Here is a 45,546-nt window from a genome sequence, read left to right as displayed (position 1 = left end):
CAGGTTGACCAGGAGCAGTCCACGGCCGCCGCGCCGGTCGCGGACGGCGGGCCGGCGGCCGGCCAGCGGATCGTCCAGGCGGCCCCGGTCCCGTACCTCGCACAGCACGTGCCCGTCCCGCGCCCACACCCGCAGCTCGCCCGAACCTCCGCCGTGCACCACGCTGTTGGTGGTCAGCTCGGCCGCGACCAGGGCCAGGTCCTGCAGTCGGGTGCCCGCCAGCCCCAGCCGCGCGCCCTCGGCGGTGGCGACGTGCCGGGCCTGCGACAGGGTCCGCTCCGTGAAGGGGAACGACAGCGCGTCCGGCACGGCCGGCAGCGGCTCGTTGTAGCGGGCGACGACGTGCTCGGGGGCGTAGGCGGCGCTCTCCCGCTGCCCGGCGGCACCGGAGGGGATGACGACGGGGTGGGTGGCGTGGGCGTCGGCGAGGGTCCGCTCGTCGAGGCGGGCGGCGTCGTACGGACACAGGACGGTGACCTCGCGGCCCTGGAACGCCGAGTTGATCAGCGCCTCGTGCTGGACGCAGGCCGGGTACTCGGCCCGTGTCCGGCCGGCCCAGATCGGCTCGCCGACGATCCGCACCCGGCGGCCGGCCGGCTGGGCGTCGGCGAAGGCGCGCAGCACCCCCGGGATGATCCGGCCCGGGTTGCGCCCGGCCTCGCGCATGTCCAGCAGCCGTACGGCGCCGGCGTCCGCGCCCAGCGCGTCCTCGATCAGCCGCAGGTTGTCGCCGGGGACGGCCACCGCGACCGGCTCGCCGGACCGGAGCCCCTCGCGTACGAAGGGCACGGTGCCCGCGAGGTACTCCCGCTCGTCCCGGTAGAACAGGGCGGGATGGACGAAAGGCTCCGCGGTCGCCGTCATCACGTCGACACCTCCATCCCCGACAGGCCGGGCCGGAACAGCTCCGGGTCGTACACGTCCTCACCTTCGCGCACCGCCGGCGCCGGTGCCCGCTCCAGTGCCGCGCCGCCCGCCGGGGCCGGCCTCCGGACCGGGCTGTCCGCGCCGTCTCCTTGCCGTCCCGGGACACGCCGAGGACGCCGTCGAAGGCAGGTCGCACCTTATCGTCCCCGCCTCGGGACCCACGCCTCCGTATACCCGCCACGGCGCGGATCCCACGACCACGGCCTCCGGCCGACGGGGCGTACCCCGGCCTGCCTTCTCCCGCGCCCCACGGAGCCCCACGGAGCCTTACGGAACCCCACGGAGCCCCACGGACAGGACTCCCGCGTTCCCCCTCGCGTGTACTCCGCCCGGAAGCGGGCAGGTGCAGGGCAGCACCGCCGGGATTCCGCGGACCTCGTCTCGCCCGCGGCGTGCGTCGGCCGTGGACCGGCGGGGACAGGAAACGCGACGTCGCGAGGACGCGCGAGGACTGCCGGGGACGAACAAGGCGGGGACATGACCTCAGCGGCACCACAACCTCTCGCACGACGGTTGAACACTCCGGTCGACACGCTCACCATCGGCATACGCGTGGAAGCCGGCGGCCGGGCGGCCCTCACCGCACGCGGGGAGCTGGTCCACGGCTGCGCCCAGACCCTGGCCAAGGCACTGGCGGAGCTGCCGCCGGGCACCGGCCGGGTCGACCTGGACATGTCCGGGGTGACCTTCATGGACACCGCGGGCCTGAGTTTCCTGGACACCCTCGCCGACCACGGCCGACGTCATCCGGTCCGGGTGACCGCGACCAACTGGACGGGACAGCCGCGCCGCATCCTGGAACTGGCCGGCCTGGACACCACCGACCCCCTGCACCCGCCGGCCGGCGGGACGGGGCCGGGCCTGTCGGAGCCGCCGGTCGCCTCCGCGGTGGCCCTGGAGCGGGCGGAGCGGCTGCTGCAGCTGCAGGCGGAGGTCGAACAGCTCCGCCGGGCCATCGCCTCCCGCCCGGTGATCGACCAGGCCCGCGGCGTCCTGATGGCCGCCCACGCGTGCACACCGGAACAGGCGTGGGACATCCTCCGGGAGACCTCCCAGCGGTCCAACACCAAGCTGCGCACGGTGGCCGCCGCGGTCACCGAGGGTGCCCGGAGCGATGGTCCCCCTCCCCCGGAGGAGATACGTACGGCCCTGCGCACGGCGATCGCGTACAGCACCGGCGGATGAGAGGCACGGCGGTGACGGGGGGTGTTCCGGGGTACCCGGTACACGGACGAGTGACCAGCCCCGTCCGCAGGAGTCATCCCCATGAGAGAGCACACCCCTTCCCAGGCCGAGGGCGAACGCGACGACACCGACACGCAGCGCACCGCCGAGCACCCGGACACGCCGTACCCGACCCCCTCCCAGGCCGAGGGCGACCGCGACGACCTGCCCGAGACGGCCGACGCCGCCGACAGCGACGATCCCTGACGGACCGCATCGCACCCGATACGTACCGGTGGCCCCCGGACCGTCCTCCGGGGGCACAGCCTTGTTCACGACTTCTCGGCCTTCACCGGAGGGCCTTGCTCCAGCAACGGTCCGGCCGACGTGACTCAACTGCGTCCCACCCCTGCCACACCACCGCCCGGGCCCCGGCGTCGCTCAGTGTCCGGTCCTGTGCCATGGCGCGTCCGGCCGGGTGGCGTGTGCGTGGGCGGCGAGCCGCAGGGCGTACGTGGGCCGGTCGTCGTCGCCGGGAAGGGGGCCGAGGTAGTGGTGTCCGGTCATGTGGCACCAAGCGGGCAGGTCGAGCGGGGCGGCGGGATCGTCGGCGAGGACGTGGACGACGGTGCCCGGCGGGGCTCCGTCGACTGCTTGACGAAGGCGCAGCAGGAGGGTGACGCAGAGCAGGCCGGTGCCGTCGACGGAGAGGTCGGCTTCCGCCGGAGGGATGGGCCGGCTCATCGGCTGCCCGCGGTCGCGGCGATGGCTGGGAGGATCGCGAGGGCGAGGGCACCACCGGTGAGGGCGAGGACGGGGTAGCCGGCAGCGGCGACGACGATGCCGGAGGTCAGGCCGCCGGTGGCGCCGGCGATGGCGATGAAGACATCGACCGTTCCCTGGGTCCTGGCGCGGGTGGCGAGCGGCACGGCGTCGGTGATGATCGCCGTGCCGGAGACGAGGCCGAAGTTCCAGCCCAGCCCCAGCAGGGCCAAGGCGAGCGCGAGGAGCGCGACGGAGTCGCCGGGCGCGGTGGCGGCGAGGATCCCGGCGGCCAGGAGGGTGAGGCCGGAGCCGGAGGCGGTGAGCACGACCTCGTCGGCGCGGGCACCGATCAGGGCGGCGACCTGTGCGCGAGCCTCGGCCGGCGCCTGCCGTGGCTCGGCACTGAAGGGGTGGCTGCTGGAGGGGTGGCTGCTGGAGGGGTTGCCGAAGAAGTCCGTCAGGTGCGGCAGTATCGCCTCGGCCGCCCGCGGATCGACGGGAGTGGTGGTGTTGTGGTCGAGGTGGACCGGTCCGTCGGCCGGCCCTGGACGTACGGGCACGGGGCCGCCGGTCATACCGGGTCCCCGGCGTCGACGGGCAGTTCGGCCAGGCGCCACTCGAGCATGCCGTCGTTGAGGCGGATCGCGCGCCGTCCACGGGCGGTCAGCAGCCGTACCGCGTCGTGGGCGAGCACGCAGTACTCACCCCGGCAGTACACGACGATCTCCGCCTCCTCGGGCAACTCGTCGATCCGGTGGGCCAGTTCCTCGACCGGGATGGACACCGCCCCCGGGATGTGCCCGGCCCGGTACTCCTCCACCGGCCGTACGTCCAGCACCACCGCCTCCCCGGTCGCCACGCGGGCGCGCAGCTCCTCACGGGTGACCTCCGTCGCGTCGTCCTCACCGAGATAGGCGTCCCGCGCCGCGGGCACGGCGGCCTGGTGGTTCTCGGCGACCTTGCGCAGCAGCGCGAACAGCCGGGCGACGTCGTCGCCGGCGAGCCGGTAGTGGATGCGCACCCCCTCGCGGCGAGTCGCGACGAACCCGGCCTGCTTGAGCGTCTGCAGATGTGCCGAGGCGGTCGTCAGGTTCAGCCCGGCCGCCTTCGCCAGGGCGTCCACGGTCCGCTCGCCCTGGGCGAGCAGGTCGAGCAGTTCCAGGCGCTTTCCGCTGGCCAGCGCCTTGCCGCTGGCCGCGAACGCATCGTAGAGCCGCGACTTCGAGCCCGTGTGGGCGGTCTCCGCCATTCCACCCTCCATAAATCCATGGAATATCGTAGGCGACGGAGGGTGTGGCGACCACACCGCCCGCACCACCCCTTCACCACACCTCTCCGGATCCTGGAGGACCGCAGTGGGCCTCGCCGACGACCATCTGATTCCCCTGCTCGACGAAGGGCTGGGCAACAGCGCCCGCCTCGTCGGCCCGGGCGACGGCCGCACCCCGACCGTGGACGCGGGCCGCGGCCTGCGCGCCGCCTGCGCGACCGACACCCACCTGCACGCCGACCCCCTCTCCGGCGCCCTCCGGCTCGGCCACGGCCGCAGGGCCACCGTGCTCGCCTCCGTCCACGGCCGGCACCTCACCGAAGGCGGCGCCCGGTGAGCACGAAGGCCAAGGCCGCGGCAGGGCCCGTACAGCTCGGGCTGCGGGAGAACTGGCCGCAGTTCACCCTGCTCGTCATCGTCAACGTCTGCGTCGGCGGCCTGGTCGGCCTGGAACGCACCACCGTCCCGCTGATCGGCTCGCACGTGTTCGGCCTGACCAGCGACCTGGCCGTCTTCTCCTTCATCATCGCCTTCGGCCTCACCAAAGCCCTCACCAACCTGGCAGCCGGGGCGCTGACGGCACGCTTCCGCCGCAAGCAGCTCCTGGTGGCCGGCTGGCTCATCGGCATCCCCGTCCCCTTCGCCCTCGCCTGGGCACCGTCCTGGGACCTGATCGTCGCCGCCAACGTGCTGCTCGGCCTCAACCAGGGCCTGACCTGGTCGATGACCGTCAACATGAAGATCGACCTCGTCGGCCCCGCACGCCGGGGACTGGCCACCGGCCTCAACGAAGCGGCCGGCTACACCGCCGTCGGCGCCACCGCCCTGCTCACCGGCTACCTCGCCACCGCCTACGGCCTGCGCCCCGTCCCCGAACTCATCGGCGTCGTCTTCGTCGCCGCCGGGCTCGCCCTGGCCCTGGTCGTGCGCGACACCGCCGCCCACGTCGCCCTCGAACTCGCCCAGCACCCCAAGCCCCTGCCCACCGGCGAGAGCACCGGACTGACCGCTGCGTTCGCCAGGACCTCCTGGCGCGACCGCTCCCTGCGCGGCGCCAGCCAGGCCGGACTGGTCAACAACCTCAACGACGGCCTCACCTGGGGCGTCTTCCCCCTGCTCTTCACCGACCACGGCCTGGGGCTCGCAGCCGTCGGCCTGATCAAGGGTCTGTACCCCATCCTGTGGGGCATCGGACAGATCCCCACCGGCCACCTCGCCGACCGCATCGGCCGCAAACCCCTCGTCGTCACCGGCATGCTCGTCCAGGCCGCCGGCTTCGTCCTCGCGCTCGCCCTGCTCCACAGGCCCCTGCTCGCCGGCATCCTGTCCGCCGTCGCCCTCGGCATCGGCACCGCCATGGTCTACCCCGCCCTCATCGCCTCGGTCTCCGACCACGCACACCCCGCCTGGCGGGCCAACGCCCTGGGCACCTACCGGTTCTGGCGCGACATCGGCTACGCCGCCGGCGCCCTGGTGGCCGGCATCCTCGCCGACGCCTTCGGCCTGAACGCCACCGTCATCGCCGCAGCAGTCCTCACCGCCGCCTCGGGCCTGCTCGCCGCCCGCTGGATCACCGAGCACCACCCGGCCCGCTGACCACCACCCGGCCCCGGGCCCGCGCACCTCACAGCGGGACCGGGCACACCGGGCGGCAGCGAGTGCCGCGACAGGCAACGTTCACCCCGTCGCGACGCCCGGCACGCTCCCCAAGTTCTTCGAGCAGGGGCCCCACCGCGCTCGACCGCGGCCTGCGCACCGGACCCGACCCCGGCACCCTCGACTGACGCCCACCGAAGAGCCCCAGCGGGGCGATGGTCCACCGCCCCGCTGGGGCTGCTCCGGACGAAGGATTGTGTCCCGCCGCGTGACGCGTGTCCTCGGTTTGTCCCCACGATCGTGAAACACTGATCGTCATGGGCCACCAGGGCTCTCACACGCTCGTTCCGACCGGCAAAGTTGCTGGTCAGAACGATTCTGCAGTCATGGTCGACGGTGGGGCGGGTGGGACTCGAACCCACGGCCGACGGATTATGAGTCCGTTGCTCTAACCGGCTGAGCTACCGCCCCGTCGCGGCGTGTCGCGTACAAGTGTGCGCGCCGTCTGCCGCAGCATAGCCGCTCATACGATCTCCTGCTTCGGATGGTCGTCTTCCGCGGCCCTTCATGACCTTGAAGGACTGGGCATGAAAAAGGACCCCGGAGGGTCCTCGTTCACCGAGCTCCCCCGACTGGACTCGAACCAGTAACCTGCCGGTTAACAGCCGGCTGCTCTGCCAATTGAGCTACGGAGGACCGAGCTCCCCCGACTGGACTCGAACCAGTAACCTGCCGGTTAACAGCCGGCTGCTCTGCCAATTGAGCTACGGAGGAATGCCTCGTTGCATCGAACGCACCCATCTGGGTATCCGCCAGGGGGCGGGCGCTCGCTGCGACACATACATTAGCGCAAGCAGGGGGGTGCTTTGCCAATCAGTACCCCCGCGTGTGACCTCGAGGCAAGGGAAGGGTGACCACCATGCGTTACCGGCTCGCGTTCTTCGCAGGGCTCGCCGTGGGCTTCGTGCTGGGCACGAGGGCCGGGCGCGAGCGCTACGAGCAGATCAAGGAGTCCGCCCGTCAGGTCGCCCAGAACCCCGCGGTGCGCAACACCGCCGAGAGCGCGGCCCAGCAGGGCCGCCAGTTCGCGGGCAAGGCCTACCACACGGTCAGCGAGAAGGTCGGCGACCACGTCCCCGAGGCGGTGGCCCACCGTGTGCGCGCCCTGCGCGAGCACGGCCCCAACGGCACCCGCGACCGCGAGGACGACTGGGGCACGAGCAACACCTAGGAGCGCCTTTCGACGCCGGGTACCAGCAACGCCGCAAGGGGCGCGGGGCTGTGACACATGCGGCTCCTCCCCCAAGCTCTCGACCAAGCTCTCGACGAGCGGGGGGACCCGCACCGCAGCGCGACCGGCCACAACCGGCCCGCACCCGCGAAACCACACGCGCCCCCACGGCGCCCGGGCGCCCACGGCCCAAGCCGGCGCCGCGATACGGCAGAATTTCGGCCATGGGGATAGTCGCCGGGCTGGACAGTTCGCCCGATTTCACTCGTATCGTCGTCTGCGACGCGGACACGGGCTCCGTGCTCAGGCAGGGATATGCCCCGCACCCGGTGGAGAACACCCCGGGCGGCGGCCGCCCCTCCGACGTCGACCCGCAGGCCTGGCTGCTGTCCCTCGGGGAGGCCGCCGGCGGCGGGCTCCTGGAGGGTGTGCAGGCGATCGGCGTGTCCGCGCAGCAGAACGCGCTGATCCCGATCGACGCCCAGGGCGCCACCGTCCGCCCCGCGCTGGCCGGCGGCGACCGGCGGGCCCAGGTCGCCGCGGCCGATCTGATCGACGCGCTCGGCGGCCGTGAGGCCTGGGCGCAGGCGGTCGGCTGTGTGCCGCAGGCCTCGCTGCCGGTGACCAAGCTGCGCTGGCTCGCCAAGAGCGAGCCCGAGGCCGCCCGGCGCACCGCGCTCCTGCTGCAGGCGCACGACTGGCTGGTGTGGCAGCTGCTGGGCCGCCCGCCGCGCCGCACCACCGACCGCGGCGGCGCCTCCGGCACCGGCTACTGGTCCGCCGCCACCGGCGCCTACCGCCCCGACCTGGTGGAGCTGGCGCTCGGCCACCAGGTCGCGCTCCCCGACGTGATCGGCCCCGCGGAGGCGGCCGGTACGACCCCGGAGGGGCTGTTGATCTCGGCCGGGACCGGGGAGACCATGGCCGCCGCCTTCGGGCTCGGGCTGGGGCTGGGCGACGCCGTGGTGTCGCTGGGCGCCTCCGGTTCGGCGATGGCGGTCCACCCCGAGGCGCTCGTGGACCAGACGGGGATGATCACCTCGCTGGCCGACGCCACCGGCATGCACCTGCCGGTCGTGACCACGCTGAACGCCGTACGGGCGCTGCGCGGCACCACCGAACTGCTGGGCCTGCCCGACCTGGAGGCCCTGTCCGACCTGGCGATGAAGTCCACGCCGGGCTCCCACGGCCTCGTCCTGCTGCCCTACCTGGAGGGCGAGCGCACCCCCAGCCTGCCGCACACCGCCGGAACGCTCGCGGGCCTTCGGCGCGAGTCGATGAAGCCGGAGCACCTGGCGCGGGCCTCGTTCGAGGGCATGCTGTGCGGGCTCGCGGACGCGCTGGACGTGCTGCGCGGCCGGGGTGTGGAGGTGCGCCGTGTCTTCCTGCTCGGGCCGGCCGCCGAACTGCCCGCCGTACAGGCCGCCGCGCCCTCGCTGTTCGGGGCGCAGGTCGTCGTACCGCAGCCCGCGGACTACGCCGCGCTCGGCGCCGCCCGGCAGGCCGCCTGGGCGCTCGGTGTGTCGCAGGGCACCCTGGACCCGCGCACCCCGCCGGTCTGGCAGGGTGCGGCCGCCCAGGTCCTGGAGCCCGGCGAGGACCTGGCGGTGGGCCAGGCGGTGCGCCAGCAGTACGTGTCGGTGCGCGAGCAGATCCACCCGGGAGCGTTCCGGGCGTGACAGTCCCCCATGGAGGGCGCCGACAACCCCCACGTGGGGACATTTGAGGCATATCGTCAACGGCCGGGCGGGGCCCGGTCGTTGGCTCTCAGCCGGGTTAATCGGTTGAGGTAACGCGGGTGGAGTGTTCGACGATAGGGGCCAGGGGACACGACCGCCCCCACCGCCGACCCAAAGAGACCCAGCGTGCTCATAAGACTTCTGCGGACCTATCTCAGGCCGTACAAAAAACCCATAGCCCTTCTGGTGCTGCTGCAGTTCCTGCAGACCTGCGCCACCCTCTACCTGCCCACGCTGAACGCCCACATCATCGACAACGGTGTGGTGAAGGGGGACACCGGTTACATCCTGACGTTCGGTGCCGTGATGCTCGGCATCTCGCTGGCGCAGGTGGTGTGCAACATCGGTGCCGTCTACTTCGGCGCCCGGACCGCCGCCGCACTCGGCCGGGACGTACGGGCGGACGTCTTCGACCGCGTGCAGTCCTTCTCCGCGCGTGAGGTCGGCCACTTCGGCGCGCCCTCCCTCATCACGCGTACGACGAACGACGTGCAGCAGGTCCAGATGCTGGCCCTGATGACGTTCACCCTGATGGTGTCGGCGCCCATCATGTGTGTGGGCGGTGTCGTCCTGGCCCTCGGCCTGGACGTGCCGCTGTCGGCCGTCCTGGTCGCCGTCGTACCGGTGCTCGGCGTCTGCGTGACCCTGATCGTGCGTCGGCTGCGCCCGCTGTTCCGGTCCATGCAGACGCGCCTGGACACGGTGAACCGGGTACTGCGCGAGCAGATCACCGGCATCCGCGTGATCCGCGCCTTCGTCCGCGACGAGTACGAGAAGAGCCGGTTCCGCGGGGCCAACGAGGACCTGACGGAGGTGTCGCTGGCCACCGGACGCTGGCTGGCGCTGATGTTCCCCATCGTGATGACGGTGGTCAACCTGTCGTCCATCGCCGTGGTGTGGTTCGGCGCCCACCGCATCGACAGCGGCGGGATGCAGATCGGTGACCTGACCGCGTTCCTCGCCTATCTGATGCAGATCGTGATGTCCGTGATGATGGCCACCTTCATGTTCATGATGGTGCCGCGCGCGGAGGTGTGCGCCGAGCGCATCCACGAGGTCCTGGACACCTCCTCCAGCGTCGTGCCGCCGGCCGCGCCCGTGACCGAGCTGCGCCGCCACGGCCATCTGGAGGTCCGCGGTGCCGGCTTCCGCTACCCGGGGGCCGAGGAGCCCGTGCTGAAGGCCATCGACCTGGTGGCCCGCCCCGGCGAGGTGACCGCCGTCATCGGCTCCACCGGCAGCGGCAAGTCCACCCTGCTCGGGCTGGTGCCCCGCCTGTTCGACGCGACCGACGGCGAGGTGTTCGTCGACGGCGTGGACGTACGGACCGTGGACCCGAAGCTGCTGGCGAGGACGGTCGGCCTGGTGCCGCAGAAGCCGTACCTGTTCGCCGGCACGGTGGCCACCAACCTGCGCTACGGCAACCCGGACGCCACCGACGAGGAGCTGTGGCACGCGCTGGAGGTGGCGCAGGCCAAGGACTTCGTCAGCACACTGGAGGGCGGCCTGGACGCGCCGATCGCCCAGGGCGGCACGAATGTGTCGGGTGGTCAGCGGCAGCGGCTCGCCATCGCCCGTACGCTCGTGCAGCGCCCGGAGATCTACCTCTTCGACGACTCCTTCTCCGCCCTGGACTACGCCACCGACGCGGCCCTGAGAGCGGCACTGACCCGCGAGACCGCCGAGGCGACCGTCGTCATCGTCGCCCAGCGGGTGGCCACCATCCGGGACGCCGACCGGATCGTCGTCCTGGACGAGGGACGCGTCGTCGGCACCGGCCGCCACCACGAGCTGATGGCGGACAACGAGACCTACCGGGAGATCGTGCTCTCCCAGCTGACGGAAGCGGAGGCAGCCTGATGGCCGGGCCGATGGGGCGGATGATGGCCGGGGCCGGCCCCGACAACCGCTCGCTCGACTTCAAGGAGTCGGGCAAACGGCTCGTCGCCCGATTCAGGCCCGAACGGGTCACGGTCGGCGTCCTGGTGCTGTGCGTCCTCGTGAGCGTCGCGCTCAGCGTGATCGGGCCGAAGATCCTCGGCAGGGCCACCGACCTGGTCTTCGCGGGGATCGTCGGACGGCGGATGCCGGCCGGGGCGACCAAGGAGCAGGTCCTCGACTCCATGCGGGAGCGCGGCCAGGGCGCGGTCGCCGACATGCTCAGGAGCACCGACTTCACCCCGGGTCAGGGCATCGACTTCGGTGCCGTCGGCGAGGTCCTGCTGTTCGCGCTGGGTACGTTCCTGGTGGCCGGCCTGCTGATGGCGGTGGCGACGCGGCTGGTGAACCGGGTGGTGAACCGGACCATGTTCCGGATGCGCGAGGACGTGCAGACGAAGCTGTCGCGGCTGCCGCTGTCGTACTTCGACAAGCAGCAGCGCGGCGAGGTGCTCTCCCGCGCCACCAACGACATCGACAACATCGGGCAGACCCTGAACCAGTCGATGGGCCAGCTCATCAACTCGGTGCTGACCATCATCGGCGTGCTCGCCATGATGTTCTACGTCTCCTGGATCCTGGCCCTGGTCGCGCTGGTGACCGTGCCGCTGTCGTTCGTCGTCGCCATGCGTGTGGGCAAGCGGTCGCAGCCGCACTTCGTGCAGCAGTGGAGCTCCACCGGCAAGCTGAACGCGCACATCGAGGAGATGTACACCGGGCACACGCTGGTGAAGGTGTTCGGGCGGCAGGAGGAGTCGGCGCAGCAGTTCGCCGAGCAGAACGAGGCGCTGTACGAGGCGGGCTTCAAGGCGCAGTTCAACAGCGGCGTCATGCAGCCGCTGATGATGTTCGTGTCGAACATCAACTACGTGCTGGTCGCGGTCGTCGGCGGTCTGCGGGTGGCGTCGGGCGCGCTGTCCATCGGTGACGTGCAGGCCTTCATCCAGTACTCGCGGCAGTTCTCGATGCCGCTGACCCAGGTGGCGTCGATGGCGAACCTGGTGCAGTCGGGGGTCGCCTCCGCCGAGCGGATCTTCGAACTCCTGGACGCCGAGGAGCAGGAGGCGGACCCGGTGCCGGGCGTGCGGCCGGAGGAGTTGCGCGGGCGGGTGTCGCTGGAACACGTGTCGTTCCGCTACGACCCCGACAAGCCGCTCATCGAGGACCTGTCGCTCACGGTGGAGCCGGGCCACACGGTCGCGATCGTCGGCCCGACCGGCGCCGGAAAGACCACGCTGGTCAACCTGCTGATGCGGTTCTACGACGTCACCGGCGGGCGCATCACGCTGGACGGCGTGGACGTCGCGCGCATGTCGCGGGACGAACTGCGCTCCGGGATCGGCATGGTGCTGCAGGACACCTGGCTGTTCGGCGGCACCATCGCGGAGAACATCGCCTACGGCTCCTCCCGCGAGGTCACCCGCGGGGAGATCGAGGAGGCGGCGCGGGCCGCGCACGCCGACCGGTTCATCCGTACGCTGCCCGACGGCTACGACACCGTGATCGACGACGAGGGCTCCGGGGTCAGCGCCGGTGAGAAGCAGCTCATCACCATCGCGCGGGCGTTCCTGTCCGACCCGGTGATCCTGGTGCTGGACGAGGCGACGAGCTCGGTCGACACCCGTACCGAGGTGCTGATCCAGAAGGCGATGGCCAAACTCCAGCACGGGCGTACGTCGTTCGTCATCGCGCACCGGCTCTCCACGATCCGGGACGCGGACACGATCCTCGTGATGGAGAACGGGTCGATCGTCGAACAGGGCGCGCACGACGAGCTGTTGGTGGCCGACGGAGCGTATGCACGGCTGTACAGGGCGCAGTTCGCGCAGGCGGTGGCCGAGGTCGACTGAGCCGCGAGGGGGCCGCCTGTGCGGGCGGCCCCCTTTCAGTCCAGGTAGCCGCGGAGCTGGTCGGCGAAGGCGTGGTCGCGGAGCTTGTTGAGGGTCTTGGACTCGATCTGCCGTATCCGCTCCCGGGTGACGCCGAAGATGCGCCCTATCTCCTCCAGGGTGCGCGGGCGTCCGTCGACGAGTCCGTACCGGAGCTGGACGACCTTCCGCTCGCGCTCCCCCAGCGTGGACAGCACGGCCTCCAGGTGCTCGCGGAGCAGCAGGAACGCCGCCGACTCGACGGGTGAGGCGGCGTCGCCGTCCTCGATGAGGTCGCCGAGGGCCACGTCGTCCTCCTCGCCGACCGGGGCGTGCAGGGAGACCGGTTCCTGGGCCAGCCGCAGCACTTCCCTCACCCGCTCGGGCTCCAGGTCGAGGTGGGCGGCGACCTCGGCGGGGGTCGGCTCGTAGCCGCGCTCCTGCAGCATCCGCCGCTGCACCCGCACCACCCGGTTGATGAGTTCGACGACGTGCACGGGCACGCGTATGGTGCGGGCCTGGTCGGCCAGGGCGCGGGACATGGCCTGGCGGATCCACCAGGTGGCGTAGGTGGAGAACTTGTAGCCGCGGGCGTAGTCGAACTTCTCCACGGCCCGGATGAGCCCGAGGTTGCCCTCCTGCACCAGGTCGAGCATGGTCAGGCCGCGGCCGACGTACCTCTTCGCCACGGACACGACGAGCCGCAGGTTGGCCTCGATGAGGCGGCGCTTGGCCATCCGGCCCATGACGACGAGCCGGTCCAGGTCGAGGGCGAGCCGGCTGTCCAGGTCCGGGGTGCTGCTCAGCTTCTCCTCGGCGAACAGTCCGGCCTCCACACGCCGGGCGAGGTCGACCTCCTGGGCGGCGGTGAGCAGCGGGATGCGGCCGATCTCCCGCAGGTACTGGCGGAACAGGTCGGAGGAGGGTCCGCTGCCGGTCCCGGTGCGGGCGGGGGCCGGCTCGGGGGACTCGGGGGACTCAGGGGACTCGGGGGGCTTGAGCGAGGACACCTCCGGCTCCGCCTCGGGGTGGTGCGCGGCCCGGTCCTGCGGAGGTACGGCCGCGACGACATCGGCCTCCGGGTCCGGGTCCGGCCCCTCGACGCCGAGGCCGATGGGGATGTCGGTGTGGGTGAGGGTCTGGGTCTGCACGGGGGGCGACCTCCAGGATGATCGCTGCTGGGGTGGGCAGCAGCGGTACTCGGGGGCGGAGTCGGCGGCCTCGCCGCTGTCCGTCCCGTACGCGATGAGCGAAGCCGTGGGACCGCAGGACCCGTGGGGGACGGTTCGGCCGCGCTCCGAGGACTCAGGCACCGACCCCAGTGTGGGGTACGACACATCAAGGCCACGAGAGTCGTGCGGTGACTTTTTGCGTCCGGTCCGTGACGGGACGGTTACCCAGGTCGCGGGCGGGAGCCCGCGGCCACCTTTACGCGGCCGCCCTCACAGCGCCGCCGCGCCCCGCTCGCGCAGTGACTGGTCGTACTGCTGGAGGATCCACAACTCGTTCTGGTGGGCGGCCAGTTGTGCGGGGTCGCCGCCGGTGCTGAGGCGGGCCACCGTGCTCTGGAGGTCGCGGATACGGCGTTCGACCGCGCGGCGGCGGACCGTGACCAGCTGGGCGCCGGCGTAGGGCTCGTCGACCTCCCTGCGGAGCAGGATCGCCTCCACGGCCAGCTCCGTGACCATCGCGCGGACCGTGTCGTCGGGGGCGGCCTCGCGGACGCGGGCGAGGTACTCGTGGGGGTCGCCCACGCCGTACTCCGCGCCGCCCGCGTCCAGGATCGCCTGGCGTACGGCGGCGTACGGCGGGGCGGTGAACTCGTCCACGCCGTAGGCGTCGAAGGCCGGGGAGACCAGCTCCGGGCGTTGCAGGGCGAGTTTGAGCAGCTCCCGCTCGGTGGCGTAGACCGGGTTGCGGAGGTTGAGCGCCGGACCGCGGGGCGCGGGATGTGCGGGGGCGTACTGGTGCTGCGGCTGGGACTGGGGTCCCCGCTGCTGCCGGTCCGGCGCGGGGCCGCGCCCGCCGCGTCCGCCGCGCTCACCGCGTTCGCGGGCCCAGCGGGCCAGCTGCGCCACCCGCTTGACCACGAACTGGGTGTCGAGGATGCCGAGCATCCCGGCGAGCTGGACCGCGACCTCGTGCTGGGCGCCGCTGTTCTTGATCCGGGCCACGACCGGCGCCGCCTCGTCCAGGGCGGCGGCACGGCCGGCCGGGGTGTCGAGGGCGTAGCGGGCGACGATCTGGCGCAGCGCGAACTCGAAGAGCGGGGTGCGCGGTTCGACCAGGTCGGCGACCGCATCGTCGCCCTTGGCCAGGCGCAGGTCGCAGGGGTCCATGCCGTCCGGGGCGATCGCGATGTAGGTCTCGGCGGCGAACTTCTGGTCGTCCTCGAAGGCGCGCAGGGCCGCCTTCTGGCCGGCCGCGTCGCCGTCGAAGGTGAAGATCACGCGGGCCGAGCCGTTGTCCATCAGCAGCCGGCGCAGGATCTTGATGTGGTCGCCGCCGAAAGCGGTGCCGCAGGTGGCGATGGCGGTCGTGACGCCCGCCAGGTGGCAGGCCATGACGTCCGTGTAGCCCTCGACCACGACCGCGCGGGAGGTCTTCGCGATCTCCCTCTTCGCCAGGTCGATGCCGTACAGCACCTGGGACTTCTTGTAGATCGCCGTCTCGGGCGTGTTCAGGTACTTCGGCCCGTTGTCCGTCTCGTACAGCTTCCGCGCGCCGAAGCCGACCACCTCGCCGCCGATGTCACGGATCGGCCACATCAGCCGGCCGCGGAAGCGGTCGATGGGGCCGCGGCGGCCCTCCTGGGACAGGCCGGAGAGGAGCAGTTCCTTGTCGGTGAAGCCCTTGCCGCGCAGGAAGCGGGTGAGGTGGTCCCAGCCCTGGGGGCTGTAGCCGATGTCGAAGTGGACGGCGGCGGCCTGGTCGAAGCCGCGCTCGGCGAGGAAGACCCGGCCGGTCTCGGCCTCGGCGGAGGTCGCGAGCTGCTCGGCGTACCACTCGGCGGCCAGCTTGTGCGCCTCGACCAGGCGGATGCGCTCGCCGCGCTGGTGGGCGGGGTTGTACCCGCCCTCCTCGTAGCGCAGGGTGATGCCGGCCTGGGCGGCCAGCCGCTCGACCGCCTCCGAGAAGGAGAGGTGGTCGATCTTCCGCACGAACGAGATGGTGTCGCCGCCCTCCTGGCAGCCGAAGCAGTGGAAGAGTCCCTTGCTCGGGCTGACCTGGAAGGACGGCGACTTCTCGTCGTGGAACGGGCACAGGCCCTTCAGGTTGCCCCCGCCCGCGTTCCGCAGCTGGAGGTACTCGGACACGACGGCGTCGATCGGGACCGCGTCCCGTACCGCCTTCACGTCCTCGTCATTGATCCGTCCAGCCACGCCTGAAGTCTACGAAAGCCCGCCGACACTCCCGCTCGGCCACCTCGGCGACCTCTGTTGTCACCCTCGGCGGCCTCGGCCATCCCGGCTACGAGGCCAGGCCGGCCAGCGGAACGTGCGGGTCCGCCAGCGCCTCCGTGTCGACCTGTGCCCTCGTGCGGATCAGGTGCTGGATCGGGTCCGTGACGTCCCACACGTTGACGTTCATCCCGGCCAGGACGCGCCCCTCCTTCACCCAGAAGGCGATGAACTCCCGCTTTCCGGCGTCCCCGCGGATCACCACCTCGTCGTACGACCCCGGCGGCGCCCACCCGCTGTACTCCATCCCCAGGTCGTACTGGTCGGTGAAGAAGTAGGGCACGCGGTCGTGGACGACCTCCTGGCCGAGCATCGCGCGGGCCGCGACCGGGCCGCCGTTCAGCGCGTTGGCCCAGTGCTCCACCCGCAGCCGGGTGCCGAACAGCCCGTGCGGGAAGGAGGCCGCGTCACCGGCCGCGTAGATGTCCGGGTCGGACGTGCGCAGCCGTTCGTCCACCGCGATGCCGCCGCCGTGGGCCCGCTCGGCCAGCTCCAGGCCCGCCGACTCCGCGAGGGCGGTCCGCGGCGCGGCGCCGATCGCGGCGAGCACGCCGTGGCAGGGGTGCTCCTCGCCGTCGTCGGTGCGGGCGGCGAGCACCATGCCGTCCTGGCCGACGATCTCGGTGAGCCGGGCGCCGAAGTGGAAGCGGACGCCGTGCTCGCGGTGCAGCTCGGCGAAGATCTGGCCGAGCTCGGGGCCGAGCACGTGGTGCAGCGGAGTGGCGGACGGCTCGACGACGGTGACCTCGGCGCCGTACTCGCGGGCCGCTGCCGCGACCTCCAGACCGATCCAGCCGCCGCCCGCGATCACCAGGTGGCCGTTGTCCCGCCCGAGGTGGGTCAGGACGCTCCTCAGGCGCTCGGCGTGGGCGAGGCGGCGCAGGTGGTGGACGCCCGCCAGGTCGGTGCCGGGGATGTCCAGGCGGCGCGGCTCGGCGCCGGTGGCCAGCAGCAGCTTGTCGTAGCGCAGGTGGGTGCCGTCCTCGCCGTAGTGGACGGTCTTCGCGGCCCGGTCGATGGCGTCGACCGTCTGGCCGAGGTGCAGTTCGATGTCGTTCTGCGCGTACCAGGCGGGCTCGTGCACGAAGACGCTGTCGCGCTCCTGCTTGCCGAGCAGATAGCCCTTGGACAGCGGGGGCCGCTCGTAGGGGTGGTCGCGCTCGTCGCAGACGAGGATCACGCGGCCGCTGAAGCCCTCCGCGCGGAGGGTCTCGGCCGCCTTCGCGCCGGCCAGACCTCCTCCGACGATGACGAATGTCTGATCCGCGTCGACCACTTGTTGCCTCCTGCCGGGGGTCTGGGGGTGTCCCCCAGAGAACACTGTGAGTGCCGCCACATGCGAGCGTCCCGCACGGAGCGTGCTGCGGGAAGAGGGAGTGGCCCGATCAGGCCACGGAAAGTCACATGTGTCCCACTGATATCCCCCGTATCAGTAAAAGGACTGTCAATGTCGATGTCACCGTCATGCGCGCCCCGTCAGCCGGGCGTGCAGCGAACGGGCGGAGGCGTCGGTCAGGGAGGCGATCTGGTCGACGAGCACGCGCTTGCGTTCCCGGTCGTCGCCGGCCTGGTCGAACAGGGCGCGGAACTGCGGATCCAGACCCTCGGGGGCGCGCGCGGTCAGCGCCTCGGCGAGCTCGGCGACCACGATCCGCTGGTCGGCGCGGAGCCGCTCCTGCTCGGCGCGCTGCATGACGTACCGGTCGGCGACGGCCTTGAGGACCGCGCACTCCATTCGGGTGCTCCTGGGCACGACGAGCTCGGCGCCGTACCGCGTCAGGCGCCCGCTCCCGTACGCCTGTCTCGTGGCTCCTTCGGCGGCCAGGCAGAAGCGGCCGATGAGCTGGCTGGTGGCGTCCTTCAGGCGGGCCTGGGCGACCGCGGAGCCGTCGTAGCCGTGCGGCCACCACTCCTGGTCCAGGAGGCGGTCGAGGGCCTCGGCCAGTTCCTCGGGGTCGGTGTCGGCCGGGACGTAGCGGCCGACGGCGACCGCGAAGACCGCCTGCCGCTCGGGTTCGGCGTGCAGCACGTTCGGGTCGATGTGGCCGGCGTGCAGGCCGTCCTCCACGTCGTGCACCGAGTACGCCACGTCGTCCGCCCAGTCCATGACCTGGGCCTCGAAGCACGTGCGCGTGCCGGGCGCGTCCTTGCGCACCCAGTCGAAGACCGGCCGGTCGTCCTCGTAGACCCCGAACTTGGGCGAGGCGGGGTCGGTGGGGTGGTCGCCGCGCGGCCAGGGGTACTTGGTGGCGGCGTCGAGGGAGGCGCGGGTGAGGTTGAGACCGACGCTGACCAGTTCGTCCGTCCGGGGGTCGGGGACGAAGCGCTTGGGTTCGATGCGGGTGAGCAGGCGCAGCGACTGGGCGTTGCCCTCGAAGCCGCCGCAGTCCTCGGCGAACTCGTTCAGCGCCTGCTCGCCGTTGTGCCCGAAGGGCGGGTGGCCCAGGTCGTGGGCGAGGCAGGCGGCTTCGACGAGGTCCGGGTCGCAGCCGAGGGCGGCGCCCAGCTCACGGCCCACCTGGGCGCACTCCAGCGAGTGGGTGAGCCGGGTGCGGGGGCTGGCGTCCCAGACCTGATTTCGTGTACCTGGTGTGACCACCTGGGTCTTGCCGGCCAGGCGTCTGAGCGCCGCGGAGTGCAGCACGCGCGCGCGGTCGCGCTGGAAGGCGGTACGCCCCGGCCGCTTGTCCGGCTCGGGGGCCCACCTCTCGACGGCCGACGCCTCGTAGCCGGCCGTCGGCACGTGGTTCTCGTACGTCCCGGCCGTCTCGGATGCGATCCCTTCCATGACTCGACAGTAAGGGCAGCCACTGACATTCGGGATCTCCCGGTCCGTTTCCGGCCGGAGTCGGCGAACCAAACCGCCGTGCACCGCGTCCTTGATCGTGTCGAGACCGAGCGAGGCCCGCAGGGGCCGCCTGGGGAGGGGACCGTCCGATGCGCCGACCGTCGCGGATACGACCGCGCCTGCCACGTACCCGTGCCGGGCGGCGGCGGCTGGTGCAGGCGGTGATGGCCGGGTGCGTGCTGGCGCTGCTTCCGGCGACGTGGATGTACGTCGTGGCCGGTGACCGGCTGCGGACCACGGCGGACGCGCCGCGCACCGAGGTGGCCGTCGTCTTCGGCGCGGGCCTGTGGGGCGGCGAGCCGTCACCGTACCTGGCGCACCGGCTGGACGCGGCGGCGGAGCTGTACCGCGAGGGCAGGGTCAAGGCGCTCCTGGTCACCGGCGACAACAGCCGCGAGGACTACGACGAGCCGGACGCCATGCGCGCGTACCTGACCGAGCGCGGTGTGCCGGGCATCCGCATCGTGAGCGACTACGCCGGCTTCGACACCTGGGACTCCTGTGTCCGGGCGAAGAAGATCTTCGGCGTGGACCGGGCGGTCCTGGTCACCCAGGGCTTCCACGTCCGGCGCGCGGTCGCCCTGTGCGAGGCGGCGGGCATCGACTCCCACGGCGTCGGCGTGGACGCCGAGCACGACGTCACCTGGTACTACGGCGGCACCCGCGAGGTGTTCGCGGCCGGCAAGGCGGTCCTGGACGCCGTGTTCCAGCCGGACCCGACGTTCCTGGGCCGCAAGGAGCACGGCGTGGCCCGCGCCCTGGCCGACGCCGGCTGACGCGCACCTCACGATGGGCAGCACCGGCGGGGAGGTCACTGTTCTGGCTGTACGGTGCCGGGCACCGCACTCCGGGCCGCGGATTTGCGGCCCGGAGTGCGGCCGGTGACGCCAGGGGCGTACGCACAGACCGGAATCCGGCGTACCGTCCCAGGCGGCGTGCGGCCGCGCTCAGACGTCGCGGTCGAGTGGGACCAGGAACTCGCCCCTCTCGATCTTCGTCACTCCGTCGACGTACAGGGTCGGCTGGAGGACCACGAGGTCCATGTGCAAGTTGCTGTCGACGGTGCCGCCCACGTCGGAGTTGGTGCCGAGGCCGAAGTGGACGGCTCCGTAGATGTTCTTGTCCTCACGCTGGCTGCCCACGATCTGGGCCTTCTTGTTGAGCCCGATGGAGGCCTCGGTCGGGAACTCGTACGCCGAGTCGTCGCCGTAGTCGCGCAGGTGGTCACGGAGCCGCTTGGCGTCCCGGTGGCCCTTGATGTCGACGATGCGACCCTTCTCGATCTCCAGCAGGATCGGTTCGTCGAGCTTGCCGAGGTGGTGGGAGGTGAGGTCCGCGGCGTAGACGCCGTTCGCCGTGCCCTCGAGCGGCGGGACGTTGAATTCGCCGCCCGGGAAGAGGCAGGTGTACATCGGGCTGCCTTCGCGGCCCTCCTCCGTCCGCTTGTAGGCCTTGAACGGGTCCCAGTCGTCGCCCCGCAGCGGCGGCACGAAGATGCGGCCCTCGACGCTGTAGGTGAGGTCGGTCCCCAGGTCCGAGGTCACCCGCGCCGTCTTGGCGTTCTCGCCGAAGACGTTCTTGGCCGTGTAGTGCTTCATCCGCGCGATCTCGAGGTAGTCAGCGGTCGCGGCACCGTACTGGAACATCTCCAAGGTGACCTGGCCGTCCAGGCAGATGCTGGGGATGTCCGCGGCCATCGACGCCATGGAAGCGGGTGAATGCAGCATGGAGGTGGAAGCCACCAGCACGTTGACATCGGCGTCGAGCATGGCCGCGGCGACGACCGCGGGCGGATCGTAGTAGTCCGCGGGCCGGGGGTCGAACATGGCGAGCGTCGGTTCGGCGCCGAGGTCCGCGACGATGCTCATGATGGCCTGCCAGACCCGAGCGTCCTGACGGGTATCGGTGACAATGAGGACCTTGTCCCCCTCCTTGACGTTCGAGACGAACGGCCGGCGGAGGTACTTCAGGGGCCCTGTGATCATGATTGGCAGTTTCCTAACTGTCTGTCAGAACTAACGGGTCAGTGCGCCGGCGTCATGTGCAGCGGGATGTTCCGGTAACTGCGCACCACGTTGTTGAGGCGGAAGTGCGGTTCTCCGGCCGGCTCGATCGACTCGTACGCGCGGGCGAGCGCGGCCAGCAGGACCTCGCCCTCCAGCCGGGCGATCATCTGGCCCAGGCAACGGTGGATGCCGACGCCGAAGCCGACGTGGCCGGCGGCATCGCGCCGGATACGGAAGGCGTCCGCGTCCGGCCCCCAGCGGCGGGGGTCGCGGTTGGCCGAGGCGATCGACACCAGCACCTTGGCGTCAGCCGGAATCTCGATGCCCTCGACCTGGACGGCCCGGGTGGTGGTACGGAAGAAGAGCTGGACGGGCGCGTCGTAGCGCAGAGTCTCCTCGAAGGCGTTCCTGGCCAGGGACGGGTCGTCCCTGAGCATCCGCCACTGCTCGGGGTTTTGGGCCAGGGCCAGCAGGGCGTTGCCGATGGTGGCGATGGTCGTGTCAAGCCCTGCGGTCAGGACGGACCGGACCAGCAGGAGGGCCTGCTCGGCGGTGATCAGGCCCGCGTCGTGCGCCTGCCAGATATCGGCCCCGAAGCCCTCCTCGGCCAGGTTTTCCCGGCGGCAGCTTTCGTTGATCCAGGCGTGGACGGCCTCGGCATTGCGGAACGCCTCCTGGTAGATGGCGTTCTTGGGGCCCTCGGAGTTGAAGGCCATACGGCCGTACTGCAGCAGGTGTTCGCGGCCCTCCGGGCGCACCCCCACGGCGTCCGGGAAGACGCGCAGCGGAAAGGCCTCGGCGAGCTCCACCGCCGCGTCCACCTCCGTGCGGTCACCCAGGGAGGCGACGAGGTCGGCGGCCTCGTCCTCGAACCGCTGCCGGAGCCGGCGGACCGCCTGCGGGGAGAAGATGCGGCCGACAATGCTGCGGACTTCGGTGTGCGCGGGCGGATCCGCGTTCAGCAGCAGGCTGGGGGGGCGCCAGGCCTTCTCCTTGGCCGTGTCGGTGATGCCGACCCCTCGGCTGGAGCAGAAGGTCTCCCAGTCGGACATAGCTGACTGAACCTCAGCGAAGCGGTGCATCGACCAGAAGCCGTACTTCGTGTTGTAGGCGACCGGACCTGCGTCCCGAAGCTTCGCATAGCGGCCATAAGGCCACCTGAGCAGCTCCTCCTGCCACGGATCGCACTCATCGAGGTGCACGTTCGTCATGCCATCGACTCCCAACCCAACTCTCCCTTGTGCAGAACATGCGTCCCGCACAACGGAGACTACAGGCCGCTCACCTTGAAAGAAAAGGGCCTTGACGTGGCACAAACTCCATGTAGCGTGTGCTCACCGATTCTTTGACAGAACGTTTGTATCGTTGTGGGAGGCACTGTGGCGCCCAAGATCACTTTTGTGGATCCGGACGGAACGGCCCGGAACGTCGAGGTCCCGGCCGGCCGTTCCGTGATGCAGGGCGCGGTCGCGGGCGGCGTCGACGGGATCGTCGGTGAATGCGGCGGCAACGCCATGTGCGCCACCTGCCACGTCTACGTGGCCGAGGAATGGCGGGACAGGCTCGCGGAGCCGGCCATGGTCGAGCAGGAGATGCTCGAGTTCACGGCGTGCGAGCGCACCGAGGCCAGCAGGCTGAGCTGCCAGATCACCGTCACCGAGGAGTTCGACGGGCTTGTCGTCGAGCTGCCCGAAAGTCAGCTGTGATGGCGGGCACCGTCATCGTCGGGGCCGGACACGCGGGCGCCCAGACGGCGTTCTCCCTGCGCGCGGAAGGCTACCGGGGCCCCATTACGCTGCTCAGCGCGGAGGAGAGGAGCCCCTACCAGCGGCCTCCGCTGTCCAAGGGCTACCTCGCCGCCCTGCGGCGGCGCGAGACCGACGCCGACGATCTGATCAACCTCCACCCGGTGGCGAGCTACGCCGAGCAGGACATCGCCCTCCGCCTCGGCAGTCCGGTCAGCGAGATCGACCGGCACGCCCGCCGGGTGCACACGACGACGGGTAAGGCCTACGGCTACGACCACCTGGTGCTCGCCACGGGCGCACGCGCCCGGACACTGCCCTTTACCACCCCGCGCAGTGAGCGCGTGCGCTTCTTCCGCACCCGCCATGACGCGGCGGCCATCGCGGCTCTGACCGCGGACGCGAGCCGTGTCGCCGTCGTCGGTGGCGGCTTCGTGGGCTTGGAGGCCGCCTCGGTCCTCGCGGCCGCGGGCGCGGAGGTAACCGTCATCGAGGCCGCGGCGCGCCCGATGGGTCGCGGAATGAGCCCGGTCATGGCCGAGTATCTGCTCGCCCGTCACCGCGCACGCGGAGTGGAGGTCCGTGCTGCCACCCGGATTTCGGCCATCGTGGAGGACGGCGGCCGGCTCACGATCGCCACCGGGCAGGACACGACAGGCCCCGTGGATCTGGTGATCGTCGGTGTCGGAGTGCTGCCCAACGACGAACTCGCCCAAAAGAGCGGACTGGAGACGCAGGACGGCATCGTCGTCGACAGCTCCCTGCGCACCACCCGCGACCCGCGGGTCTACGCGGTCGGTGACTGCGCCCGTTTCCCCTCTCCCTTCGCCTCGGCCGCGTCGGTGCGCCTGGAGTCGGTGCAGAACGCCACCGAACAGGGCCGGCACATCGCCAAGTCGATAGCGACCGGCACCGTGTCCGCCTACGAGCGGTTGCCGTGGTTCTGGACCGAGCAGTGCGGGCTCCGCGTCCAGATGGCCGGTCTCGTGGAACCGGCGGACGAGTGCGTCGTCTCCGGGGACCCGGGGCAAGGAGCCTTCTCCGTGCTCGCCTTCCGCGACGGCCGTCTGGCCGCGGTGGAGTCCCTGGGCCGCCCCCGCGACCACGCGCTGGCCCGGCGACTGCTGGCCGACCCGGCCGGGTGGCCGGAGCACGGCGTGCTGCACGGTGCCGGATACGACCTGTCCGCCCTGCGCACGGCCGTAATCTCCCCTGCAACCAACACCGTTGACGGCTGAGGAAGAGGGCGACCGATGAGCGAACAGAAAACCTCCCCCGGGGCGCGGCTGAGGGATCCGGTGGGCCGGGTCTTCCAGGTGCTGCGCCACATGGTCGAGCAGCCGCAGGGCGAGTTCGGGGTCCGCGAGATCGCCAAGTGCTGCGGCATGCAGCCCAGCACCGTGCACCGGGCGCTGGCCTCCCTGGTCGACGAGGGCCTGGTCGAGCGGCTCGACGGCGACACCTACAAGGTGGGGCTGGAGCTGCTGCGTCTGGGCAACCTGGCACAGAAGAAGGTCGACGTGCGCACGGTCGCCCGCCCCGAACTGCACAGCATCGTCGAGGCCTGCAACGAGACGGTGCTGCTGGGGCTGTACGATCCGCGCAAGCGTCTGATGGTGCGTGTCGACAGCGTGCAGTCCCAGCACCCGCTGCGTTACGTCTTCGACCTCTTCCAGTGGACCGAGATCCACCGCGGAGCCTCCGGCCTGGCGATCCTCGCCCATCTTCCGGCCGCCGAACGGGCCGAGATCCTGCGGCAGGCGGAGAACGACACCAACACCCCGTGGGTGGGCAAGGCCGCGGCGGAGACCGAACTGGCCGAGATCCGGCAGCAGGGATACGCCATCACGCACGGCCGCCGCGTGCCCGGCGCGGTGGGCATCGCCGCCCCCATCTTCGACCACCGGTCACGGGTCATCGGCGACCTCATCATGACCGTGCCGCAACAGCGGTACACCGACAAGCTCGGCAAGCAGTACGTGGACCTCATCGTCAGCGCGGCCCGGCGAATCTCCCGGGACATCGGCCACGAGAACAGTCCCGTCGCGGACGAGGAGTTCCGGTGACCACCGGGGCGCCCCGACGCGGCCCCGGTGCGGTGGTGCTGCTCCACCCGGCCGGCGCGACCAGCGAAATCTGGTGGAAGGTCACCTCCTTGCTCCCGAACGACCTTCGGGTGCATGGCTTCGACCTGCCCGGCCGCCCCGGCGACCAGGCGGCGGCTCCTGAGGGCCGGACCGGCCCGCCGACGTTCGAGGAGGAGGCGGACCATCTTGCAAGTTGGATGGCGTCGGCCGGACTCGACCGGGCGGTCCTCGCCGGCATCTCGATGGGAGGCATGCTCGCGCAATACACGGCGGCACGCCATCCGTCGATAGTTGCAGGCCTTGTCATCGGCAACACCAACCACCGGCAGACCCCGGAGGGGCGCGCGGCCCTGCTGCGGCGGGCACACAGGTGTGCCTACGGAGATCTGACCGACGACTACCTCGACGAGACGATCGAACGGTGGTTCACCCCCGGGTTCCACCGCCGCCACTCCGGCGACGTGGACCGGGTCCGGCGAATCATGCGCCGGGTGCCCGCCGCCGAGCACAGCGCCGACTGGTCACGCATCGCCGGACTCGACACGACCGCGCTGCTGCCGGCCATCGGCTGCCCCACAACGGTCATCGCAGCGAGCCACGACACCTCCACCTCCGCCGCCGTCCAGCGGGAGATCGCCGACCTCCTCCCACAGAGCAGCCTCGTCGTCACGGACGACGCCGCCCACATGTCATGTGTCGAAGAGCCCGTCATCTGGGCGGACGCGATCACCCGCCACCTGCGCGACGACACCGACGCGGGCCCGACACCCCATCCTTAGGAAGAAAGATGTCCCATACATCGGCTCAACTCGACGTCATCATCGCCGGCGCGGGTATCGGAGGCCTTGCCACCGCCCTCGCCCTGCGCCAGCACGGCCACCGGGTCCGGATCTACGAACGGGCCACCGAGCTCACCGAGGTCGGCGCCGGTCTCCAGGTCAGCCCCAACTCCACCCGGGTGCTGGACAGCCTCGGCCTCGGCTCCGGCCTGGCCCGCACCGGGGTCCGCCCGGTCCGCCTGGAGAGCCGCGACTGGCAGGACGGCCGGCTGCTGGGGGTCCACGCGATGAACACCGACCCCCCGCAGTACGGCGCCTACCACTATCTGATCCACCGGGCCGAGCTCCTGGACATCCTGACCGAGGCCGTGCCCTCACAGCTTGTACACCTCGGCCGGGCCGTGACCGACGTGGTCCGCAACGACGACCGTGTCACCGTACGGCTGTCCGACGGCGAGACGGTCAGCGGTGACCTGCTCATCGGGGCGGACGGTATCCACTCCACCGTCTCCACGGTCATGTTCGGCACCAGCCGGCCCCGGTTCTCCGGCACCGTCGCCTACCGGGCCCTGCTGCCCGCCCACGAGGCCGAGGACCTCAAGCTCGAGAACACTTCGACCAAGTGGTGGGGACCGGTGGTCGAACACCATCTCGTCCACTACTTCGTCAACTCCGGCTCGACGGTCAACATCATCGCCGTCGTCCCCGAGGACGACTGGCAGACCGAGTCCTGGACGGCTCAGGGCGAGCCGGACGACCTGGCCAACGCGTTCAAGGACTACGCCTGGCCCATACCCGACCTCGTCAAGCGTGCCGGGACACCCCTGAAGTGGGCGCTGCACGAGCGGGACCCCCTGCAGCGGTGGTGCACGGGCCGCGTGGCGCTGCTCGGCGACGCCTGCCACCCGATGGTTCCTTTCCTCGCCCAGGGCTCCGCCATGGCCATCGAGGACGCAGCTGTGCTGGCCCGCTGCCTCGACCAGGTCTCGCGGGTGGGCGTCGAGCGGGCGCTGCAGACCTACGAGGCCACCCGTAAGGCACGAACATCACGCATTCAGCAGGGCGCCCGGGTCGATACCCCGGAGACCTGGAAGCTGCGGGACTGGATCTACGAGTACGACGCGACAAGCACCCCTCTCATCGACCCTACGAACACCCTGAGCACCATCACGGACGGAGACACCGCGACATGAGAACACGCCGTACCTTCGCCATCGGCACTGCCGCTTCGCTGGCCCTCCTCCTGGCGGGCTGCGGCAGCGACTCCTCGGCAGAAAGCGACAACAAGATCACCTTCTCGGTGTGGGACACCGGGCTGACCGGCGCGGTGCCCAAGGCGCTGGCCGACGACAAGGCCCTGCAGGACAAGTACGGGATCAAGGTGTCGGCCGTTTCCACGCCGAACCTGCCCGAGGTGTACTCCAACGTCCTCAGCGGCAAGGCCAACGCCAACGTCGGCGCACCCGAGACCTTCGCCTCGATGGCAGAGAAGGGGGCGAAGGTCAGGGTCGCGGGTGTCGTCGCACCCAACACCACGGTGATCGTGGGCCGCAAGGGCCACTTCGAGCCGAAGGACCTGAAGGGCAAGCGGCTGGCCGCCATCACCTCCTCCGGCGCCTGGTCGGTGATGGAGGCGCGGCTGAAGGACAAGTTCGGACTCACGGCCGGCAAGGACTTCGAGGTCGTCACCGTCCCCAACATGCTCACCGGCTCCGCCCAGGTCGCCGCGGGCACGGCGGACTACGTGATGGGCTGGGAGCCGTCCGTGGAGCAGACGCTGAAGAAGTACCCGGACATGGCCGTGCTGCTCACCTCGGAGGAACTGGGCGTCGACAACTCCTGGCAGTTCGTCCTCGGTATCTCCGACCAGGTGTCCGACAAGTCGGTCGAGGGGCTGCTCAAGGCCCTCGACGCCACTATCGACAAGCTCAAGAGCGACCCCGCCCTGGCCGACTCCTACGGCGCCAAGCAGGGCTACCAGGACGACACGGTCTCCCGGGTCCTCAAGTCCGGCTCCCTGCCCATGGACGCCGAACCACTCAACGACGCCGGCCGCACCTCACTCATGAGCGACCTCAAGGTGATCTACAAGTCCGGCGGGCTGAAGAAGGAACCGACCACCGCGCTCCTGCGCTGACGCGAGGAACTGCAACTGCCATGACCACTGAAACGACAACCACTCGCCCGGTCGGGAAGGCAGCGCCCCCAGCCGCCTCCCCCGCCGGCCGGCGAGACCTCCTCGCGGCCGTGCGCAACAAATGGGCACTCGCGCTGGTCATAGTCCTGCTGCTGGGCGGTGTGCAGATATCCAGCATGGTTCTGCCGTCGTTCATCTTCCCCGGGCTCGACCAGATCTGGGCGAGCTTCGTCGAGATCCTGTCCCACCAGTTGTCCGACATCGGCATCACCCTGGCGCGGTTCACCGTCGCCCTGTCACTGTCCTTGGCAGCCGGGTGGGCCATCGGACTTGCCATGGGTGCCTTCCGCAAGACCATCGGGGAGTTCTTCACCCCGGCGTTCTCCATCATGCAGGCGGTTCCGGCCCTGTCGTGGGTGCTGCTGGCGGTGTTGTGGATCAGCGACGTCAACCTGCGCATCGGATTCATCTGCTTCTTCATCAGCATGCCGCTGATCGCGATCGCGGTGTACGAGGGTATCCGCAACATCGACCCGGAGATCGTCGAGGCGGTCGACCAGTTCCGGCCGACCAAGCTACAGGTCCTGCGAATGCTGCTCATCCCGCAGTCCCTGGTCTACCTGCTGATGTCGGTGCGGTCGGTCTCCGCGTTCTCCCTGAGGATCTTGGTGTTCGCCGAACTGATCGCGGCGAGCACGGGCATCGGCCAGCGGATGCAGGTGGCCCAGACCAACTTCCAGCTCGACATGATCTTCGCGTGGACCCTGGTCCTGATCATCGTGAACTTCGTGCTCGTGTTCCTCATCGACAAAACGGAGCAGCGTCTGCTGCGCTGGCGTGGAGAGGCGGTCATCCGGTGACGTCAATCGAGAAAATCATCGATGTCCAGGACGTCTCGGTGTGGTTCGGCGACTTCAACGCCGTCGACCACCTGAACTTCCACGTTGACGTCGGGGAGCGGGTGGCCATCCTCGGCCGGACCGGCGCGGGCAAGTCGACCCTGCTCAACCTCCTCATCGGCAACCTGGACCCGACCTCGGGCACGGTCCGGGTGGCCGGCAAGGATCCCCTCCGTGAACGCGACGAGCTGCAGGGCATCGTGGCCATGGCCTACCAGTCGCCGCGGCTGCTGCCCTGGCGTACCGCCAAGGCCAATGTCGAGGCCGGACTGGAGATCCTCGGCGTGGACAAGCAGGAGCGATCGCAGCGGGCCCTGCACTGGCTGCGCAAGGTCCACCTGGACAACGCGGCCGACCGCTACCCCAACCAGCTCTCGGGCGGTATGCGGCAACGCACCTCCCTCGCCCGGGCATTCGCGATCGACCCCAAGCTCATCTTCCTCGACGAGAGCTTCTCGGCACTGGACGAGGTCACGGCCAAAAGCCTGCGGGCGGACTTCGTCGAACTCTGCGAATCCACCTCGGTGAGCTCCGTCATCGTCACGCACAGCATCGAAGAAGCGTTCCAGATCGCCGACCGGGTGCTCGTCTTCGGCCGCCCCGCCCGGATCCTCGGCGAGTTCGACGCCGCCGAGGAACGCGAGCGGTACCGCGGACGCCTCTCCGACCTGCGCGACCACATCCACCAGCTCATGGTCGCCGCCGAACAGGCCGACCAGGACGGGAGCCGGCATGCCTCCTGAGCACACCCCGCACAGCGGCAAGCCCGTCGTCGTGGTCACCGGCGCGGCCCAGGGCATCGGTGCCAGCCTCGTCCACTCCGCGCTGGAGGCCGGGTGGCGCGTGGCCGCCCTGGACGTGCAGGACTGCCAGGACACCTTCGCCGACGTCGGAAACGACGTCTCGGTCCACCAGGTGGACATCACCGATGAGGAGCAGGTCCACGCGACCCTCAACGCCGTCGAGGCGCGTTTCGGCCGGGTGGACGCTCTGGTCAGCGCCGCGGCGCTGTTCACCGCCCTCACCCACAAGGCGTTCACCGAGATCGACGGCGCGGAATGGGACCGCGTCTTCGAGGTCAACGTCAAAGGACCGTTTCTGCTGAGCAAGCACGTCGCCCCTCTGCTCCGGCGGGCGGGGGGCGGCGCGATCGTGCACTTCGCGTCCAACGTGGTCTCGTTCGGCATGGCGAACTTCCTCCACTACGTGGCATCGAAGTCCGCCATCATCGGTATGACCCGCAGCCTCGCCCGTGAGCTGGGCCCGGACCACATCCGCGTCAACTCGGTGTCACCGGGCTTCATCGAGACCGAGGTCACCGAACGCGAAAGAGACCCCGACTACCGGGCCGCCCTGGTCAGCAGACAGTGCATCCCGGTGCCGATGACGCCCGAGGACGTGTGTTCCACGGTGCTGTTCCTGATCTCGCCGGGAGCCCGGGCCATGACCGGGGAGAACATCCTGCTCAACAGCGGTACACACATGGGCCCGGCCTGAACGGCGAAGAGAAAAGGTGACTGTGAACGTCGTATCACCCGTTGACGGCAGCTCGCTGGCCGAGGTCGAGGCCACGGACGCCGCAGCGATTCCCACCCTGCTCAACCGTGCCCGCGACGCCCAACGTTCCTGGCAGGAAAGCACACCGGAGACACGCAGAGGCGTACTGCTGCGGACCGCCTCCGCCATCCGGGAGAACGAACAGAGGATCGCCCACAACGAGTCCCTCAACACAGGCAAACCAGAGGCGGACACCCTCCGGGAGGTCCGCCGCGCGGCGAACTGCTTCGAGTACTACGCGGGCTGGGTGGACCACGTCGTCGGCGAGACCCTCCCGATCGGAGCCGACGACCACGTCTACACCCTGCGCGAGCCCCTCGGCGTGGTCCTCGGCATCGTGCCGTGGAACATGCCGTTCGCCTTCGCCGCGAAGAAGATCGCCCCGGCCCTCGCCTTCGGCAACGCCTGCATCCTCAAGCCGGCCCCCGAGACTCCGATCACCGCCCTCACCCTGGCCGACCTCCTCGCGGAGGCGGGGGCGCCCGAGGGACTGGCGCAGGTCGTGGTCGGAGACGGCGGACTCGGGGCGGCTCTGGTGGCGGCCGAGGGCGTCGACCTGATCGTGTTCACCGGTTCGGTCGCCACGGGCAAGGCGATCGCGCGCTCCGCCGCCGCGAACCTCACCCCGTGCGTCCTCGAACTCGGCGGCAGTAACGCTCAGGTCGTCTTCGACGACTGCGACCTGGAGGCAGCAGTGAACGCTGTCTTGGTCGGGGGTTTCGGCTCCACCGGGCAGATGTGCGTGGCCGGCAGCAGGGTCTTCGTCCACCGGGCCGTCTACGATGACTTCGTGGGCGCGCTCTCCGCGCAGGTGGAGCGGCTCGTCGTCGGGGACTTCCGGTGCCCGGGCGTGTCCATGGGACCGCAGACCACCGCCCTGCAGCGCACCCGCACCCAGCAGGCGATCGACGACGCCGTGCGCGGCGGCGCCCGGATCGGCGCACAGGGCAGGCTCCACTCCTCGGCCCAGGACTCCGAGGGCTTCTACGTCAGGCCCACGTTGTTCGTGGACGTGGCCGCGGACTCGCCCCTCATGACCGAGGAGATCTTCGGCCCGGTGGTGTCGGTGGCCCCCTTCTCCGATGCGGAGGAAGCAGTGCGGCTGGTCAACGACTCCCCATACGGGCTGGCGGCAGGCGTGTGGACCAATGACATCGCCCGCGCCCACCGACTCGCCAGGAGACTGCAGGCCGGCACCGTATGGCTGAACACCTACCGGGTCCTCAACGACCGGGTTCCCTTCGGGGGAGTCAAGGCCTCCGGCTACGGCCGGGAGAACGGCTCCTCGGCCCTGGAGACCTACACCCGGCCGAAGGCCGTCTGGGCCTCCCTGTCCATCGGCGACTCCCACGGGTACTCCTTCGGAACGTGATGCACTCCGTTACGTTCCACGGTCGGAAAGAGAGCCACCGGCCTCCGCGGCCGGCAGGGCCGGGTTCGCTCGTGGGCGATCCCGGCCCGGGGAAAGCAGACGTGGGTCTACTGCCGAAGGCTGGGACCGGTTTTCTTCCTCTCGTCCGGGGATTCTGCCGCGGGCGAGGCGGGAGTGGTCGTCGACGGCAGGGTAGAGCGCTGTAGCCCAGGGTGTGGAGCCAGCCACAGTCGGCGCCAGAATGCTTCTTACGGCCTGCCCGGCAAGACCAGCAGCTTGTAAGCACCTTGTGACCGCCGCCACCGGGATGGCGCCAGGCTTTCTGATGCCCGGGTGGGCCAGTGCGCAGCCGGACTTCGGACGTTTGCAGCTACATATGGCGCTGCCGATACCCCGACATGGCCTCCGTCACCAACCTTCGCGGGCGGAACACCGTGTCCGCCAGTCCCCGCTCTCGATGCGCTGGCCTCCAACCAGCAGCCGTGCCGTGACGGTCGACCCGGCGACGTACACCCACGCGCGTACAGACGCACCGTCGGTCTCGCGGGTCACCTCGCGCTCGATCCGCTCGTACAGGCTGCGCGGGTCACCGGCCACGTAACCCTCCAGCCGGTCCAGGGCGGTGAGGACTTCCCCGTACTTCTCCGGGAGGGCGGCCACGAGTTCGCCCCGGACCACTCCGCCCGGCTCCTCCACGGCGTACGGATGGCCGGGGCCGTCGTAGAGCACCGCGCCGGCCAGCCGGGCGGGTTCCTCGGAGCGGGTGCGGTCGCGCAGGAACACGGCGTGGTTGTTCTCGCCGGGGCGCAGGGTGCCGTAGACGAAGAACGGGAGCGGGGCGGGCGCCGGAGACATCACAGAAACGATTCTCTCCCCTCACACATCGGCACGTTATGACTATGGACATGACATGTCATGGCCCCTTAAATCTCAGGCGACAGCGCAACCCCATGCGCCCGAGGGCGCCCGCGCTCAAGGAGACCGATGAGTCGGACACGGCACATCCGAGCTTCCCGCCTCGCCACAGCCGGCACAGCCGCCACCGCCGCCACCCTGCTGGCCGCCGTACTCTCCCCCGCCGCGCACGCGGAGAACAGACCCACCCGGGCCGCCGCGATCGAGAACGCCGCCTCGGCACTCGAGGACCACGCCGCGGCCCTGGGCCTCACCTCCGCTCAGGCCACGACCGTACGGGACGTGATCGTCGACAAGGACGGTGCGCAGCACGTCCGCTACGACCGGACGTACCGCCAACTTCCTGTCCTGGGCGGGGACTTAATCGTCCACCTGGCCCCTGACGGCACCTACCGGAGCGCGGACCGGGCCTCGAAGGGCACGGTTTCCCTCGCGAGCACGACCCCCCGGCTCTCCGCCCCGAAGGCCGCCGACCTCGCGGCGGACGAACTGCGCGCGGAGAACCGCGGCACGAAGCTGAAGCAGGTCAAGACCAAGCCCGAGCTGATCGTCGACGCCCTGCACGGCGCCCCGCGCCTGGCCTGGCGCACCATCGCGGTCGGGCTGGACTCACTGGGCAACCCGGTGGCCCGTACGGTCCTGACCGACGCCCGCACCGGCGCGCAGATCGACGCCTGGGACACCATCGAGACGGTGGCGGGCGACGGCCAGTCGCTCTACGGCGGCACGGTACCGCTGGAGACCACGCTGTCGGGATCGACGTACCAGCTCAAGGACCCGACACGCGGCAACACGTACACGGGTGACGCGGCCAACAAGACCGACCTCTGTTTCTTCGGCATCTGCTTCCAGCGGGCGCCCGCCACGGTCTTCACGGACGCCGACAACCACTGGGGCACGGGCACGACCGCGGACCGCGCGTCGGCGGCGGTCGACGCGCAGTACGGCACCAACGAGACCTGGGACTACTACAAGAACGTCCACGGCCGCAACGGCATCGCGGGCGACGGCAAGGGCTCGTACAACCGCGTCCACTACGGCAGCAACTACAACAACGCCTTCTGGGACGACAGTTGCTTCTGCATGACGTACGGCGACGGTGACGGCACGACGTTCGGCCCGCTGGTGTCCCTGGACGTGGCCGGCCACGAGATGTCGCACGGCGTCACGTCCAAGACGGCGGCGCTGACGTACTCGGGCGAGTCCGGCGGCCTGAACGAGGCCACCTCCGACATCTTCGGCACGCTGGTGGAGTGGTACGCGAACAACTCCGCCGACGCGGGCGACTACCTGATCGGCGAGAAGATCGTCCGCTCCGGCTTCGGCAAGGCGGCCCTGCGGTTCATGGACAAGCCGTCCAGGGACGGCAGTTCGGCGGACTACTGGAGCAGTTCGGTCGGCAACCTCGACGTCCACTACTCCTCCGGCGTCGCCAACCACTTCGCCTACCTGCTGGCGGAGGGCAGCGGCCCGAAAACCATCAACGGCGTCAGCTACGACTCCCCCACGTACAACGGCTCCACGGTCACCGGCATCGGCCGCGACAAGCTCGGCAAGATCTGGTACCGGGCCCTGACGGTCTACATGACGTCCTCGACGAAGTACGCGGGCGCGAGGACGGCCACCCTGAACGCCGCCAAGGACCTCTACGGCGCGGGCAGCACCGAGTACAACGCGGTGGCGGCGGCGTGGAGCGCGGTCAACGTGAACTGAGCGCTCACGCTTTGAGCGATGCGGCCGCCCCCGCCTTCACCATGGGGGGCGGCCGTCGCGCTGGTCAGCGAGCTGGTTGTTCAGCAGACCACACCGTGAGGGCCCTCCGCGCCGTCCTGGTGCCGTGGCAGGGCACTTCGGCATGTGGATCTCCGTAGTGGTCGGAGACCCAGGTGTCAACGATGATCGTCAGTTTTACTGAGTTTGTGGGTGTGATGTCGTCATCTTGAGTCCGGTGGCGGCGAGGCATCCGTCGATGACGTCGCTGCGGTACTGGAGCTCGCGCAGGCGGTGCCGCAGGACGCGGATCAAGTGGTCGGGGTCGGTGAAGGCGGTGTTGGCCTGGGCCGAGCGGCGGATCACCGACCAGATGCCCTCGACCGGGTTGAGGCCGGGTGCGTAGGACGGCAGTTGGTGGGACGTGATCCAGTCGTGGGTGTCGATGAAGTCCCACAGGCGGTGGTCCAGGTGCACGTTCAAGTTGTCCCACACGAGCACGAGCGGCGCCCTGAGCTGCCGGTGGGCGGCGGTCAGCAGGTCGCGGTAATCGGTCCAGGCGAGGCTGCGGCGACCACGCCGCCTGTGGTCCGCATGCCGCCCGGGCCTGAAGATCAGACGGGAGCGTTCGCCGCTCTTGTAGCAGGCCAGGGCGGCGATGGAGAAGCGGCGCTGGGAGCGTCCTCGCACGCGGACGACGGGGGTGTGCCCGCGCCTGGCCCAGGTGCGGCAGATGGGCGGCGCCGGCGAGAAGCCGGCCTCGTCCTCGAAGACGAGGAAGGCCCCGCGCGCCGCCGCGCTGCTTCCACCCGCGGCCAGGTCTCCTTCACCCAGCCGGCCACCGCCTGCTCGTCCCGTTCCGCCGCCCGCCGGGCGGGGACCTGGTGGCTGAAGCCGTGGCGGTGCAGCATCTGCGCGATGGCCGACAGGGTCATGCTCGTGTGGAACCGGCGCCCGATCAGCGTCCTGATTCTGGCCAGGGTCCAGGTCTGGTCTTCCCAGCCGTGCGCGACCGGCCCCTTGGCCAGCTCCTGCTCCAGCACCGCGAACAAATCCCCGCCCAGTTTCGGCCGGGCGGCCGAGCCCCTGGAGTGCAGCGCCGGCCGGCCACCGTCCTGCCAGGCGCGGCGCCGGCGCTGCACCGAGCGCACGCTGACCCGCAGCTGCTTCGCCACCAGTGCGTTGTCCTGCCCGGCCGCGAACATTCCCGCCGCTTCCAGCCGGAGCCCCTCACGAAAGGCACGGCGCTCGGCGGTCAGCCCACCGCCTTGCGGATACCTCATGGTTCGGGCATACCACGGCCATCGCCAGCCGTCAGCCCCGACGACATCACACCCACAAACTCAGTAGAAGCCCCGCGCCACAGACTGAGTTACAACTTTCTCTACTGGTTCAAGATGATGCCTCCGGCGGGGGATCGGCCGGCACCGGGATGGAGGGGGCGCCGCTTCCGACTGCGGGCCCGTAGTGGCGTGCGCGGGGAGCTCCCATCCCGTCCGCCGTCGACCCAGGCAGAGCCGAGCAGACGCGGCCCCTGGCGTCCAGGTCGTTCGTACAGTGGCGCGCTCCACCTGGACGCCAGGAACCACGCCTGCTCCACGGTGTGTGGGTCGACGGCGGACGGGATGGGAGCTGGGGTGAGTGGTGGGTAGGGATGGCGTCGCCAGGCTGGGGGTAGGCACCCGCTGCTACTGCGCTCCGAAAGATAAGTCCACGCCGTTGCGCAGCTCCTCGCGGGTCTTCGTGAGCCGTGCTCGGTCTCCGATCTGCAATTGGTACTGGTTTGCGCCACCGGAGACACCAGAGACCGTCAGGGGCCAAGTGCAGCTGTTGCCCACTACCTTGCCGGGGGTGCCGCTACCGAGGCGCCCCTGAGAAAGCGTGTGCCCTGACAGATCGAAGACACGGACCGTGGCGCCATGTCGAAGATCCGCAAAATCATCTATGCCGACGCACCCCTCATCCCCCTGGCCGTGCACCCAGGAGGACCCGAACACGGTGACGGTCCCCGTAGCCGTGAAAGCGGGTCCCGAGGGCCGACCGTCTTGCTCACTCATCCACCACATGAGACCCACAGCGCCAGCCCCGACGACCACACCCGCAAGTGCGCCTGAGAGGAGGAGCACCCACCTGCGCCTTGCGTGGTTGTCCCTGACACCTAGGGTCACCGGCTCTTCGGCAGCCTTACCACTCTCATCAACTGGCATAGCCTGATCTTGACACCCTCCGGAAGGGCCCGTAGCCGACGTACTGAGATCGTGATCCCAGGGCCTGGGCGGCCGTCGCAGCCCTTGGCGTGCCCGTTCGAGAGGCGCGCCAGGGGGAGCCACGGGGAACATCGGTCAGTGCTCAGCGAACACACAGGTCAGCGCTCTGCCAGGTCTAGCCAGATCCGCATACGCGATCTTCCAAACTGGCGCCCTGAAACACGCGCGGCGAGGCTTGACTCGGTCATTGAGAATCCACCGAACTTTTCGGAATGGGCGCCCAGGCTCTCCAGCTGCCGTATATTCTCGCCAACACCGAACCGGCTCCAACCAGGCAGAAGGTGACACAATGTCTGTTGTAGAAGAATACTGGTCAGGAGTGCTGCGACGCCTTCAAGCCGAAGTCGATATCTTCAATAAGCTAATCAAGCATTGGGGCGAACGGGGCCGAGAAAATGAACTGTCACTAGCCAGACTTCTGGAAAATTTGATACCCCAGCGGTACGGAGTCGGCTCGGGAATGATTATCGACTGCGAAGATAGATACTCCCAGCAAACCGACATTGTGGTGTTCAATCAGGCCGACGAACCTGCATTCTTGGCTCAAAGCAATCAAGTGCTATTCCCGATCGAAAATGTACGGGCGTGCATTGAGGTAAAAACTACGGTGAACAAGGATGAGATTAAAGAATCCGGGACGAAGCGAGAGTCGCTGCATAAGCTAATCCCCAAACAAAGCACTCATCCGCTATTCCACTTTGTTGGGTACACGCCTAGTCAGCACGCGGAAACGCTCGCAGGACATCTTCGCGGCCTAGAAGACAAGCAGAGGCCTGACCTTTTTTGCATCGTCGACAACGGCATGATAGGCGGCCGACGTGAGCTGCTACATCCAATATTGGGAGACGCTGTAGGAGCGGACGCTAACTACGTAGTCGCTATGACCTATTTGCATGACAGGGATGCGTCTGGCCAGCGCCAGATTGGACAGTACTACGAACCGCCAGCCGACTTCACGGAGGCCAGAGTCCTTTACCAGGGTGGGAGCTACCCGATCGTAAAAGTCAGGAAAGACTGGATGGTTGCGGAGCCGTCACGTGCTCTCTTGATCTTCTGTGCGTGCCTCGTACACACCTTGGCCGTACATGAAGGGAGAAGACCACCCGCTTCCAGTCACTACCTTTCTGGGGCCACCCTCGACATTGCGGCTATCTAGGAGAGCAAATGAGAGAGGCCGGCGTGCAGGTCAAGGTAGCCGGCCATGGATACTCTTTCCCAGCTGAAGTGAGCACAAAGTTCTGCCGCGCTCGGCCTCAACGGGTTTTCTGACACATCATCGCTAACTATGTAGAACGGCGTACCGTCCCGCTCGCAACGACGCCCCAAGGACATCACGTCAACCAGGCTCGGTTCGCTTCCATCGACGTTGGCCAGGCCCTCCTCGTAGCCGAGTTCCACCTGGATTTTGCGCGTGAACCAAATATTGTGCTCGATTTGAGGAGAGAAGGCGCGCAACATCGGAGCGACGCCCTGGGACCAAAAAGCTACAGGTTCGTCACGCGCGAAGGTCGTTAAGTCGTCGACCACTGCTCGGGGGAAGACAAGAACCCCGTCTGCTATGAGAGGGGTCAGCTTGTCGAATAATTCCGACATGTTGTCTTTCTGGACGCACTGGTTGACCGCCATGAGTGCCGTCGAGTCACAGATGTACCTAGCCTCCAACCCGCTACCCTTCGGCACCCGACTGTGACAGTACGCGCAGATCTGCTAGTTCAGATCGCGATACCTTAAGAATATCGAGCACCTGAGTCTCAGGCAGAATGTCTGACTCGGCAGCTTCTAGGAGCGAGCCAACGTAATGACGGCCATACGTCTGCAGCCGCACGCGCGCACGGTTTTGTGGGCGATCCGGATCCGGTCGCCCTCCCTTAGCCCGCTTTTCCAGTGTCCGGCTTACAGAAGAGTAGAGCCCCGGCCGTGCTAGCCCAAGCTTCTCCAGCCTCAAAGCAACGGCCAGCAGACTCACCTTGTATCGACCCCGGAGTGCCGATACCTGATCGAGGGTGGAGACTTTCTCGGAGCCGAACTTCTCCGCGACATACTTGCGAAAGTCTTGTTCTGGAATCAGGAATGAAGCCGCCACCTCATTGCACCAGCGTTCAACTCCCTCGTCGTTTCGAACTAGACATAGAGAGTCGTCATGAAGGGCTAGGTGTGCAAGCTCGTGCACATAGGAGAACAAGCGTGCACGGTAGTGCTCCTTCGTGTTGATGGCCATCAACGGAGCTACGGGGTGAGGTAAAGAAAAGCCGCGGACTGCGGTATCTTCGTCAAATGGCAAGTGCAGTACAGTAAGACCGCGCTCTTGCAGTCGCTGGCGGAGTATTTGACTCGTTCGCGCTTCGGTATTACTGGTTTGGATTTCCAATGTCCAGTCGATCCAAGTAGCCAGCAAAGCTGCGACCTTCTCAGGCGCGCAGTGAACATTGGCTTCCGGGATGGCCGGGTTGAGGTCGTCCAATTTACGGCTCAGCCAGGCAGACACGGTTTGAACGCGTTGAGCTAAGCGTAATTGTTGAGAAATCTTAGGGTCAGGTGCGAGCCATTCACCTTTCCCGTACATAGTTCTAAACGCCGCATTCGCTGTTCGTGTCTTAGGTGGCCTTGCCAAGAAGAAGAAGTTCTCAGGGCGCCCTAATACCTTGGATAGCCGCTTGAACTGGCCAGTCGACGGGTGGGCCTCTTCGGACTCCCACTGCTCAATCGTGGCAGGAGCGACGCCCAGGGCCGCAGCCAGTGTGCTCACGCTCATGCCGACATCGGCTCGCGCCCATGCTAGGACGGAGCCAGTCACCGGAACGGGTTTGACTGCCACATGAGCAGTGTTCCACCGATCCTTCTCCAATACACGCCTCCTGCACGGATGGTGAGCGAACCGGTACGCGACAGCGAAGGTCAGGTCCTTGGCGCCGTGCTCTCAACCAGCCTGGTCTCTCCCTGCCGTGGCGCCGCGTCCGTTCGGTAGGCACCAGGTCGTCAGGTCGGCGGCGACCGCACGCCGAGGGTCTGCCTCGTGTTCGAGGCGTAAGCCGGAGGTCGAGTGGGTCCACGGACTGTCCGATGCGTCGAAAGCCGACGGGACCATGATCACTAGCCAGGTCAAGTCCAGCCCAAGCCGTTCCGTCGACGTGGGCCTTCAGGGTGCATCGCGAAGGCTTTCAGGCGCAACGCAAGCTGTACTAATCCCGTGTAGCTTTAGGTTGTGCCACAAGTTGGGTCAACTTGTGGTTCAAGTCGAAACTGTGGTCCAAGCGATGGACCTCGCAGGTCAGCTCCCGAACGCGGCCCGGCCTGGCGGCATCCAGACCGGACCAGCGTCCGCGGAGCAGCGGTCGAGTCCGGCCGTTTAGGTCACGGCCGGACTCACCGCGTTACTTGCTCCACGAGAGCAACGACGCCCACGAGAAGGCTGAGCGCCGACAGAGTCACCTGCCAGCGGTCCGGCCCCGGCCAGCGTTTCCTAGCCTTCCTGAACAATCGAACCCTCACGGCCGCCCCTCTCTTCCCAGGGCACTCCGCATCGGGAGTGCTCCAACCAACCCGACCATCGGCCGGGACATCACGGAGGAAGATGAGCAGCGAGCACAGCCTAGCGCCCAACTCGCCGCCGTTTGCCGCGCCTTGGCGCGACTGTCTCTGCGCGAGAATTATCGGCAGTACTTACGCGCGTACTTGTTCAGAAAGCTCTCGACGTTCGCGGGTCATTTTTGACCTCCAGCCCCCAAAGAGGCCGCCAGAGGACCACACAGCGGTTGAGCGCGAACGGACAAGTGCATGGGAACGCCTGCATGGCGACGCACCTCTCCACAAAAAGGTGACGCATGTCACACTCTGGCGCCTGGCGATGGGGCTCGCTACTGGGCGTTCGCCTCACCGCGAAGCGCACCAGAACCTGCTGGAGGTTCCATGAACGCGACCACCCTCACAGCCCGGCACGGCTCTGTTCGGGCTAGTGCTACGCCGCGTGGGCAGCGGGAGCCGGCGTGGAGGAGCGCAAGCGGGAGTCGGTATGCCACCTCATCCCGCAGCAGCGCCGGAAGAAGGAGCAGGAGTTCGAGCGCCAGGTACCTGGACCAGCACTGGCCGACCTGGGGTGAGCGCAGGCAGGAGCTTGGCTTTTGACATCCACGGCTGACATCAACGAGGCCGGACGGCGGCATACACCAGCGTCCCCGCCCGACCGTCGCATCGGGCGGCAGCGGCACCCGGGGCGGGAGTGGATCGAACTCCTAAAGCGGGTGTCGCAGGTTCGAATCCTGCCGGGGCACAGCGAGAAGGGCCAGCTCAGGGGGGTACCTCCCAGACTGGCCCTTCTCCCCCACCGTCGCGGATCATGGTTCCGAGTCGATCGGCGATGGCCCGGTCCCGGTCGCGAGGCCGCCCCTACGGCGCTCACCCAGGTCGGTCCATCCGGCCCTGCTGCAACCGCAGAAAGCAGTGGCTTGTCTCCTTCTCCATGACAGTCAACCGACGGCCGCACCCCACACCCGACGACCGGGAGTTGCGGCTGTGGAAGGTCGGCCGGGCGCTGACGCTCGCCTTCGTCGCCGCGGTCCTGGTCGCAGGCAGTATCTTCTATGGGCTGGTGGAACTGCTCGACTTCAAGGAGATCGACAGCACCGCGAAGCTCGACGCGAAGACGCTCTTCGACCTGGTGAAGCTCTCCTTCGGGGTGGTCGCCGGGGCTGGTGCACTCGTCGCCCTGGTCGTGGCCTACCGCCGCCAGCGTGTCGACGAGGCCGGCGCCCACCGCGAAGCCACCCGCCTTCACACCGAACGCTTTTCCCAGGCTGTCGACAAACTCGGATCCGACTCCCCGGCCGTCCGCCTCGGCGGAGTCCACGCCCTAGCTGGCCTTGCCGACGACGCCCCCGACGACAGCCTGCGCCAGACCTGTATCGACGTTCTGTGTGCCTACCTGCAGCTCCCCTTTACCTCGGATCCTGGCGACGATCCCACCCATCAAGAAGAGCACCATCGATACTTGGCCTTCCGCAAGGTCCGGCACACGATTCTGCGTCTCATCGGCGACCACTACAGGCGCCCCCAGGGGACCCACCGCTCCTGGCAGGGCTGTGATCTCGACCTGACCGGCGTCACCGTCGGCTGCGATGTGTCCTTCGATGGTGCAACTTTCTCCGATGGCACCGTCTCCTTCGATGGTGCGACATTCTCCGATGGCACCGTCTCCTTCGGCGATGCGAAATTCTCCAGCGGCGCGGTGTCCTTTCGTGGTGCAACGTTCTCCAGCGGCATGGTGCGTTTCGACGGTGCGACGTTCTGCGGTAGCAGGGTGTCGTTCAGCGCTGCAGTGTTCTCCGGCAGCGTGATGTCGTTCCCCAGGGTTGCCTTCTCAGGTGGTGCGGTGGCCTTCAATGGGGCCACCTTCGCTGACCACGGGGTGACCTTCCAGGCCGCGGCGTTCTCTGGCTGCGACGTGTCTTTTATGCATGCGACGTTCTCCGGCAGCTCTGTGTGCTTCGAACACGCGGCGTTCTCTGGAGGTGAGGTGTCATTCCGCGAAGCGACGTTCTCTGGCGGCGAGGTGTCGTTTCGCGAGGCGGCGTTCTCCAATGGCGAGGTGCTGTTCCTCGGGGCGGGCTTCCTTGGCGGGCTAGTGTCGTTCTGCGATACGAGGTTCAGCGGCGGCTTGGTTGCTTTCAATGAAGCGGTGTTCCGCCGCGGCGAGGTGTCGTTTCGCGGAGCGGCATTTTCCAGCGGCATGGTGATCTTTCACGATGTTGAGTTCTCCGGCGGCGCGGTGGCTTTCCGTGAAGCAACGGGATTGGCCCCCCGTGGGCTTATGGCTGCCGTAAGCACCTCTGTGTCTGATTCAGTCACCCTTCCCTCGGCTTGGCAGGCACCGAGCCCATAGAGCTCAGGGGGCGAAACGGTCGTCTGCGCCTCCAGGGATTCGCGATCGGATGATCCAATCGGGCCTCTTGGAGACTCCGTGATCAATCCGATGCGACGGGCGGCTGCATTGTGCCCCCCTTGACGCCTCCCATAGGGTGCCCGGAGTGGGCCCACCGCTTGGCCCACTGGTTGGACGAGGCCGAGCGGAACCCGGACACCTTCCGCTGGTACGCCGGCGAGCCCACCGACGTGGCACCCGAATCGCACCGGTTCGCGATCGAGTTCATCGGGTCGCTGATGGACAAGAATGTCCTCAAGCCGCCAGGGCCGCGGTGAGCAGCGTGCCAGAGCCGTGCCAGATGGTGCGGGGAACCACGAGAAACAACGGTCACTCAATAAGCACGTTCACAGGTCATAGGGCCGCTCCGCAGCAGGTCACCAAGTCTCTTGAGAGCGTGGGGCCCTAGCTTCCCAAGCTGAGGTCGTACGACTGCGCGGGCCAAGGATGTTCTGTCAGCGTCGACCAGTAGCCTGCGACGATCAGTCATGGCATGCCTGGAGGCTTCGTGGAAGCTACCGCTCTCGTCAGTCCCGATCGGTTGTGGTCGGCGCAGGAGATCTTGGTGCGTCCGAGTCCTGTCCCGGCGGCGGCAGGGGTATACGGGTGGCACTTCGAGCAGTCGCCCCACCCCGGACCTGGACGTCGGGCGCCTGCTCTATGTCGGGATAGCCCCGCGGTACATGGCGAACCGGACCAGTACCCAGAACCTGCGCAAGCGGGTGCGCTACCACTACCGGGGCAACGCGGCCGGCTCGACGCTGCGGCTCACCCTCGGATGTTTGCTCGGCCTTGAGCTACGCCGCGTGGGCAGCGGCAAGCGGATGACCTTCGGCAAGGCCAGCGAAGCCACCCTGAGCCAGTGGATGGCGGACAACGCGCGAGTCTGCTGGATCGAGCAGGACGAACCGTGGGATCTGGAGTCACAGCTCATCTCCCAACTCGACCTCCCACTGAACCTCGACCAGAGCCGCCAGAACGTGTTCCACGGCCGTCTGAAGGAGTTGCGGGCCCAAGCCCGCCAGCAAGCACGGCAGTTGCCCATCAGCTCGTAGGTCAGTTCGCCGCTGTCTGGCTAGGTTGTCTCCAGCCACACACGGTGGGCTGTAGCGCGGAAGCCACAGCCCACCGTACTGTTACTAGGTCCTCCGGTCGCTGTTACTTGACGAAGAGGATGTGGTAACACCCGGTCAGGACGATTGCCGTCGTCACGACCAGGGACTTCAGGCGGGCGGTTCGGCGCTCATCGGCAATGGCAAACCGAACCGTCTGCCCCATCTCCTTGAACATGTCTCTCATACTTTTGATTTCCTCCAATCTGTAGAGACACCGGACGGAGCCTCTACCCTTCCTGGTAGTGGGAAACAAAAAAGCCCGACTTCAATTTGCGCGACAAAAATATTGCGCAAAAAGAAATCAGGCTACGATTTCGAACTCAGATATTAGGTTGACAATGTTCGCGCCCTGATGTCTCTGACATCGGCAACGGAAGCGCTCTGCCACCATTGTGTGTCGGATACCTGGGTCTTAGACCAGGCTAGCACAGGTGAGGCAACGTCAGCAATGGTCTGCTGTAAGGAAGTCATGCTTCCCGAGCTGAGAGCGCAGGCGCCGGCAGCACGTGTCAGCCATCGCGACTTGCTCTGGTCGACGGCACTGGCAGCGTGGTGCAGGCAAGTGGGGTGCAGCGAGACACACGCACTTGGTCGGTCGGCTAACCCGCCGTCATGGCTGACTGTCGGCGGTCGAGGTTCGTGCCACAACCGTGCCAGATGCAGGGGTCAGCCACGGTCAACACCGGTGTCTCATGGTCGAGTACATGCCCGCTTCACCGGCCGTCGAAGCCGCAGCTCAGGCCCGAGACCACCCAGCCTCTCTCCTAAAGCGGGTGTCGAGGCCCGACGTCATTGCGCGCGGTGCTGAGCGAATACCTGCTGCTGCTCGTCCCGCCAGCTCCAGGTGGCCGGCCGGGAGAAGGGCAGGCTTCGGGCAAGGCCGGAGAACTGGTCGGACGGCTCCCGGCTGGCCTTGTTCACCACGATCGCCGAGAGCATCGGGGCTCGTCCGCCCTCGTTGCGGTGGAGGCAGACATCCTTGAGCAGGTAGGTCATGACTCCGCGGTGAGGCGGGACGGAGTCGAAGCCCTGTGCCGCCAACTCGGCGCTCAGCTCCCCGTACGTGATGGTCTGGCCCTGCCGGGCCCGCTTCCGCAGGATCTCCACGGCCGCTTCGACCGCTGCCGGGTACTCCGGGTCCTTGATCCTCATTGCCCCTCCCCCATCGCGTGGACACTGCCCAGCCCGCGCATCGTACCGACCAGGCACCGCCCCGTACTGCTGGATGAGGTTCCCCCTCTGAGTAGCGGAAACCCAGGTCACCAAGATCCCCGGCAAGACCCAGGGCAAGAAGACGTAGGGCGCCCCGCCCTGGTCTCACCAGAACCTCGGGTCCGTGGTGTGCCGTGGCCCCGGCTCTCGCCGTGCTTCGGCACCCTCACCGCAACTGTCGGCGCGTTCGGAGAGTCGTACCCTCCGTGACCGAAGAACGTACACAGCACGGTGTGAGGTTGTCGCCCGCCGTCTCCACTGCGGCAGGCATCGGGAGTCTGGCTCTCGCCGCCGTGGCGAGCTGGAGCAGCCTGCTGCTGGTCGTGCAGGGGCGGGTGGTCCCCGGCTGGGGGGTGAGTGCGGTTCTCCTTGTCATGTCGCTCGTTCTCCGATGGGCCCTCACCCGGGTGGGCCGCCCGGCGGGTGCTTCGCAGTTCCCGCGGAAGCGAGCCGCGTGGGCACGGCCGGGGAGCAGTTTGCTGATCGTCACGGCGGTGCTCGGCACGGCGTGGGGAGCGGTGGACGACCTGGTCTCGAACGCGGAGTACCACGTGCTGCGTCCTGCGGGGCCGGGGGGCTGCACGGCCGTGGTGCGGGAGACGTTCTTTCTCGTGGTCGGCAATGGCGAGGCGTACGCGGTGGGGCGTACCGGCCTGGCCCTGGGCAAGTCGGGATCCTGGGTGGTCGACGATGGTTACCGGCCCGTCGACGCAGGCACGTACGAGTTGGACTGGGGACGGGACAGCGGTCTTCTGCGGATCAGCGGTACGAGCACCGATCCGGTTGTCCGCGGGGGATCGGCCGACATCGACTGCTGGTGGTAAGGCTGGTCACGCTCACCGGCGTGCCCGGTGCGGGGCCCTCGCTGACACAGCACAAGGCCAGTCACTGCCGGCGCGGCAGTCACACATCGGAGGCGGCAGCCGACCGTGTGCAAGTGCCTTAGAGGTCCTAACAGAGTGCTCGGACGCGCCGGTGCAGGATGAGGCAGACAGCCAACTGCAGGAAGGCGTCATGGATGTCG

General features: G+C 68.7%; 40 protein-coding genes, 3 tRNA genes and 1 pseudogene. 25 read left to right on the top strand and 19 right to left on the bottom strand.

The features are described from left to right. Nucleotides 1-864 (bottom strand): sensor histidine kinase (locus DEP02_RS22650; protein ID WP_112469532.1); only part of this gene is annotated, 864 nt, incomplete at its 3' end. 540 nt (nucleotides 865-1,404) lie between these two features. Between DEP02_RS22650 and DEP02_RS22645 the strand changes: the two genes are divergently transcribed. Beyond that, nucleotides 1,405-2,112, top strand: a complete 708-nt coding sequence (locus DEP02_RS22645; protein ID WP_112469531.1) for an ANTAR domain-containing response regulator — start codon at nucleotides 1,405-1,407, stop codon at nucleotides 2,110-2,112. Nucleotides 2,113-2,193: 81 nt separating this feature from the next. Beyond that, nucleotides 2,194-2,358, top strand: a complete 165-nt coding sequence (locus tag DEP02_RS34120; protein ID WP_198668540.1) for a hypothetical protein — start codon at nucleotides 2,194-2,196, stop codon at nucleotides 2,356-2,358. Between the two features lie 174 nt (nucleotides 2,359-2,532). On the opposite strand, the gene DEP02_RS22640 is transcribed toward DEP02_RS34120, so the two are convergent. Genes DEP02_RS22640 through DEP02_RS22630 form a run of 3 tightly spaced genes read right to left on the bottom strand, consistent with a single transcriptional unit; the run spans nucleotide 2,533 to nucleotide 4,105 of the window. Then, nucleotides 2,533-2,835: a sulfurtransferase TusA family protein gene (locus DEP02_RS22640; protein WP_112469530.1), complete on the bottom strand. Its 303-nt coding sequence runs from the start codon at nucleotides 2,833-2,835 to the stop codon at nucleotides 2,533-2,535. Next, nucleotides 2,832-3,431 carry an aminotransferase class V-fold PLP-dependent enzyme gene (locus tag DEP02_RS22635; protein WP_112469529.1) on the bottom strand — a complete coding sequence of 200 codons (600 nt, stop codon included), beginning with the start codon at nucleotides 3,429-3,431 and terminating at the stop codon, nucleotides 2,832-2,834. Before DEP02_RS22635 ends, DEP02_RS22640 begins: the two co-directional genes overlap by 4 nt. After that, complete coding sequence (locus tag DEP02_RS22630; protein ID WP_112469528.1) at nucleotides 3,428-4,105, bottom strand: ArsR/SmtB family transcription factor; 678 nt, start codon at nucleotides 4,103-4,105, stop codon at nucleotides 3,428-3,430. The genes DEP02_RS22635 and DEP02_RS22630 overlap by 4 nt, the downstream gene beginning before the upstream one ends. 106 nt (nucleotides 4,106-4,211) lie before the next feature. On the opposite strand from DEP02_RS22630, the gene DEP02_RS22625 reads away from it, so the two are divergent. Then, entirely contained in the window at nucleotides 4,212-4,463 is a 252-nt protein-coding gene (locus DEP02_RS22625) for a hypothetical protein (protein ID WP_198668539.1), read from the top strand. Further along, on the top strand, nucleotides 4,460-5,722 hold the full coding sequence (locus tag DEP02_RS22620) for an MFS transporter (RefSeq protein ID WP_112469527.1): 1,263 nt from the start codon (nucleotides 4,460-4,462) through the stop codon (nucleotides 5,720-5,722). Before DEP02_RS22625 ends, DEP02_RS22620 begins: the two co-directional genes overlap by 4 nt. Nucleotides 5,723-6,119: 397 nt before the next feature. Here the strand turns inward: DEP02_RS22620 and DEP02_RS22615 are convergent. The 3 genes from DEP02_RS22615 to DEP02_RS22605 form a co-directional block, all read right to left on the bottom strand. After that, nucleotides 6,120-6,193: transfer RNA gene (locus DEP02_RS22615), tRNA-Ile, on the bottom strand. 152 nt (nucleotides 6,194-6,345) lie between these two features. Then, nucleotides 6,346-6,418: transfer RNA gene (locus DEP02_RS22610), tRNA-Asn, on the bottom strand. A 5-nt stretch (nucleotides 6,419-6,423) separates the two neighbouring features. Continuing rightward, nucleotides 6,424-6,496: transfer RNA gene (locus DEP02_RS22605), tRNA-Asn, on the bottom strand. Between the two features lie 145 nt (nucleotides 6,497-6,641). Here DEP02_RS22605 and DEP02_RS22600 point away from each other — a divergent pair. The 4 genes from DEP02_RS22600 to DEP02_RS22585 all read left to right on the top strand — a co-directional run bounded on the left by DEP02_RS22600 (nucleotide 6,642) and on the right by DEP02_RS22585 (nucleotide 12,480). Continuing rightward, nucleotides 6,642-6,953, top strand: coding sequence for a YtxH domain-containing protein (locus DEP02_RS22600; RefSeq protein ID WP_112469526.1), 312 nt, complete (start codon nucleotides 6,642-6,644; stop codon nucleotides 6,951-6,953). A 224-nt stretch (nucleotides 6,954-7,177) separates the two neighbouring features. Further along, complete coding sequence (locus tag DEP02_RS22595) at nucleotides 7,178-8,632, top strand: FGGY family carbohydrate kinase (protein ID WP_112469525.1); 1,455 nt, start codon at nucleotides 7,178-7,180, stop codon at nucleotides 8,630-8,632. A 186-nt stretch (nucleotides 8,633-8,818) separates the two neighbouring features. After that, entirely contained in the window at nucleotides 8,819-10,552 is a 1,734-nt protein-coding gene (locus DEP02_RS22590; protein ID WP_112469524.1) for an ABC transporter ATP-binding protein, read from the top strand. Continuing rightward, entirely contained in the window at nucleotides 10,552-12,480 is a 1,929-nt protein-coding gene (locus tag DEP02_RS22585; protein ID WP_112469523.1) for an ABC transporter ATP-binding protein, read from the top strand. The genes DEP02_RS22590 and DEP02_RS22585 overlap by 1 nt, the downstream gene beginning before the upstream one ends. Nucleotides 12,481-12,515: 35 nt before the next feature. Here DEP02_RS22585 and DEP02_RS22580 read toward each other — a convergent pair. From DEP02_RS22580 to DEP02_RS22565, 4 genes and pseudogenes are all read right to left on the bottom strand, one after another. Beyond that, nucleotides 12,516-13,811 (bottom strand): annotated as a pseudogene (locus DEP02_RS22580) (RNA polymerase sigma factor). A gap of 129 nt (nucleotides 13,812-13,940) precedes the next feature. Then, nucleotides 13,941-15,881 carry a DNA primase gene (dnaG, locus tag DEP02_RS22575; protein WP_112469522.1) on the bottom strand — a complete coding sequence of 647 codons (1,941 nt, stop codon included), beginning with the start codon at nucleotides 15,879-15,881 and terminating at the stop codon, nucleotides 13,941-13,943. Between the two features lie 88 nt (nucleotides 15,882-15,969). Beyond that, nucleotides 15,970-17,235, bottom strand: a complete 1,266-nt coding sequence (locus DEP02_RS22570; RefSeq protein WP_112469521.1) for an NAD(P)/FAD-dependent oxidoreductase — start codon at nucleotides 17,233-17,235, stop codon at nucleotides 15,970-15,972. Nucleotides 17,236-17,421: 186 nt separating this feature from the next. Beyond that, a complete protein-coding gene (locus DEP02_RS22565) occupies nucleotides 17,422-18,747 on the bottom strand; it encodes a deoxyguanosinetriphosphate triphosphohydrolase (RefSeq protein WP_112469520.1) in 1,326 nt (441 codons plus the stop codon). A 149-nt stretch (nucleotides 18,748-18,896) separates the two neighbouring features. Between DEP02_RS22565 and DEP02_RS22560 the strand changes: the two genes are divergently transcribed. Beyond that, the gene (locus tag DEP02_RS22560; protein ID WP_112469519.1) at nucleotides 18,897-19,583 is read left to right on the top strand and encodes a SanA/YdcF family protein; all 687 of its coding nucleotides are present in this window, start codon (nucleotides 18,897-18,899) and stop codon (nucleotides 19,581-19,583) included. A gap of 171 nt (nucleotides 19,584-19,754) precedes the next feature. Here the strand turns inward: DEP02_RS22560 and DEP02_RS22555 are convergent, their stop codons facing one another. Beyond that, nucleotides 19,755-20,792, bottom strand: a complete 1,038-nt coding sequence (locus DEP02_RS22555; RefSeq protein WP_112469518.1) for an aminopeptidase — start codon at nucleotides 20,790-20,792, stop codon at nucleotides 19,755-19,757. A 38-nt stretch (nucleotides 20,793-20,830) separates the two neighbouring features. Then, nucleotides 20,831-22,024, bottom strand: a complete 1,194-nt coding sequence (locus tag DEP02_RS22550) for a cytochrome P450 (protein ID WP_112469517.1) — start codon at nucleotides 22,022-22,024, stop codon at nucleotides 20,831-20,833. 189 nt (nucleotides 22,025-22,213) lie between these two features. Between DEP02_RS22550 and DEP02_RS22545 the strand changes: the two genes are divergently transcribed. The 10 genes from DEP02_RS22545 (at nucleotide 22,214) to DEP02_RS22500 (ending at nucleotide 31,389) form a co-directional block, all read left to right on the top strand. Then, entirely contained in the window at nucleotides 22,214-22,519 is a 306-nt protein-coding gene (locus DEP02_RS22545) for a 2Fe-2S iron-sulfur cluster-binding protein (RefSeq protein WP_232839236.1), read from the top strand. Next, nucleotides 22,519-23,796: an NAD(P)/FAD-dependent oxidoreductase gene (locus DEP02_RS22540; RefSeq protein WP_112469515.1), complete on the top strand. Its 1,278-nt coding sequence runs from the start codon at nucleotides 22,519-22,521 to the stop codon at nucleotides 23,794-23,796. The genes DEP02_RS22545 and DEP02_RS22540 overlap by 1 nt, the downstream gene beginning before the upstream one ends. A gap of 15 nt (nucleotides 23,797-23,811) precedes the next feature. Then, nucleotides 23,812-24,624, top strand: a complete 813-nt coding sequence (locus tag DEP02_RS22535; protein ID WP_112469514.1) for an IclR family transcriptional regulator — start codon at nucleotides 23,812-23,814, stop codon at nucleotides 24,622-24,624. After that, the gene (locus DEP02_RS22530) at nucleotides 24,621-25,424 is read left to right on the top strand and encodes an alpha/beta fold hydrolase (protein ID WP_112469513.1); all 804 of its coding nucleotides are present in this window, start codon (nucleotides 24,621-24,623) and stop codon (nucleotides 25,422-25,424) included. The genes DEP02_RS22535 and DEP02_RS22530 overlap by 4 nt, the downstream gene beginning before the upstream one ends. An 8-nt stretch (nucleotides 25,425-25,432) precedes the next feature. After that, on the top strand, nucleotides 25,433-26,617 hold the full coding sequence (locus DEP02_RS22525; RefSeq protein ID WP_157977517.1) for an FAD-dependent monooxygenase: 1,185 nt from the start codon (nucleotides 25,433-25,435) through the stop codon (nucleotides 26,615-26,617). Then, nucleotides 26,614-27,561, top strand: coding sequence for an ABC transporter substrate-binding protein (locus tag DEP02_RS22520; protein WP_112469511.1), 948 nt, complete (start codon nucleotides 26,614-26,616; stop codon nucleotides 27,559-27,561). Before DEP02_RS22525 ends, DEP02_RS22520 begins: the two co-directional genes overlap by 4 nt. Nucleotides 27,562-27,671: 110 nt before the next feature. Beyond that, complete coding sequence (locus DEP02_RS22515; protein WP_157977516.1) at nucleotides 27,672-28,421, top strand: ABC transporter permease; 750 nt, start codon at nucleotides 27,672-27,674, stop codon at nucleotides 28,419-28,421. Further along, nucleotides 28,418-29,203, top strand: a complete 786-nt coding sequence (locus tag DEP02_RS22510) for an ABC transporter ATP-binding protein (RefSeq protein WP_157977515.1) — start codon at nucleotides 28,418-28,420, stop codon at nucleotides 29,201-29,203. Before DEP02_RS22515 ends, DEP02_RS22510 begins: the two co-directional genes overlap by 4 nt. After that, complete coding sequence (locus tag DEP02_RS22505; protein ID WP_112469508.1) at nucleotides 29,193-29,957, top strand: SDR family NAD(P)-dependent oxidoreductase; 765 nt, start codon at nucleotides 29,193-29,195, stop codon at nucleotides 29,955-29,957. Before DEP02_RS22510 ends, DEP02_RS22505 begins: the two co-directional genes overlap by 11 nt. Nucleotides 29,958-29,979: 22 nt before the next feature. Then, on the top strand, nucleotides 29,980-31,389 hold the full coding sequence (locus DEP02_RS22500) for an aldehyde dehydrogenase family protein (RefSeq protein ID WP_157977514.1): 1,410 nt from the start codon (nucleotides 29,980-29,982) through the stop codon (nucleotides 31,387-31,389). A 408-nt stretch (nucleotides 31,390-31,797) separates the two neighbouring features. Here DEP02_RS22500 and DEP02_RS22495 read toward each other — a convergent pair whose 3' ends face one another. Next, the gene (locus DEP02_RS22495; RefSeq protein WP_112469506.1) at nucleotides 31,798-32,244 is read right to left on the bottom strand and encodes a gamma-glutamylcyclotransferase family protein; all 447 of its coding nucleotides are present in this window, start codon (nucleotides 32,242-32,244) and stop codon (nucleotides 31,798-31,800) included. A 129-nt stretch (nucleotides 32,245-32,373) separates the two neighbouring features. Between DEP02_RS22495 and DEP02_RS22490 the strand changes: the two genes are divergently transcribed. After that, nucleotides 32,374-34,017 carry a M4 family metallopeptidase gene (locus tag DEP02_RS22490; RefSeq protein WP_112469505.1) on the top strand — a complete coding sequence of 548 codons (1,644 nt, stop codon included), beginning with the start codon at nucleotides 32,374-32,376 and terminating at the stop codon, nucleotides 34,015-34,017. 195 nt (nucleotides 34,018-34,212) lie between these two features. Here the strand turns inward: DEP02_RS22490 and DEP02_RS35900 are convergent. Further along, a protein-coding gene (locus DEP02_RS35900; protein WP_438947790.1) for an IS630 family transposase occupies nucleotides 34,213-35,297 on the bottom strand; the annotation gives its coding sequence in 2 pieces (ribosomal slippage) (nucleotides 34,213-34,772 and nucleotides 34,772-35,297; 1,086 coding nt in all). A gap of 1,273 nt (nucleotides 35,298-36,570) precedes the next feature. Here DEP02_RS35900 and DEP02_RS22475 point away from each other — a divergent pair. Further along, nucleotides 36,571-37,437 (top strand): DUF6602 domain-containing protein, encoded by an 867-nt coding sequence (locus DEP02_RS22475; RefSeq protein WP_112469503.1) that lies wholly within the window; start codon nucleotides 36,571-36,573, stop codon nucleotides 37,435-37,437. On the opposite strand, the gene DEP02_RS22470 is transcribed toward DEP02_RS22475, so the two are convergent. After that, nucleotides 37,434-37,907, bottom strand: coding sequence for a hypothetical protein (locus DEP02_RS22470; protein WP_157977513.1), 474 nt, complete (start codon nucleotides 37,905-37,907; stop codon nucleotides 37,434-37,436). The genes DEP02_RS22475 and DEP02_RS22470 overlap by 4 nt on opposite strands. 40 nt (nucleotides 37,908-37,947) lie before the next feature. Further along, nucleotides 37,948-39,096 carry an XRE family transcriptional regulator gene (locus DEP02_RS22465; protein ID WP_157977512.1) on the bottom strand — a complete coding sequence of 383 codons (1,149 nt, stop codon included), beginning with the start codon at nucleotides 39,094-39,096 and terminating at the stop codon, nucleotides 37,948-37,950. 1,641 nt (nucleotides 39,097-40,737) lie between these two features. Here DEP02_RS22465 and DEP02_RS22460 point away from each other — a divergent pair. The 3 genes from DEP02_RS22460 (at nucleotide 40,738) to DEP02_RS22455 (ending at nucleotide 43,250) form a co-directional block, all read left to right on the top strand. After that, nucleotides 40,738-42,156: a pentapeptide repeat-containing protein gene (locus DEP02_RS22460; RefSeq protein ID WP_112469500.1), complete on the top strand. Its 1,419-nt coding sequence runs from the start codon at nucleotides 40,738-40,740 to the stop codon at nucleotides 42,154-42,156. Between the two features lie 158 nt (nucleotides 42,157-42,314). Continuing rightward, the gene (locus DEP02_RS33625; protein ID WP_157977511.1) at nucleotides 42,315-42,473 is read left to right on the top strand and encodes a hypothetical protein; all 159 of its coding nucleotides are present in this window, start codon (nucleotides 42,315-42,317) and stop codon (nucleotides 42,471-42,473) included. Nucleotides 42,474-42,878: 405 nt separating this feature from the next. Next, the gene (locus DEP02_RS22455; RefSeq protein ID WP_232839235.1) at nucleotides 42,879-43,250 is read left to right on the top strand and encodes a GIY-YIG nuclease family protein; all 372 of its coding nucleotides are present in this window, start codon (nucleotides 42,879-42,881) and stop codon (nucleotides 43,248-43,250) included. 103 nt (nucleotides 43,251-43,353) lie between these two features. On the opposite strand, the gene DEP02_RS35365 is transcribed toward DEP02_RS22455, so the two are convergent. Then, the gene (locus DEP02_RS35365; RefSeq protein ID WP_269809373.1) at nucleotides 43,354-43,485 is read right to left on the bottom strand and encodes a hypothetical protein; all 132 of its coding nucleotides are present in this window, start codon (nucleotides 43,483-43,485) and stop codon (nucleotides 43,354-43,356) included. 614 nt (nucleotides 43,486-44,099) lie between these two features. Beyond that, nucleotides 44,100-44,462, bottom strand: coding sequence for a hypothetical protein (locus DEP02_RS22450; RefSeq protein ID WP_112469499.1), 363 nt, complete (start codon nucleotides 44,460-44,462; stop codon nucleotides 44,100-44,102). Between the two features lie 536 nt (nucleotides 44,463-44,998). Between DEP02_RS22450 and DEP02_RS33620 the strand changes: the two genes are divergently transcribed. Further along, the gene (locus tag DEP02_RS33620) at nucleotides 44,999-45,346 is read left to right on the top strand and encodes a hypothetical protein (RefSeq protein ID WP_157977510.1); all 348 of its coding nucleotides are present in this window, start codon (nucleotides 44,999-45,001) and stop codon (nucleotides 45,344-45,346) included. Nucleotides 45,347-45,546 lie beyond the last annotated feature (200 nt).

It is taken from the genome of Streptomyces triticisoli (genome assembly GCF_003270085.1).
GTDB classification, from domain to species: domain Bacteria; phylum Actinomycetota; class Actinomycetes; order Streptomycetales; family Streptomycetaceae; genus Streptomyces; species Streptomyces triticisoli.
This window is presented reverse-complemented; position numbering and strand designations above follow the sequence as displayed.

Coding starts and splice junctions, on each gene's coding strand:
- DEP02_RS22535 (WP_112469514.1), top strand. CDS start 23,812: ATGAGCGAACAGAAAACCTCCCCCGGGGCGCGGCTGAGGGATCCGGTG.
- DEP02_RS22595 (WP_112469525.1), top strand. CDS start 7,178: ATGGGGATAGTCGCCGGGCTGGACAGTTCGCCCGATTTCACTCGTATC.
- DEP02_RS22450 (WP_112469499.1), bottom strand. CDS start 44,462: ATGAGGATCAAGGACCCGGAGTACCCGGCAGCGGTCGAAGCGGCCGTG.
- DEP02_RS22520 (WP_112469511.1), top strand. CDS start 26,614: ATGAGAACACGCCGTACCTTCGCCATCGGCACTGCCGCTTCGCTGGCC.
- DEP02_RS22555 (WP_112469518.1), bottom strand. CDS start 20,792: ATGATCACAGGGCCCCTGAAGTACCTCCGCCGGCCGTTCGTCTCGAAC.
- DEP02_RS22505 (WP_112469508.1), top strand. CDS start 29,193: ATGCCTCCTGAGCACACCCCGCACAGCGGCAAGCCCGTCGTCGTGGTC.
- DEP02_RS22585 (WP_112469523.1), top strand. CDS start 10,552: ATGGCCGGGCCGATGGGGCGGATGATGGCCGGGGCCGGCCCCGACAAC.
- DEP02_RS22560 (WP_112469519.1), top strand. CDS start 18,897: ATGCGCCGACCGTCGCGGATACGACCGCGCCTGCCACGTACCCGTGCC.
- DEP02_RS22540 (WP_112469515.1), top strand. CDS start 22,519: ATGGCGGGCACCGTCATCGTCGGGGCCGGACACGCGGGCGCCCAGACG.
- DEP02_RS22630 (WP_112469528.1), bottom strand. CDS start 4,105: ATGGCGGAGACCGCCCACACGGGCTCGAAGTCGCGGCTCTACGATGCG.
- DEP02_RS22475 (WP_112469503.1), top strand. CDS start 36,571: ATGTCTGTTGTAGAAGAATACTGGTCAGGAGTGCTGCGACGCCTTCAA.
- DEP02_RS22455 (WP_232839235.1), top strand. CDS start 42,879: ATGGCGAACCGGACCAGTACCCAGAACCTGCGCAAGCGGGTGCGCTAC.
- DEP02_RS22470 (WP_157977513.1), bottom strand. CDS start 37,907: ATGGCGGTCAACCAGTGCGTCCAGAAAGACAACATGTCGGAATTATTC.
- DEP02_RS22460 (WP_112469500.1), top strand. CDS start 40,738: ATGACAGTCAACCGACGGCCGCACCCCACACCCGACGACCGGGAGTTG.
- DEP02_RS34120 (WP_198668540.1), top strand. CDS start 2,194: ATGAGAGAGCACACCCCTTCCCAGGCCGAGGGCGAACGCGACGACACC.
- DEP02_RS22550 (WP_112469517.1), bottom strand. CDS start 22,024: ATGACGAACGTGCACCTCGATGAGTGCGATCCGTGGCAGGAGGAGCTG.
- DEP02_RS22525 (WP_157977517.1), top strand. CDS start 25,433: ATGTCCCATACATCGGCTCAACTCGACGTCATCATCGCCGGCGCGGGT.
- DEP02_RS35365 (WP_269809373.1), bottom strand. CDS start 43,485: ATGTTCAAGGAGATGGGGCAGACGGTTCGGTTTGCCATTGCCGATGAG.
- DEP02_RS22645 (WP_112469531.1), top strand. CDS start 1,405: ATGACCTCAGCGGCACCACAACCTCTCGCACGACGGTTGAACACTCCG.
- DEP02_RS22565 (WP_112469520.1), bottom strand. CDS start 18,747: ATGGAAGGGATCGCATCCGAGACGGCCGGGACGTACGAGAACCACGTG.
- DEP02_RS22635 (WP_112469529.1), bottom strand. CDS start 3,431: ATGACCGGCGGCCCCGTGCCCGTACGTCCAGGGCCGGCCGACGGACCG.
- DEP02_RS22495 (WP_112469506.1), bottom strand. CDS start 32,244: ATGTCTCCGGCGCCCGCCCCGCTCCCGTTCTTCGTCTACGGCACCCTG.
- DEP02_RS22600 (WP_112469526.1), top strand. CDS start 6,642: ATGCGTTACCGGCTCGCGTTCTTCGCAGGGCTCGCCGTGGGCTTCGTG.
- DEP02_RS22640 (WP_112469530.1), bottom strand. CDS start 2,835: ATGAGCCGGCCCATCCCTCCGGCGGAAGCCGACCTCTCCGTCGACGGC.
- DEP02_RS22490 (WP_112469505.1), top strand. CDS start 32,374: ATGAGTCGGACACGGCACATCCGAGCTTCCCGCCTCGCCACAGCCGGC.